This window comes from Pantoea folii, from assembly GCF_056678875.1.
The window spans coordinates 1-57,671 of the sequence record NZ_JBWXON010000012.1 but is presented as its reverse complement, the minus strand read 5'-3'; the positions used below and the strand labels follow the sequence as shown (position 1 = coordinate 57,671).

At 50.4% G+C, this 57,671-nt stretch carries 57 protein-coding genes and 1 pseudogene (1 of these 58 running past the window's edge); 19 read left to right on the top strand and 39 right to left on the bottom strand.

All coding sequences use genetic code 11. The features are described 5' to 3' along the window. From AC1MDE_RS14945 to AC1MDE_RS14930, 4 genes are all read right to left on the bottom strand, one after another. Positions 1-703, bottom strand: the 5' portion of a protein-coding gene (locus tag AC1MDE_RS14945) for an SMP-30/gluconolactonase/LRE family protein (protein ID WP_480344771.1). It extends 338 nt beyond the left edge of the window; the window shows 703 of its 1,041 coding nt (coding positions 1-703); its start codon is at positions 701-703; its stop codon lies beyond the left edge, outside the window. A 20-nt stretch (positions 704-723) separates the two neighbouring features. Continuing rightward, positions 724-1,245 (bottom strand): VOC family protein, encoded by a 522-nt coding sequence (locus AC1MDE_RS14940; protein ID WP_479397697.1) that lies wholly within the window; start codon positions 1,243-1,245, stop codon positions 724-726. Between the two features lie 90 nt (positions 1,246-1,335). Next, entirely contained in the window at positions 1,336-3,150 is a 1,815-nt protein-coding gene (locus AC1MDE_RS14935) for a glycoside hydrolase family 15 protein (protein WP_479397696.1), read from the bottom strand. 72 nt (positions 3,151-3,222) lie between these two features. Beyond that, positions 3,223-4,116 carry an SDR family oxidoreductase gene (locus tag AC1MDE_RS14930; protein WP_480344770.1) on the bottom strand — a complete coding sequence of 298 codons (894 nt, stop codon included), beginning with the start codon at positions 4,114-4,116 and terminating at the stop codon, positions 3,223-3,225. Between the two features lie 305 nt (positions 4,117-4,421). Between AC1MDE_RS14930 and AC1MDE_RS14925 the strand changes: the two are divergent. Then, positions 4,422-5,018, top strand: a pseudogene (locus AC1MDE_RS14925) (MFS transporter); the annotation flags it as partial. Positions 5,019-5,456: 438 nt separating this feature from the next. On the opposite strand, the gene AC1MDE_RS14920 reads toward AC1MDE_RS14925, so the two are convergent. From AC1MDE_RS14920 to AC1MDE_RS14885, 8 genes are all read right to left on the bottom strand, one after another. Further along, positions 5,457-5,819, bottom strand: a complete 363-nt coding sequence (locus AC1MDE_RS14920; RefSeq protein ID WP_480344769.1) for a hypothetical protein — start codon at positions 5,817-5,819, stop codon at positions 5,457-5,459. Positions 5,820-6,199: 380 nt separating this feature from the next. Then, positions 6,200-6,466 (bottom strand): biofilm development regulator YmgB/AriR family protein, encoded by a 267-nt coding sequence (locus tag AC1MDE_RS14915; RefSeq protein WP_479397693.1) that lies wholly within the window; start codon positions 6,464-6,466, stop codon positions 6,200-6,202. 59 nt (positions 6,467-6,525) lie between these two features. Further along, positions 6,526-6,819 (bottom strand): hypothetical protein, encoded by a 294-nt coding sequence (locus AC1MDE_RS14910; protein ID WP_479397692.1) that lies wholly within the window; start codon positions 6,817-6,819, stop codon positions 6,526-6,528. A 142-nt stretch (positions 6,820-6,961) separates the two neighbouring features. Next, a complete protein-coding gene (gene ycgZ / locus AC1MDE_RS14905) occupies positions 6,962-7,204 on the bottom strand; it encodes a regulatory protein YcgZ (protein ID WP_479397691.1) in 243 nt (80 codons plus the stop codon). 833 nt (positions 7,205-8,037) lie between these two features. Further along, positions 8,038-8,292, bottom strand: coding sequence for a hypothetical protein (locus AC1MDE_RS14900; RefSeq protein WP_479397690.1), 255 nt, complete (start codon positions 8,290-8,292; stop codon positions 8,038-8,040). 238 nt (positions 8,293-8,530) lie between these two features. Next, entirely contained in the window at positions 8,531-8,773 is a 243-nt protein-coding gene (locus AC1MDE_RS14895; protein ID WP_479397689.1) for a hypothetical protein, read from the bottom strand. Positions 8,774-8,854: 81 nt separating this feature from the next. Beyond that, entirely contained in the window at positions 8,855-9,277 is a 423-nt protein-coding gene (locus AC1MDE_RS14890) for a hypothetical protein (protein ID WP_479397688.1), read from the bottom strand. A gap of 497 nt (positions 9,278-9,774) precedes the next feature. Continuing rightward, positions 9,775-10,203, bottom strand: coding sequence for a thiol-disulfide oxidoreductase DCC family protein (locus AC1MDE_RS14885; protein ID WP_479397687.1), 429 nt, complete (start codon positions 10,201-10,203; stop codon positions 9,775-9,777). An 825-nt stretch (positions 10,204-11,028) separates the two neighbouring features. On the opposite strand from AC1MDE_RS14885, the gene AC1MDE_RS14880 reads away from it, so the two are divergent. The 3 genes from AC1MDE_RS14880 to AC1MDE_RS14870 all read left to right on the top strand — a co-directional run bounded on the left by AC1MDE_RS14880 (position 11,029) and on the right by AC1MDE_RS14870 (position 12,185). Then, on the top strand, positions 11,029-11,226 hold the full coding sequence (locus AC1MDE_RS14880; RefSeq protein ID WP_479397686.1) for a hypothetical protein: 198 nt from the start codon (positions 11,029-11,031) through the stop codon (positions 11,224-11,226). Continuing rightward, positions 11,226-11,996, top strand: coding sequence for a hypothetical protein (locus tag AC1MDE_RS14875; protein WP_479397685.1), 771 nt, complete (start codon positions 11,226-11,228; stop codon positions 11,994-11,996). Before AC1MDE_RS14880 ends, AC1MDE_RS14875 begins: the two co-directional genes overlap by 1 nt. 66 nt (positions 11,997-12,062) lie before the next feature. Then, positions 12,063-12,185 carry a hypothetical protein gene (locus AC1MDE_RS14870; protein WP_479397684.1) on the top strand — a complete coding sequence of 41 codons (123 nt, stop codon included), beginning with the start codon at positions 12,063-12,065 and terminating at the stop codon, positions 12,183-12,185. Between the two features lie 547 nt (positions 12,186-12,732). Here the strand turns inward: AC1MDE_RS14870 and AC1MDE_RS14865 are convergent. The 7 genes from AC1MDE_RS14865 to AC1MDE_RS14835 all read right to left on the bottom strand — a co-directional run bounded on the left by AC1MDE_RS14865 (position 12,733) and on the right by AC1MDE_RS14835 (position 20,539). Further along, positions 12,733-13,017 (bottom strand): hypothetical protein, encoded by a 285-nt coding sequence (locus AC1MDE_RS14865; RefSeq protein WP_479403015.1) that lies wholly within the window; start codon positions 13,015-13,017, stop codon positions 12,733-12,735. A gap of 989 nt (positions 13,018-14,006) precedes the next feature. Then, on the bottom strand, positions 14,007-15,407 hold the full coding sequence (locus AC1MDE_RS14860) for a purine-cytosine permease family protein (protein ID WP_480344768.1): 1,401 nt from the start codon (positions 15,405-15,407) through the stop codon (positions 14,007-14,009). Between the two features lie 273 nt (positions 15,408-15,680). Further along, entirely contained in the window at positions 15,681-17,147 is a 1,467-nt protein-coding gene (locus AC1MDE_RS14855) for an aldehyde dehydrogenase (RefSeq protein WP_479397682.1), read from the bottom strand. 11 nt (positions 17,148-17,158) lie between these two features. After that, a complete protein-coding gene (locus tag AC1MDE_RS14850; RefSeq protein WP_034827619.1) occupies positions 17,159-18,196 on the bottom strand; it encodes an LLM class flavin-dependent oxidoreductase in 1,038 nt (345 codons plus the stop codon). Next, positions 18,193-19,134 carry a flavin reductase family protein gene (locus AC1MDE_RS14845; protein WP_480344767.1) on the bottom strand — a complete coding sequence of 314 codons (942 nt, stop codon included), beginning with the start codon at positions 19,132-19,134 and terminating at the stop codon, positions 18,193-18,195. Before AC1MDE_RS14845 ends, AC1MDE_RS14850 begins: the two co-directional genes overlap by 4 nt. Positions 19,135-19,137: 3 nt before the next feature. After that, positions 19,138-19,965 carry an alpha/beta fold hydrolase gene (locus AC1MDE_RS14840; protein WP_479397679.1) on the bottom strand — a complete coding sequence of 276 codons (828 nt, stop codon included), beginning with the start codon at positions 19,963-19,965 and terminating at the stop codon, positions 19,138-19,140. After that, positions 19,937-20,539, bottom strand: coding sequence for an amino acid synthesis family protein (locus AC1MDE_RS14835; RefSeq protein ID WP_034827626.1), 603 nt, complete (start codon positions 20,537-20,539; stop codon positions 19,937-19,939). Before AC1MDE_RS14835 ends, AC1MDE_RS14840 begins: the two co-directional genes overlap by 29 nt. Positions 20,540-21,058: 519 nt before the next feature. Here AC1MDE_RS14835 and AC1MDE_RS14830 point away from each other — a divergent pair. Together AC1MDE_RS14830 and AC1MDE_RS14825 are read left to right on the top strand one after the other, a co-directional pair. Further along, positions 21,059-21,739 (top strand): GntR family transcriptional regulator, encoded by a 681-nt coding sequence (locus tag AC1MDE_RS14830; protein WP_479402077.1) that lies wholly within the window; start codon positions 21,059-21,061, stop codon positions 21,737-21,739. Beyond that, the gene (locus AC1MDE_RS14825) at positions 21,739-22,026 is read left to right on the top strand and encodes a DUF1330 domain-containing protein (RefSeq protein WP_479402078.1); all 288 of its coding nucleotides are present in this window, start codon (positions 21,739-21,741) and stop codon (positions 22,024-22,026) included. Before AC1MDE_RS14830 ends, AC1MDE_RS14825 begins: the two co-directional genes overlap by 1 nt. 82 nt (positions 22,027-22,108) lie before the next feature. Here AC1MDE_RS14825 and AC1MDE_RS14820 read toward each other — a convergent pair whose 3' ends face one another. Then, the gene (locus tag AC1MDE_RS14820) at positions 22,109-22,951 is read right to left on the bottom strand and encodes a helix-turn-helix transcriptional regulator (protein WP_479397677.1); all 843 of its coding nucleotides are present in this window, start codon (positions 22,949-22,951) and stop codon (positions 22,109-22,111) included. 343 nt (positions 22,952-23,294) lie between these two features. Here AC1MDE_RS14820 and AC1MDE_RS14815 point away from each other — a divergent pair, with 343 nt between their 5' ends. From AC1MDE_RS14815 to AC1MDE_RS14795, 5 genes are all read left to right on the top strand, one after another. Continuing rightward, positions 23,295-25,421 (top strand): TonB-dependent siderophore receptor, encoded by a 2,127-nt coding sequence (locus AC1MDE_RS14815; RefSeq protein ID WP_480344766.1) that lies wholly within the window; start codon positions 23,295-23,297, stop codon positions 25,419-25,421. A gap of 15 nt (positions 25,422-25,436) precedes the next feature. Then, the gene (locus AC1MDE_RS14810; RefSeq protein WP_480344765.1) at positions 25,437-26,534 is read left to right on the top strand and encodes an ABC transporter substrate-binding protein; all 1,098 of its coding nucleotides are present in this window, start codon (positions 25,437-25,439) and stop codon (positions 26,532-26,534) included. A gap of 46 nt (positions 26,535-26,580) precedes the next feature. Then, the gene (locus AC1MDE_RS14805) at positions 26,581-28,296 is read left to right on the top strand and encodes an ABC transporter ATP-binding protein/permease (RefSeq protein WP_479402083.1); all 1,716 of its coding nucleotides are present in this window, start codon (positions 26,581-26,583) and stop codon (positions 28,294-28,296) included. 101 nt (positions 28,297-28,397) lie between these two features. Beyond that, entirely contained in the window at positions 28,398-30,038 is a 1,641-nt protein-coding gene (locus tag AC1MDE_RS14800; protein ID WP_480344764.1) for an ABC transporter ATP-binding protein, read from the top strand. A gap of 209 nt (positions 30,039-30,247) precedes the next feature. Continuing rightward, positions 30,248-31,093 (top strand): sugar phosphate isomerase/epimerase family protein, encoded by an 846-nt coding sequence (locus AC1MDE_RS14795; RefSeq protein WP_479402084.1) that lies wholly within the window; start codon positions 30,248-30,250, stop codon positions 31,091-31,093. Positions 31,094-31,097: 4 nt separating this feature from the next. Here the strand turns inward: AC1MDE_RS14795 and AC1MDE_RS14790 are convergent, their stop codons facing one another. From AC1MDE_RS14790 to AC1MDE_RS14770, 5 genes are all read right to left on the bottom strand, one after another. After that, positions 31,098-32,078, bottom strand: coding sequence for a LacI family DNA-binding transcriptional regulator (locus tag AC1MDE_RS14790; RefSeq protein ID WP_200575227.1), 981 nt, complete (start codon positions 32,076-32,078; stop codon positions 31,098-31,100). Positions 32,079-32,197: 119 nt separating this feature from the next. Next, complete coding sequence (locus tag AC1MDE_RS14785; RefSeq protein ID WP_479397671.1) at positions 32,198-33,349, bottom strand: Gfo/Idh/MocA family protein; 1,152 nt, start codon at positions 33,347-33,349, stop codon at positions 32,198-32,200. After that, positions 33,350-34,411 (bottom strand): sugar phosphate isomerase/epimerase family protein, encoded by a 1,062-nt coding sequence (locus AC1MDE_RS14780; protein ID WP_479397670.1) that lies wholly within the window; start codon positions 34,409-34,411, stop codon positions 33,350-33,352. Between the two features lie 27 nt (positions 34,412-34,438). Next, positions 34,439-35,668: an MFS transporter gene (locus tag AC1MDE_RS14775; protein ID WP_479402086.1), complete on the bottom strand. Its 1,230-nt coding sequence runs from the start codon at positions 35,666-35,668 to the stop codon at positions 34,439-34,441. 238 nt (positions 35,669-35,906) lie between these two features. Next, entirely contained in the window at positions 35,907-36,128 is a 222-nt protein-coding gene (locus AC1MDE_RS14770) for a damage-inducible protein J (protein WP_479397668.1), read from the bottom strand. Positions 36,129-36,559: 431 nt separating this feature from the next. Here AC1MDE_RS14770 and AC1MDE_RS14765 point away from each other — a divergent pair, with 431 nt between their 5' ends. From AC1MDE_RS14765 to AC1MDE_RS14755, 3 genes are all read left to right on the top strand, one after another. Beyond that, complete coding sequence (locus AC1MDE_RS14765) at positions 36,560-36,886, top strand: helix-turn-helix domain-containing protein (protein ID WP_479397667.1); 327 nt, start codon at positions 36,560-36,562, stop codon at positions 36,884-36,886. A 624-nt stretch (positions 36,887-37,510) separates the two neighbouring features. Beyond that, positions 37,511-37,909 carry an H-NS family histone-like protein gene (locus AC1MDE_RS14760; RefSeq protein WP_479402088.1) on the top strand — a complete coding sequence of 133 codons (399 nt, stop codon included), beginning with the start codon at positions 37,511-37,513 and terminating at the stop codon, positions 37,907-37,909. Between the two features lie 216 nt (positions 37,910-38,125). Beyond that, a complete protein-coding gene (locus tag AC1MDE_RS14755; protein WP_480344763.1) occupies positions 38,126-38,911 on the top strand; it encodes a TraX family protein in 786 nt (261 codons plus the stop codon). 85 nt (positions 38,912-38,996) lie between these two features. Here AC1MDE_RS14755 and AC1MDE_RS14750 read toward each other — a convergent pair whose 3' ends face one another. Continuing rightward, positions 38,997-40,073, bottom strand: a complete 1,077-nt coding sequence (locus AC1MDE_RS14750) for a methyltransferase domain-containing protein (protein ID WP_479402090.1) — start codon at positions 40,071-40,073, stop codon at positions 38,997-38,999. A gap of 475 nt (positions 40,074-40,548) precedes the next feature. Here AC1MDE_RS14750 and AC1MDE_RS14745 point away from each other — a divergent pair, with 475 nt between their 5' ends. After that, complete coding sequence (locus AC1MDE_RS14745; RefSeq protein ID WP_058962459.1) at positions 40,549-40,749, top strand: hypothetical protein; 201 nt, start codon at positions 40,549-40,551, stop codon at positions 40,747-40,749. 28 nt (positions 40,750-40,777) lie between these two features. On the opposite strand, the gene AC1MDE_RS14740 is transcribed toward AC1MDE_RS14745, so the two are convergent. From AC1MDE_RS14740 to AC1MDE_RS14710, 7 genes are all read right to left on the bottom strand, one after another. Next, the gene (locus AC1MDE_RS14740; protein WP_058962458.1) at positions 40,778-41,041 is read right to left on the bottom strand and encodes a biofilm development regulator YmgB/AriR family protein; all 264 of its coding nucleotides are present in this window, start codon (positions 41,039-41,041) and stop codon (positions 40,778-40,780) included. Positions 41,042-41,101: 60 nt separating this feature from the next. Next, entirely contained in the window at positions 41,102-41,422 is a 321-nt protein-coding gene (locus AC1MDE_RS14735) for a hypothetical protein (RefSeq protein WP_479397664.1), read from the bottom strand. A gap of 117 nt (positions 41,423-41,539) precedes the next feature. Next, positions 41,540-41,785, bottom strand: coding sequence for a regulatory protein YcgZ (gene ycgZ / locus AC1MDE_RS14730; protein ID WP_058962457.1), 246 nt, complete (start codon positions 41,783-41,785; stop codon positions 41,540-41,542). Positions 41,786-41,998: 213 nt separating this feature from the next. Beyond that, a complete protein-coding gene (locus AC1MDE_RS14725; protein WP_479397663.1) occupies positions 41,999-42,274 on the bottom strand; it encodes a hypothetical protein in 276 nt (91 codons plus the stop codon). A 110-nt stretch (positions 42,275-42,384) separates the two neighbouring features. After that, on the bottom strand, positions 42,385-42,783 hold the full coding sequence (fos, locus tag AC1MDE_RS14720; protein WP_479397662.1) for a fosfomycin resistance glutathione transferase: 399 nt from the start codon (positions 42,781-42,783) through the stop codon (positions 42,385-42,387). 76 nt (positions 42,784-42,859) lie between these two features. After that, complete coding sequence (locus AC1MDE_RS14715) at positions 42,860-43,069, bottom strand: hypothetical protein (RefSeq protein ID WP_034827661.1); 210 nt, start codon at positions 43,067-43,069, stop codon at positions 42,860-42,862. A gap of 92 nt (positions 43,070-43,161) precedes the next feature. Next, the gene (locus AC1MDE_RS14710) at positions 43,162-43,950 is read right to left on the bottom strand and encodes a sulfite exporter TauE/SafE family protein (protein ID WP_479397660.1); all 789 of its coding nucleotides are present in this window, start codon (positions 43,948-43,950) and stop codon (positions 43,162-43,164) included. A 105-nt stretch (positions 43,951-44,055) separates the two neighbouring features. Here AC1MDE_RS14710 and AC1MDE_RS14705 point away from each other — a divergent pair, with 105 nt between their 5' ends. Beyond that, the gene (locus AC1MDE_RS14705; protein ID WP_479397659.1) at positions 44,056-44,823 is read left to right on the top strand and encodes an AraC family transcriptional regulator; all 768 of its coding nucleotides are present in this window, start codon (positions 44,056-44,058) and stop codon (positions 44,821-44,823) included. Positions 44,824-44,963: 140 nt separating this feature from the next. On the opposite strand, the gene AC1MDE_RS14700 is transcribed toward AC1MDE_RS14705, so the two are convergent. Then, positions 44,964-45,554: a TetR/AcrR family transcriptional regulator gene (locus tag AC1MDE_RS14700; protein ID WP_479397658.1), complete on the bottom strand. Its 591-nt coding sequence runs from the start codon at positions 45,552-45,554 to the stop codon at positions 44,964-44,966. A gap of 77 nt (positions 45,555-45,631) precedes the next feature. Here AC1MDE_RS14700 and bdcA point away from each other — a divergent pair, with 77 nt between their 5' ends. Continuing rightward, on the top strand, positions 45,632-46,345 hold the full coding sequence (gene bdcA, locus AC1MDE_RS14695; protein WP_480344762.1) for an SDR family oxidoreductase: 714 nt from the start codon (positions 45,632-45,634) through the stop codon (positions 46,343-46,345). A 59-nt stretch (positions 46,346-46,404) separates the two neighbouring features. On the opposite strand, the gene AC1MDE_RS14690 is transcribed toward bdcA, so the two are convergent. Continuing rightward, on the bottom strand, positions 46,405-47,976 hold the full coding sequence (locus AC1MDE_RS14690; RefSeq protein WP_479397656.1) for a sensor domain-containing diguanylate cyclase: 1,572 nt from the start codon (positions 47,974-47,976) through the stop codon (positions 46,405-46,407). Between the two features lie 254 nt (positions 47,977-48,230). Here AC1MDE_RS14690 and AC1MDE_RS14685 point away from each other — a divergent pair, with 254 nt between their 5' ends. Then, positions 48,231-48,401 (top strand): hypothetical protein, encoded by a 171-nt coding sequence (locus AC1MDE_RS14685; protein WP_480344761.1) that lies wholly within the window; start codon positions 48,231-48,233, stop codon positions 48,399-48,401. On the opposite strand, the gene AC1MDE_RS14680 is transcribed toward AC1MDE_RS14685, so the two are convergent. Then, positions 48,398-50,131, bottom strand: a complete 1,734-nt coding sequence (locus AC1MDE_RS14680; RefSeq protein WP_480344760.1) for an ABC transporter ATP-binding protein — start codon at positions 50,129-50,131, stop codon at positions 48,398-48,400. The two genes, AC1MDE_RS14685 and AC1MDE_RS14680, sit on opposite strands and share 4 nt — an antisense overlap. A gap of 231 nt (positions 50,132-50,362) precedes the next feature. Here AC1MDE_RS14680 and AC1MDE_RS14675 point away from each other — a divergent pair, with 231 nt between their 5' ends. Beyond that, positions 50,363-50,785 carry an NUDIX hydrolase gene (locus AC1MDE_RS14675; protein ID WP_479402140.1) on the top strand — a complete coding sequence of 141 codons (423 nt, stop codon included), beginning with the start codon at positions 50,363-50,365 and terminating at the stop codon, positions 50,783-50,785. Between the two features lie 1,154 nt (positions 50,786-51,939). On the opposite strand, the gene AC1MDE_RS14670 is transcribed toward AC1MDE_RS14675, so the two are convergent. The 3 genes from AC1MDE_RS14670 to AC1MDE_RS14660 all read right to left on the bottom strand — a co-directional run bounded on the left by AC1MDE_RS14670 (position 51,940) and on the right by AC1MDE_RS14660 (position 56,110). Then, positions 51,940-52,992 (bottom strand): RepB family plasmid replication initiator protein, encoded by a 1,053-nt coding sequence (locus AC1MDE_RS14670; protein ID WP_479397654.1) that lies wholly within the window; start codon positions 52,990-52,992, stop codon positions 51,940-51,942. Between the two features lie 944 nt (positions 52,993-53,936). Then, a complete protein-coding gene (locus AC1MDE_RS14665; RefSeq protein ID WP_479397771.1) occupies positions 53,937-54,872 on the bottom strand; it encodes a ParB/RepB/Spo0J family partition protein in 936 nt (311 codons plus the stop codon). Between the two features lie 35 nt (positions 54,873-54,907). Further along, positions 54,908-56,110, bottom strand: coding sequence for an AAA family ATPase (locus tag AC1MDE_RS14660; protein WP_097119789.1), 1,203 nt, complete (start codon positions 56,108-56,110; stop codon positions 54,908-54,910). Positions 56,111-57,671: the final 1,561 nt, after the last annotated feature.

The window sequence follows — 57,671 nt, the reverse complement described above, 5'->3', positions numbered from 1 at the left end:
GGCTGACCTCAATGACGTCACTGTGGACGGTGGGTCGTTTTCCGTTTTTATCCTCAAGAATTCTGCCCCTGAAGCCTTTCTGATCGAGCCCATCAGGTTTACGCAGCAAAGCACTTTCGGAGAGCCTCCTTATCGTTTCTCCGGTATCAAGGTCGTGAATGATGATGCCGCCAAGCCCGGAATCAGTTACATATACGGAGTTACCCTGTATGCGCAGGTCGTTTGGCGCACCACCCGCCGGTAAAGCTTTCTCATCAAAACGGATAACTGAAACTGCATCGCCTGTTGCGATGTCGAATGCGATGAGTTTTGCTGCTCCCTTTGGCGGTTTCTCACCCTGAGGGGCACCCTGATCGACAGCCCACAGCAGGCCGTCACCGAAGTGATGGCAGGCATTGACGTTGACAAGGGTGTTGAGACCTTTGTCACCCGGCTTCCATTCATTCCATTGGTTACCCGGGAAGGATGCCAGGCCGGATTGGGTCACGCGCGCCAGGGCCGGCGACGTCTCATGCCCTTTAAAGCGGGGGAAGTTGAGGAACATGACGCCACCGGCTGAGACAGCAATGCCATTGGCAAGCCAGGGAGAGGTTGCGGCAACCTGGAGTTGCGGGTTAACCATCGACTCTGCCACAGCAAAAGCTGCCCGCGACAGGCACAACGTTGTGAGTCCGCCCGCGATAAATGCACGTCTTTGCATCATCTGGTCTCCGGTTAAATGATTCAGGCTTCTGGTATCCAGCGTTGCTGAGTGGCTTCTGCGTCGTACCGGATGCCTGAAGGAAGTGTAATGAGCTCGATGAGGACGCCAAATGGCGTCATGCCGAACCACGTCTGGTTGCCTGCCCCCTCCTCCTGAGCAAAGCAGTCTGAAGGGCCTTTAAGCATTTCAGCGCCATGCGCCCGCATTCTTTCCGCTACCTGGTGAATGTCATCCACATACAGTGAGAAGTGGTTAATTCCCGGCAAGCCTGGATGAGCGGAGTGATCTTTCGCGGAAGGCTCTGTCTGAAATAACTCAACGTTGCACCCATTCTTCAGCCGAAGCATGGAGAGGCCGGTTAACCTGAGTTCCGCAGGGAAGCCATTTAGAGGAGCCATTTTCTTGCCCGGAATAAACTTTTCGGCATCAGCGGGCGGAACGATACGGTAGAGCACAGATGCATCCAGCGCGCCGATGAAGAAATGTTCTGCCTGCTTTAAATCAGAAACGGTAATGCCAATGTGTTCAATTCCTCGGATCATCGGTTATATCCTTTTTAAAGTGATGTAAGAGGGCCAGCCGGGCTTTATCTGTAAAGCTGGCACCCTGCCCTCAAAAAAAACGGTTGAGGTTTAAGCGTGATCGGTCAGCGCCTGCGCCGCACAGATGAGAGCCAGGTGGCTCAACCCCTGTGGCATGTTTCCGCGCCACTCGCCGCTGCGGACATCAAACATTTCATTGAAGGTTTCGACGTTACCGCGTTGGCAAAGCTTATCCAGAATCTCTTCCATCGCTTTTTCGGCTGACTGCGCTTCACCCATTGCTGCCAGCGCTTCGACCATCCAGAAAGAGCAGGCAATAAACGTGCTTTCCTCCTGTTCGGCACCGCTGTAGCGATAAAGCATCGCGCTGCCGTGGCCTAAATCCTCGCGGATGGCACGATAAGTGGCGCGCATGCGTTCCGGGTTAACCGTGTTGCCATAGTGGTGTACCAGTGTCAGAGCAGCGTCTAGCCGACCGTCACTGTGGGGATAGAATAGATAAGCCTGCTTTTCTTCTGACCAGCAATGTTCCTCAATCCATTCGCTTATGCGGTCACGCTCCCGCTCCCAGCGCTGCATCCAGGTAGGTTCAATGTGCTTTGCCTGTGCCAGTGAAACTGCGCTATCGAGCGCCAGCCAGCAGGCCATTTTTGAATGGGTATAATGCTGTTCATCCGGCAACTCCCAGATCCCGCTGTCTTTCTGACGCCACTGATCGGCACAGTAGTTCGCCAGCTCTCCCAGCATGCGAGATGTTTCAAGGTCCAGAATGTGGCCTGCACGGATGAAGAGTTCTGCGGTGGCCAGCATATCGCCGTACATGCTTAGTTGTACCTGGTCACGTGCGTTATTGCCGATACGGACAGGAAGAGAATGCTGATAACCCCGCAAGGCTGGATAACTCTCTGCAGGCACCTCTCCGCCTTCCAGGGTGTAGCAGGCACTAAGCCTGGTACCATGTCGTATGATGGTTTTCGATAACCAGGAAAATGCGGCTTTACAGTCCTCCAGCGCGCCCAGGAAAACGAACGATTTAATAATCAGGCAGGCGTCACGCACCCATGCGTAGCGATAGTCGTAATTCTTCTCGCCGCCAATGCCCTCGGGCAGTGAGGTGGTCGCCGCCGCGGCCAGCGCGCCGGTTGGCGAATACCATAGAAATTTGAGTGACAGCGCAGAGCGCCTCACGTGATCCTCATAGCGGCCTGCGTAGCTCAGGCTGTGCGTCCAGTCGCGCCACGCCGTGTGGCTGGTTTCAATACGGGCATCAATGGCTTGCAAATCAGGCACAGCCAGCGGCTCGCGCTCCGTCACCAGCAGGGCAACCAGCGAGTGACTTTCAGGTCGGGTGCGAAGCGTTGCGCGGATCACTCCATCGCCGCGCTCTGTTATCCGCCAGTCGTCAGTCGTACGCAGCATGGCCATCAGATCCGCAAGATGATAAACGTCTCCCTGTTCGGTGTTGTCCCGCCATGGAGAGCGGGTCTCGGCCACGGTGCCAAAGCGTAATGTCAGGCTCAGTGCAACTTCGCCTTCGATCCCTTCAATACGTCTTGCCAGTTCGCTCCAGGGAAGACGACCGGCCAGCGTGCTGTTAATCGACTCTGTGATAAGTACGCTACCATTCTGTGTGATAAACCGCGTTTCCAGTACGTTGCTGTCAGGGCGGTAAGCCCGTTCTGTACGGTAGTCATCTGAGGGTTCTATCTGGAAAAAACCGCCAATTTCCGGATCCAGCATGCGGTCAAATAAGGGCGGTGAATCAAGGTTTGGTGCGCACCACCAGTCAATAGCTCCATCCGGGGCAATAAGTGCCACAGAGCGACCTTCACCAATGGCCGCGTAGTCCCCAAGACGGGCAAATCCATCCTCGCGCATCGGCGATCGTAGTACCTGATTATTCATTGCTTTTCCCTGCATGCTGAGACGACAACGTGGCCGCTTGCGGCCACGTTCTTCAAAAAATCCTGCTGATACTCAGACCGTGCCGGTGCCGCCATCGGAGCACCAGACCTGGCCGGAGGTAAAGCTGTTAGTGGTTTCAGCGAAGGTGACATAGAGAGGTGCGATTTCTGCCGGCTGGCCGGGGCGGCCCAGCGGTGCGGTGGCACCGAACTGCTCAACTTTTTCCTGCGGTTGCCCCCCGCATATCTGGAGAGGCGTCCAGTATGGGCCCGGAGCGACGGCATTAACGCGAATTTGCTGTTCACCCAGCTGTTTCGCGAGGGCTTTGGTGAAAGCCGCTATTGACGCTTTTGTCTGAGCGTAATCCAGTAAAATGGCGCTCGGATCATAGGCCTGTACTGATGTGGTATTAATGATGGATGAACCTGCCGGCAGATATTCAAGCGCCGCTTTGGTTATCCAGAACATCGCATAAACATTGGTCTTAAATGTGGCGTCAAAATCTTCCGTAGAGAGCGTACGAATGGATTCGTTAAACTGCTGACGCCCGGCATTATTAACCAGAATATCAAGACCATCTAATTGGCTGGCAGCTTCGTTAACCAGTTTCTGACAAAATTCTTCCGAACGAATATCGCCTGGGATAGCAACGGCTTTTCGTCCTTCGGCTTCGATTAGTTTTACGACTTCTGCGGCATCCTGTTCTTCATCCGGCAGATAATTAATCGCGACATCGGCACCTTCACGCGCATAAGCGATAGCAACGGCACGACCAATGCCGGAATCCCCGCCTGTAATCAGGGCTTTACGTCCAGTAAGCCGTCCTGTCCCCCGGTAACTGGTTTCACCGTGGTCGGGGCGTGGTTCCATTTTACTCGCCAGGCCAGGAACAGGCTGATGCTGTTTTTTAAACGGCGGCTTCGGATATTCCTGTGTGATGAGCGTTTTATTAGTAAATGAGTTCATCTGTATCTCCTTTTTGGTGAGTTAATTAAGCCTGGCAAAAATGTGATATTTGTCACGCAGCTCATGGAAAATAATTTTCATATTTAAGCGGAGCGATTAAATGGGTGGGTAAATATCAATCAATATTGGTGAGGTATTAAAAGCAATTAAGAGTAAAAAAAGATACGGTATTTATCCGGGGTTTTACTTACCAAACCGATGCGCGGTTTTATAAAAAAAGCATGCCGCTGAGCGTCGTAAGTGCACCGAAGATACTGTGAGCAAGATCCCATTTTGCAATATCTGACTATACTCATAGCTTTCGCGTGAATGCCTTCATGTATTACACGCCAATCATTCTTAAGAGTACGGGGCTTGGCACAAGCGCATCGATTGCAGCAACGATAGGAAACGGTGCGGTATCCGTGATGGCGACGTTCGCAGGCATCAAAGCAATCAGCCAGTTCGGCCGCCGTCCGATGCTGATAACAGGCCTGTCAGTCGTGATTGGAATGCAACTGGCGCTAGGGGCTGTTCTGGTGTTGATGCCGCATAGCCTTGTTCAAAGCTTGCTGGCGCTGGGCTGTATCCTGGTCTTCCTTTTCTTAATGCAGATGTGCATTTCTCCCGTGTACTGGCTACTCATGTCTGAACTTTTCCCGATGAAAGTTCGTGGCGTGCTAACGGGGTCAGCGGTGGCGTTTCAGTGGATATGCAACGCTACTGTTGCGCTGGCGTTTCCGCCATTACTTTCGCTGGTGGGTAATAATGCGTTCTTCATCTTTGCTGCAATCAATGTGGTATCGCTGGTGTTTGTCACGGTTATGTTGCCTGAGACGCGTGGAAAGACGCTCGAAGAGATCGAAACACACATGCGTGAACATTTTGGTGAGAACACAGCTGAAGCTGCGACAACGACCTGACGGTCAAGGTCAGCGTTGCATTCATTGTTCATTCCCGTGCGGCTAAGCCGTACGGTGCAGTAATATTCCGCAATAGCCGGGTTTATGATTTGATTAGCTCTTCGTCGCTATAACTATTGAGGGGAAATAATGCATCTGAAAGCAGGTGGTGAAACGGACCTGAGTTATCTTTCCCGCATCGCTCTGATAGCGTAAAACGGTTTCGTCATATCTCTCACCCTACCCTCACCAACCGCAACAGCTCTGGCTGTGATGCGCGGCGCATTGGGTCTCCAGCCGCTTCGCATGCTTTTCCGCAGGGTTAACCTATCATCATAAATACAGGATACCTGCCTGTAAAAGCTACCAATCTCCGAATGGCTTCATTTTTGCAATCGTTTTTGCAAACCGGGCACTCGCAAGGCCCGGTTTTTTTATGCCATATTGCAAAGGTATTATTCAGAAGATAAGCGAGGGTGATCGCAATAGCTTATCCGAAGGGTAATACGTTGCATCTTCTTCCCCGCCTGACTGCAGGTAACCGTTATCCGCCATCCATCGCACCATGTCGGTAATGTCCGCAAACAGGGCTTCCCTGTTCTGATCCCCGATTATAAACCTGTCGAAATCAGAGATAACGTCGTCAGTGCGATGGCTGAAGTTCAGACCGGGAGCCGGGGCATGCAGCGACGAACCCGCTGATTTCAGGTAAGCATTAACCGTTATCTGAGGATGGCAGTCAGCCTGCTGCGGAAATCTCAGCAGACAGTGCTGGCGCACCATCCTGAACACATCGTCATAGCTGAGCAGTTGGTTTTTCATAAGCCCTCCGGCTGCTGGTTAACTGCGAAGGGTGGCGGCCAACGATCCTTCGCAGGGAATAACATGCGGCCAACTGCTTTACTGCTGACCTTTTCACGCTTTGCCTGAAACATTTCAGTTGGGAAAATATAGCATTAGATTCAGTCTGTTGCCTTGCGGGATAATGTATTTCAGCCCTGCGGGCAAGAATTAATGAATTTTATGACTGTAAGTAGGGGAAGAATTCAGCAAACCGGATCCGAATGGAAGATTAACCGTGGCTAAAAACATTCCTCTATTCTCTACGGCCATTTTGAATGGCCGGAAGAATAGAGGACTACATAATTGCTAATTTTAGCGCGACTAATCGTTCAGTTCTGGGTAAGCGTTGATATACCAGATCATGCGTCTTCAGGTGTATGGGCAACGACAATTTCCAGCGTCCTTCGCAGTAAGTCGGCCTGCTGAGCGTCGTGCGTTGATTCTAGCGCGCCAACCAGGCTGAGAATAATTGCCTTATTGCTGACCTTGCCTTCAGTGGCCATCAGGCTGCGGATGACGAGTCCCAGCACCGCGGCCTCTTCATTCTGTTCGGCTCCCACGTTCAGTATATGATCGGCCAGTTCACGGTCAGTAATAGGGTTAAAATTTTCTTCAGGCATCTGCATGCTGTATTTCCATATGTCTGAGTCAGGGTGATTATAATCCATACAGCAAAATGCTGTGATTAATGCTTCCGGTTAGTGGGCGAAATCCCTACTTCGGAAAAATGTGAAAGCCCGTTATCCGTACTTTCATTTCGAATCTTTGGAAGAGCACCACCCTCTTTCCGGCTTTGTCTTATTTCAGCAAGGGCGAGCAAGATGAGAGTCTGCCTTTGCACATCATCAGCAGACCTCTGCATCTCATTTAACTGAACAATCAGAGCGCGCAGATTAATGGCGCCGCCATCCTGAAGTAAAGCGAAAGCGGCTTCACCAATTATTTCATCAATAGCTTGTTGCTGGTTACTACGATTCATGAATTTCTCTGATTACTACCTGATACTTACATCACAAGCTAAAAATTAGTGAGCGATGCTTAAATGCCTGAAAAGGTGCCATTATCTTTACGCGTGCGCAGCTTAATATTGGCACCCAACAATACTGTTTTTAACTGATTATTCAGCTTTGGCGTTCAAAAAGCAGGCCGTTCAGATGATGAAGCTGCTCTTCTTCAGGATCTGATGAGTGTTCAATGCGGCGAAGTAGTTTTGTGCAGAGTGACTTACGGTTCAGGCTACGGCCTTCCCTGAGGATTTCTACCACAATTTGTCCGAGCGTTTCCTGCTGGGAAGGCAGAGATGCCTTAGTGAAATACTGAGCGATTGCTTCAGAAGAGTTTGGTGCGTGTCGATTCTGGCGCATTAGTGGATCCTCCAAAGAACTGGTCAGAGAGGTGAATGAAAGTTGTACGATTTACTGCAAATTTGTACAAAATATATTAAAAGGTCCCCTTTATTATTTTTGCAAAAAGTGTGGTTTAAGTCCTTTGTTGTCATCTGAGCTACTGAATTCTATGGAATGATGTTCTTTAAGTTATTCGCTGAAAAAATTTAGAGACAGTTCTCTGCACCGCTATATGTCTGTACAGGTTTACTATCTGCAGGCAGTTACTTTTCATCCGGAGACCTTTAACTGCGTTGCAGAGAAGAAAAATTTTGCCAGGAAACGCGGGCAGTTCTTCACTGCCTCCATTTTTAGCGTAACGTTTAGGCAGAAAGGATTCGTCCTGGAATCACTGCGAAGGTTTACAGAGCGGAAATAGCTGCCAGGCTGGAAGTTACAATGGGAATTTAAGGAATCAGAAAATGAAAAAATATACGCTTGCTGCCGCTGCTGTATCGGTCATCCTGTGCGGCGTTTGCTCTTTCGGGGCTTATGCTGGGGTGTTCGGCTAGCCTCCTGCAGCAATGCCGTTGTGACAGAGAAAGGGGCCAGACGCTGAAGTTTATCAATTTCTTACCTTTTACCTTATCATTGACAAAGCACCTGAAATCTGTCAGTTGCGGACAAGCTGGGTATTGCCGACAATGCGTGAATTATATTGTTTTGATCCCGGCACTCCACTGCGGGTGATGTGCATCCGGGAGTGTCGTCCGTGACAGTTTCTCCGGCCGGTACACGTTTGCACGTGACCGATGAGGTCATCTTCGTCGTCGCTTTCCGGCCAGAGCCGGACACGTCCTATGGTGTCATTTCTACTCGTCGTTAAAGCCCGCAAGGGTCTGCAGGTAAGGCACATGCTTCACAGCATGACCAGGATCCTTAAAACTCTTCAGCCACTCACTGGCCGCAAAAATTTCAGAACGCCGGGCTATGCTGCTACCGGCTTCAGCCATGCGCTCCAGCTGGACGATCAGTGAAAGCACGCTGATTTCCCGTTCAGCTAATGCCAGGCTGAGTGCCGCCTCGCCAATAATAACGTGGCCTTTATCGTCGTGTTGAATAGACATTCTCCTCCTCCATTTCAGATTAATGACAACCTCATGGCTAACTGTAGACATGGACGGAAATCGTGCCGGGACATTATTCCGAAAAGTTATGGCCTTTGGAGCGGGAAGGCAGAATATGTTATGGAGTGAATGCACCTAATGACGGGAATGCACGAATGAGTCAACATCATGTTTGTCACCCGGCCTGATATCCGCCAGCTGGCTGCACTGGCAGAAAAGAGAGAGGCTTAAAGTTCTGTCAGGCCGCTGTCTGCATCCTCTGGTCAGGACCGCACAGCATGGCGGGCAGGCCGTCAAGGAGCCGATGACGGTAGTTCCAGTGCATTAACCGGGAAATACCCGCTCCGCACCACATCAAGTGATGTTCGTAGTGGTTAGCAGCATTCGAAGGTATGCCGGTTACTTCATCTGACAGCTCGACCCTGAAGCCCTGACCGGTCAGCCGGATCGCCTCCATCCAGATTTCAGTCAGGTCAGTCACGCTGACCGCCTCGAGGAAGAGCGGCACAGTATTCCGCCGGTGCGCCGCTGCAATGGTCTGGCGGGCGTGGCGGATAACGGCCTAGTGAAAACGAGCCTGCCGTTTGTCAGCGCCCTCAGTCAAGTCTGTACGCAGCCAGAGGTTAAGTGGGCGAAGATAACAGTTAACAAAATCATCTCCGCAATAGTCGTTTCCGACCCGACGTATACGCGCTTCCAGCAGCTTATCTGAGGGATTACTCAGCTGATTATTCAGTTCTTCCTGACGGCATTCCCAGCCGCTTCGATGTGTTCCAGGAACGCCGTTAAGCTGCAGGACAATTTCACGAAGCGTATCACCGCGAGACGTCATATCGAGCACGGTAAATATACGGCTTAGTTGTCCCAGGCTGTAACCATCAGGCTGCTCTGGAGCAGTAATAAGGCCTGCACGGCGCCAGTTACGCAGCGTGCCAGGGAGCGTCCCGGTAATACCGCAGACGGTTTCAGTAGAATGGTAAGGCATGATATGCCCCCCTCAATGGGGTGAATAGCCCGGGGTGAACCCGGATAAGTAATCAGTGTGAACCCTTACAAAGATAATTGATACAAAAGGTGCAATATTTATACAACTTTACGAGTGTAATCCACTTGCCGACTTCAGCCCCGGGCTGGCAATGACAGCTCATGTCAGTGAGATCGTGTTCAGGCAAAAAGAGAGCGTAGTGATAACAGGGAAGCGACCGGGTTGGATTTAAAACACCACGGGACGATAATATCATTCGTCATTATTTATCAAAAGCTTACCAAAAGGGGGCTTAAGTGAGCATACCCACCAGTGATAGAACCAGAATCAAGGTTCGTGGCGTGGTTTTGACACGATGTGTCTCAGCAAATTCATTCTCATCCTGGCCGGTTTTAAAAAAACATGATCGCGCATTCGCATCTTCAGGTCGGCAGAAGATCTAAGGCTATTCGACCCACAAAAGATAAAGGGGGCCTGATAAAGGGCTGGGGAAATATTTATTGGTTTAAAAAACGGCCTGGGCGATCAGGCTCAGGGGAAAGCAAGGAATCGTAGCGACCAAATATACGATACCGGTTTCGGGCGACAAGATTGTAGAGGGTGTCAGTCACCGCCAGAGGCAGAAAATGCAGCAGACCCAAAAGCCGCCAGGGCCCTGGAAGAAAGCGCATAATACGGAAGATAGCCTCTGAACGAAGCCAGTGATGCTGCCCATCGGAAAGGACAATCGTGTGGATACTGTCTGCTGACAGACCGAGATGCTCCAGCAAAGCTCTCCCTTCCTCGCTCTGTACCGGCGTAAATCTTACATACGGAGGCAGGCGGTGAGACAATAAAAAACGAACCCACGCATTACACAGTTTACAAACGCCGTCGTAGATAACCACCTGGTCGCCGGGTGTCAAAATCGGAAAAGGTTGCTGCATAGTATCCTAATCATTCATGGTATAGGAGGGAATTAACCCCGTATTCGGGTTTAAAGTGGTAATCCTCAACTGAAAGCTTAGCAGCCTCGCACTCATCAGACAGCTTGAGCAAAGCTCAGGTGGGCCATAGGCCCGCTTACTGTAAATCATCACCTGTCATCGAAAGTGTCAGCCTCTCTGACTAGCAGAAGTTCAGGTAAGGTGCTGCGATGCCTGAACCAGGCCGCAAACAGTCCCGTAATCAGTAAGAGTTCAGCAAGGTCACCGCCGTAATACATAATCTGAGCAGCAGACTGCACCTCACTCAGGCTGGCTGACATTCCCTGCGGATATCCGTAGCCATACATCAGTTTGCCCAGAACGGCATGCGCCCTGCTGAACCTGAATGATACCTTGGCATCCGAAGCGTAAATAACAGGTGAGTTCTGTAGTGGCAGTTACCTCTAAACAATCATTATTAAACGTCGTTAGCAGGAACTATCGAGGATAAAAACATCCACCGTGGCTTCTCCCGGGGTAACCTGCGAGGAGGCTTTAACCATGGAATGAAATGTCCCTTAGCGTAAAGATATAGCTGTGGTGTTGATTATTGTGTAGTCATATGTACGCGTATATTTATCTCTGTATTTTTTCTCGAATGACATTTCGCGCAATTGCAATGTCAACCGTTATCTTATTTCCTTAATGTGAAGAGTTATAATGGTTTCGCTTTGAACATGCGGATTACTCTGAATCAGGACATTTCAACTTATGCAGATCAGTATTGGAGCGCATTTCTGTCATTATCATTCATACTAAACGCAATAATAATTTACGGAACTTATTATGCTTCGTTTTCTCTCATCTCTTTTCAGCAGCCCCGAATCTCTTTTACAGGTCATGAGTCAGCAGGATATGAAAGAGTCCATTGAGGAAGGTGACCGCATCATTATTGATGAAGATGGAAATGCGTCGGTAAATCCTTTAAGCCCAGAAGTGCAAAGAGATTTTCAAGACCATGTCAAAAGATTGAAGGATATCTGATGGGAACAGCAATTTTCATGGTCTTAATGGTGTGCGGATACTGGTATACCAGCCGCGACATGTCCAGTCGATTAAAGATTAAACGTTCGGTTGGGTGGGATGTTTATTTCCTGATTGCACTGTACGGCTGCATTTTCGTTTTACAGGGCGTCCTGGCGACAGGGGTTATCTGGCTGCTTCTTCTGGCTGCTTCGGCCTTAAATAATGCGTTTGGCTTATCGGAAATTCAACATGCGCGCTGGCATGTTGATTTCATGACCTGGAGCTTTTTGAGCATTCAGGCGCCAGTCATGATTATGCTGGCATTTGCCGTCACCTTTTGCGTTTACCGTTCAAACTGGGCTAATAGTGCTCGTCTGACTGCAAGCAGTCGAAAGGATCTTTACCAACGTCTGTCACGCTCAAACGGTATCGAACAAATGCTACTGCAATGCATGGAAGATGGCGAACTGGCTTGGGTCACGCTTAAGTCACGACGTATCTACATTGGTATGATTCATGCCGCAACCTTCGAGTACGCCAGTACTGCCAATATTGTGCTCATCCCTATGCTGAGCGGCTATCGGGACGCTCGCACGCTCAACCTTGCTGTTGAGCACAATTATAGCCACTGGTACCACATTCATGACGTTGATTTTACTTCTAAGCCGAAGTCAGCGTTAGAGTTTCGTAAGGTGATTATGGTCGACCAGATTGAGAGCCTTTCATTGTTTGATCCGGCTAGCGCCAGCGCACTTGCTATGGATGCAAAAGATAATAAGTCGCTATGACCGCTTGGCTCCTCAGTGAACGCTTTACTACACTCAGAACTCATCAATTTGAACGAGGAAAGCACTATGACCGATCGTCCTGTTAAGGGTGATAATCCTGATTACAATCCGCAGAAAAAAACGCCTGAAAAGCAACCTAAAGATGACGAAAGTAATGCACCAGAGTCAGGTGACAAACAACCTGACTGATTGCGTGTTAAGGTGTTCAGCTTACTCTGATTCTAAACACCTCATATTGCGTCTGTAAAAATCCGGGTAGTTTCTTTGATATGCATTCTTAATGCTATGGCCTTTTCTTTAAATGACTTGAGCGCAATATCCTGTTTATCATTATATGTGGTCTTCAGGCCGCAACCGCGATACGCTTAAAAGCAACACTGTGTCCAACCTTTGCCAAAGTTTATTGCCATGCTTTTGCGGTGTTAAACCTGTTTTTACGCAGCCGGCTTTATTGATACCTGCTGTGACTAACTGAATGTGAACCTGTAAATGAGCTTACGCTATCCTTATAACATCCCTGAAATAACAGCCTTCACAGTTTTATCAGCAATCTGAGTCCTGGCAGACCGTGCCGCTTTTGAACAGTGACCTTATCCTTACTATATTTTAAGCTTTGTTAAAAATCCGGATCTAGGGTTTAACCTGCGAGTTATCGTAGTCAATTACCGTTGATAACATTGAACAGCCCCGTCTGAACTTGAACGCTACCTTGATCGAGTGGTAGACATACATTTACTCAGCTATGTTTTTGAGCGTGAATATCATTTTCTTCTAAAAATTCAATGCCCTTTTTCGTCATTCTTACGATGTAGTAACGCTTTGGGTCCAGGGGTTCAGATACGAACTCGATTAAACCAGCGCGCTCTAGAGGAATTAAGCTCAACGCGGACCTGTCTTCTCTTTGCTTAGTTATCAGGTTGTATCTGATTTCACACCCATGACTTCTGTCACCTCTTAACAGAAACTTGTGCTTGTCGCGCATCGAACGAAGGATCGCTAAAGATGTGGCTGAGTAAGGCATAGCCGCTCCTTTTTAGAATGAACTTAATCAATTATAGTTTCACTCCAGCAGCGCTGGTTTTCTCACTTTAACTTTTATCAGAAGCCAGCAACAAACATCATAGTATTTATTCAGGTAAATACTGACTGCTTCAAACGGGCCTCACCGATGGCACGCAACGCGCAGCGCATATGTTCATTATGCTGCCTGTCTGCGCTGACAGCGTTATACATACATTCTCCTACGGACTTTCCCGGCCAGCCAGAACACCCCCTGCCCGACCGCCGTTGAAGCAGCGGCCTTTCAGGTGCAATGAAGTCAGACGGTCGGAGACGAAAGAAACAACCCGCGGTAACACTGACAGCAAAGAAGAACCTAATAGTTACAGCATTCAATAAAAAGCCTTAAACGACTTACCGGCCCTATGGGCCGGGCGGAGCGGGCTGTTCAGTGGGGGCAACCGGGGTGCGGGTACGGCGCGGGTCTGGCCTGAGAGGGGCTCGCAGTTTCTGAATTCTCTCCGGACTAAAGTTAGAAATAGTAGTTGAGTGTGTTGTAACTAATATGGATTTACCCACCGCCTTTTGATAGGCGCTGATGTATTTAATGAGTGGCTTAATCACCTGCGACTGGTGCAAATGAAGGCATTCAATTCATTCCCTTCATTGGTTAGCGAGGAAGCCACCTTAATAACTTCGATTATTTCTCTCTGATGCAGTTATGACTTAGTTGCCGATAACTGCGGATAAAAAATTTTAAACTGGCTATTGCAATAAGCCCACGAAATTTATGCGCCAGGATTAACATAATAATGGAGAATAATAGTGAAATTAATGCATTCATGGGGGGTAAGGCTTGGAGTAGATGGTGCCACCAAAACCTTAGAAAGACCGACATTACTAATGCCGGTCTGCAAAATAAATAGCGATCCATCAAACGCTGCCGATTAAGCCAAGGAGAATTCCTCCTGTAAATAGCTCGATAACGCATTCACCTTAAGGTATCACTCTTCACGCCTTACTTTTCCTGGTGCTCACCAGACTGGACTCGCTTTTACGATGCAATAAAGGATACGCTATACTGGTCACCACAAAACTGATGATCCATGAAATATCCACACCGGGAATTAAATTCGCATAGGGGCCGGAAAAGAAAGCATTCTCAACAAATGGCACCTGCACCAAAATTCCGGCGAAGTAGACCAGCAACGCCTGAGTATTCAGCAATCCATAACGTCCGCCATCAGCACGAAATATCGCGTCAACATCATATTTCTGCTTATTCACGTAATAGAAATCCAGCAGATTAATCACAATCCATGGAACCAATACCGCAATCAACGCCAGAATCAAATTGATAAAGAAGGAAACAAAGTTCTGTGATGCTGCCAGCGCGACCAACACGCTTCCCACTAATACCAGCGATGACACCACTAAACGCACCGCGGCACCCGGCGTCCAGTGTGGATGGAACGTTTGCACAGCGGTGATCAGTGATAATACCGCGCCATACAGATTCATTGAGTTGTGGCAGATAATATTGACCAGGAACAGCACCATCAGAATAGGGCCGAGCCAGCCGGTCGCATGACGCACTGACATCATGGCATCACTGGTTGGCGCAATATTGACGGCCATCATACCGAAGATAAACGCCAGAATGGTGCCACCACAAGCGCCCAGATAAGTAGCAATAAACGGGCGTGCAATACCGACATTGGCGGGCAGATAGCGCGAGTAGTCAGAGGTATAGGGAGAGAAACTGATTTGCCATACCGCACCTATGCAGAAAGTGCCAAACCACCCTGCTGCACTCATGCTGCCGCGAGACCAAAAGTCTGCGGGCAAAGGTTGTGACACCATCAGCGCCAGGCCCAAAATCAGCGCCGCACCCATGATCCATGCACCGACTTTATTGATGCGATGGATAAAATGATAACCGACGATACCAATGGCGGTGGCAAGAATAGCGCCAATAACCGTGGCACTGCTTACCGGCATCGACGGAAAGACGTTGTTGATGACTTTACCGGATAGCGAAATATTCGAGATAAAGAACCCGAGATAAATCACCGTCGTAAAGCTAATCACCAGCAGCGAACCGTAGCGACCAAATTGCGCGCGGCTCTGCACCATTTGTGGAATGCCGACTTTGGGCCCTTGCGCAGAGGTTAACGCAAGGAAGATCCCGCCAAACAGATGACCGGCAATAATCGCGGTTAATGCGGAAATAACATTCAGATGAAACGTTTCGGTGGCAATCGCGCCGCTGACTACCGCCAACGGTGCAATGTTGGTACAGAACCACAAAGTAAATAAACTGTGTGATTTACCGTGGCGTTCCGATTCCGGGACATAATCCACTGACTTATTTTCTATAATTTGACTCTGACGTGGTTGTGTATTCACCATACCCTCCAATTCTCAAAATGGGATTGTTTTTTAATGTGGGTAAAACCTTCCTCGCGAAAAAAAGCCACAGCCATCCCGACGAATGGTTTTTCGTCTTCTTATTAAAGAATTGGCGGTAAGACTCCCGGTGCTATTTAATGCTTAACAACTGTACCTGTGACGGTCGTCATAAATAACGACGCTGAAAATTCCAACGTTATTTCTGTTAGAGTGCGCATTGATAAATGCAAACCAGATTCCCGCAAGGTGCGCATGTCAGCGCACCTTAACCCCTCAGCGCATAATAAAGGGATCGCTAATCGGCTCATCGCTGGTTCGCAGCCAGACAGTTTTCGTCGTGGTGTATTCCAGCGCCGCGTCAATGCCGCCTTCGCGACCAAAGCCGGACTTACCGTAGCCGCCAAATGGCGCCAGCGGTGAAACCACGCGATAAGTATTCAGCCACACCACGCCGCTACGCAACTTACGCGTGACACGATGGGCGCGAGTCAGATTCTGGGTGAATACGCCTGCCGCCAGACCATACTCTGTGCCGTTGGCTAGACGAATCGCGTCGGCTTCATCTTTAAACGTCAGCACTGACAACACCGGTCCAAACAGCTCCTGCACCACGCTTTCCGCATTTGGCACGGCGCTGCAATCCAGAATGGTGGGCGGATAATAGAAACCAGGGCGATCAATCGGCTGATTGCCGATCACCAGACGCGCACCCTGCTCAATACTGCGACTCACTACCTGCTCGATATTGCTTTTCTGCCGCGCGGTACAAAGTGGACCAAACTGCGTCTCCTGCTGTTGCGGGCAACCAATCACAATGCCGCGCACTTTGCTGGTGAGCTTTTCAATAAAGGCATCTTTAATCTGCTCATCCACGAGCAGACGCGATCCCGCCACACAGCTCTGTCCTGAGGCAGAGAAGATGGCGGCCACCTGCGCATTGGCTGCACTGTCTAAATCAGCATCAGAAAACACAATAAACGGGGATTTCCCGCCTAATTCCAGGGAGGTACTCGCCAGGTTTTCTGCACTGTTGCGAATAATATGGCGAGCGGTGTCTGCTCCGCCGGTAAAGGCAATGTGATCAACCAGCGGATGCTGTGTCAGCACCGTGCCACATCCTTCGGCAAACCCAGTAATCACGTTGATGACGCCAGCCGGGAAACCGGCCTCATGCACCAACTCCGCAAAGGCCAGCAGTGGCGTCGGAGCAACTTCTGCCGCTTTCACCACCACCGTACAGCCGGCCGCGATGGCAGGCCCGATTTTTACCGCTGATAGAAACAGCTGACTGTTCCAGGGAATAATCGCCGCAACCACCCCCACCGGCTCGCGTTTGATCCAGGTTTCCATATCGGCTTTGTCGATGCTGAGCGTGGCGCCGTCCATCTTGTCGGCCAGTCCGGCATAGAAGCGATAGTATTCCGCCACATAGGCTATCTGCGCCTGGGTTTCACGGATGATTTTGCCGGTATCGAGTGTTTCCAGGCGTGCCAGCTTCGGCGCATCGCGTTCAATCAAATCCGCCAGCTTCAACAGCAATTTGCCGCGCGCACCGGCGGTTAATCCACGCCACACGTCAGATTCAAAAGCACGAGCCGCCGCCTGGACCGCGCGGTCGGTTTGCTCGCTGCGCGCTTCGGCTATATTGGCCCAAGGCTCAGCGGTGGCCGGGTTCAGCGAGGTAAAAGTCGCTGCACCCGCGTCAAATTGGCCATCGATGTAGAGTTTGAAGGATTCCATGACGTCTCCGCTTAGTGAAATGCAGGTGCAACGTGTTGAATAAAGCGTTCCAGCGAGGCTTTTTTGCGCTCGAAGGTCATACCGCTGTCCAGCCACAAGGCGTACTCATCGTAGCCCATCGCCTCATAGTTTTTCAGGCGCGCGATCACCTGGTCAGGATTACCGATCGCCAGATTTTTCCGCATCCCTTCCACGCTGTAATAGGTGTTCGCCGCGATCTCTTCTTCTGTCAGCGGCTTAATCAAGCCTTGCTCTACCGGGCGCTCGTTCTTGAACCAGGCGCCGAAGTAGTTATAAAAACGATTGAGCTCAACAGCGGCTTGCTGCGCATCTGCCTCATCCTCGGCAACGAATCCATGCTGCAGCAGCATGATCTTCAGCGGCTGATCGGGTGCGTATTCACGGCACGCGTCTTTAAAGGTGGTGATCAGACGCGTGATCTCCTCTTCCCCTTGATGCAACGGCGTACACTGCACGTTGCAACCGTTCTTCACCGCAAACTCATGACTGTTCGGATCGCGGGCGGCGACCCAGATTGGCGGATGAGGCTGCTGTTTTGGCTGCGGTGATGACGTCGTGGACGGGAAATTCCAGAATTCACCCTTGTGTTCGTAATCCCCTTTCCACAACGCTTTCACCGCCGGAACCAGCTCACGCATACGCTGGCCCGCTTCCCAGGCATCCATTCCCGGCATCAGACGCTCGTATTCATAGGAGTACGCACCGCGTGCAATCCCGAGATCCAGACGCCCTTTGGTGATCAAGTCCGTCATTGCCGCTTCGCCCGCCAGGCGGATCGGATGGGTGAATGGCGCAATGATGGTGCCAGTGCCCAGACGCACGTTTTGCGTGCGGCTGGCGATATCCACCAGATTGATAAATGGGTTCGGCGCAATGGTGAAGTTCATACCATGGTGTTCGCCGGTCCATATAGCGTGCAAACCGCCTTTATCCGCGATTTCACACAGTTCCATCATTTCATCGTACAGCTGGTCCTGCGCGTCATCCGCTGACACGCGCTCCATATGCAGGAACAGGGAAAGTTTCATACCACCTCCTGATGAGACGGAGTAAAGAAGTGGCGCACTGAGCCCTCAACTTCATCGCCGTAATAAAGCCCGTAATTACCGACGGCATTTTCGCGGATAAACCTATCGACCAGCGATTTCAACGCGCTGTCCGGCACCGGCAGTTGTGCCAGCGTGTGGACATCCACCCATTCGCCCTGCTGCACCGCTGGCAAGGTGCTGCCAGTCGGTTGCGCGCAGAGGAACACGATATGCTGCTGTTTCTTCTGGCGGTCTTCCCAAATGGAGTAGACAAAACCCGGGCTGGCTTCGATGTTGAGTCCATCGAACACCTGCTTCAGGGTTTTACTGACGCTGCGGTTATTCACCGTTTGCGACGGCAGGCCATAACCATTCTCTTTTTTCACCACTAGCGCCTGACCCGCCGATTCAATCAACGCACTGACCACCACGTTAGGACCGGCAATCAGGGATTCGGCATTCTGATAAGGCGTGAAGTAGGCGCCGCGATAGTAGCCCAGCCCCGGGGTGCCGCAGGAATCGAACTGCTCAACTCTGCCGATCAGGATCGCGTGGTCACCGGCATCCACCACCTGATGCATCGCGCATTCAAACCAGGCGGAGCTGTCATCCAGCAGCGGCGTGTTGAACTCCCCTTTACGCCACTTCACCAATGAGAAGCGATCGGCAATCTTCTGCGCGAAGATGTTCGACGTCTCTTTCTGCTGCTCCGCCAGGATGTTAATAGCGAAGTGCGGGCACTGAGTGAAGTTGTCGAAATTGGCGGAGCGCTTATCGATGCTCACCAGCAGCAGCGCGGGATCGAGCGATACCGAAGAAAACGAATTGGCGGTAAAACCAATCGGCTGCCCCTGCGCATCGTTGGTGGTGACCACGGTGACCCCGGTCATGAAGGCGCCAAAGGCGTCGCGTAACTGTCTGCGTTTATCTGCGTCCATAAGTTACTCCTTTACAGGCTCTTTTTGCGTGACGGCGGCAGCAACCGGATTCAGGAACGATAAAATCTCTTCGTTCACACGGTCGGCATCCGTCAGATTCAACATGTGTTTAGCGTTAGCGACCACCACCGCCTGCCCCTGGCGCGCGGCCTGGGCCATCTGGCGCGTCATGTCTGGATTCGAATTGGCATCCAGTTCACCGGTCATCACCAGCACCGGACATTGCATTTCGTTCCAGCGTTCTGAATAAAAGCGATCTCCGGCCGCAAACGCCTGATAGGCGCGGGCATAGCCGTCGAGATTCACCTGCTGCAACCACGCGCCCACTTTTTTACGCAGGGGCTGTTCGTGGTGATCATCACTGAACCAGCGATCCAGCGGGGCATCGAGCCGCACATTGCCGCTGGCCAGCTCTCGTGCCCGCTGCAACACGGCGTTGCGTGCCGTGTCGTTACGTTTAAACACGCCGCTCATCACAATCGCATGATTCACCAACTGGGGATAATCGATGGCAATCCCGGCAGTAATCAGCGCCCCCATTGAGTGTCCGGCCACGGCAAAACGGGATTCCGGTTGTGTCTTCAGGAACAGGGCCAGCCACTGCACGTAATCTTTCAGGGTGGCGGGATGGCGAAAACCGCTGCTTTCGCCATGGCCCGGCATATCCACCGCGATCACGCGGAAATAGCGACTCAGCACGTCCATTTGCGGGAACCAGGCGTCAGCGTTCATGCCGACGCCGTGGATCAACACCAGCGGCGTGCCTTGTCCAGCCTCCAGGTAACTCACCTGGAGACCTAACTCAGATAGCTGCTGGGTTTTTCTGGTCATGGCCTAACTCTTTCAGGTCAAGATAACGGTTGCCGATACGATGATGCGGACGGCCGCCCAGTGCCGCGCCCAACGCGATCACAATCTCATCGCTGAATGGCGCATCATTGATGTTGAACTGCATGGTGAGGTAGTGCTCGCGCGTGCCTTCATCATCGGTGCCCATCATCGGCACCAGAATTGGCGTATTGGCTGGACCGCGGGTGTTGTTAAAGGCCAGATAGGTTTTACCCTTCACCGCTGAGCGATAATGGTTGCCGAAATGCAGGGTGTGAATCAGCGCTGACGCGTGTTCCAGTTCGCCGTTCAGACCCACGACGGCGCTTTTGCCATAAGCCACAACCTTGTCGCCACCGCCCGCTTCTTTCACGATTAACCCGGTCAGTAACTCGCCCAACACGGGTGCCATTTCACGAATCTTAGGGGCGAGATCTTCCACGAACCCCTCACCTGCCCACGGATTCTTCACCACGGCAGCAGCCGCAATCATCACCAGCGGTGTCGTCGCCGCTTTGCCGCCGTCGGAGTAAATGGTCTCGGTGGTAACGAACGTCTTGCGTATATCTGGATGCATGGTCAGAACCTCATTCAAGTTAACGGTTTGTTAATCTGGTGTGTCGGGAAGTGGTATAACACTGAGATTTCTGGCATGTCAAAGTTTGGTATACCATCATACGGTATTAAATTTTTCTGGCTTTTTTGCTAAGCTTAAGCAACGCAAAACCCCGCCATGACTGGGGGGATGGGGTTCAAAAAGGCAATATGTCACCGGCGGTTTGAGCAGCGAGATGAGTGTGATTGAGGTCATAAAAATCACACGAATTATCCGGGCAGTCGTTTCATAACGGCATGAATTCACGAAGTTTTGATTATTCCTCAAGGATATTTTTATTTCGTGTTCAGACCGCATGATGAAACTGTGAGCTAACGCTGATTTCAACGAGCGGGTCGGTGAGAAGTCGATAGGCGGTGGTAGCAAAGAGAGTAAAGGCGGCGTTGCTTTCAGAACGGAAACAGTGCTAATAGTTAAAACGCTTGCAGGACATGACATTGACTTCAGGCTGAATTTTTAAATTTCAACGAAGAGACGATTATGGATGCGAGTCATTCCCTAAAAATTGAAAATACGCCGGTGACGTTACGTGAACTGGCACTGGCCAAAGTTCGTCAGGCCATTATCTCCGGATACTTTAAGGCTGGCGACCGTTTGGTTGAACGCTCACTGTGTGATGAATTAGGTGTAAGCCGTACCGTGGTGCGCGAAGTTATTCGCTATCTGGAAGCGGAAGGTTTAATTGAAAACCTGCCGAAAAAAGGTCCGATTGTGGCGATATTAACCTGGGAAGTGGCCGAGCAGATTTACGATATTCGTATCCTGCTGGAATCCGAAGCGGCGAAGGATTGCGCAAAATTAGCCACCAGCAGTGATAAAAAGAATCTGCACAAGAAACTCCTGCGCATTGCTAAAGCCTCGCACGATCATGATGATATTGAACGCGTTGAAGCGTCTCAGGCCTTTTATGAAGCACTCTTTTCCATTGCAAAACATCATATTGCGTGGGAAATCGTCCAGCGCCTGAATAGTCGTATCAGCCGACTGCGCGCACTGACCCTGCGCAGCCCTGAACGTCAGGTGGCAGGTTTTGAGCGTATGTCGCGTATTTATGAAGCGATTGAAGAGAACAATGCCGAACACGCGCAAGAGGCCGTCAAACAGCATCTTTCAGAAGCGGCCACGCTGGCTAAATCTATTCTGACTGCCGAGGAAAAATAATGTCTGCTTATTGGATCGCCCACGTCAATATTGAGGATGCACAGCAGTACCAGAATTATATTGAGCTGGCACCGCTTGCGTTTAAAAAATATCAAGCGAAGTTTATTGCTCGCGGTGAAAATGCCACCTCACTTGAGGGTAATGAATTTAAGAAGCATGTGATCATTGAATTCCCCGATTATCAAATGGCGCTAGACTGCTATCATTCTGACGAGTATCAGTTAGCCAAAAAGCAGCGTGAGAACGTGGCAACAGCCATGATTACCATTGTGGATGGGCTGGCGTAGAATTGGACCTACTCCCCTGGGTTGATTTGCCGCTCAATTCCTCAGTTTAAAAAGCTAAGCAATCAGATCGCTCTGCCCCGCTTCAGCCCCGCATATCCTTAGGTGCAAAGCCATATTTTTTGCGGAAAGCGACGGAGAAATGGGCGGGCGAATAACCGACTTGATAGGCCACTGAAGAGACGCTGGCTTCCCCCGTCGACAACATACGCCAGGCGGTTTCGAGTCGCAGCGTTTGCAAATAGCCGTATATGCTCTGATTAAACAGGCGTCGGAACCCGGCGGTGAGTTTACGCGTGTTCAGGCCAACTTTTGCACTGAGATCGCGAATTGAGGGTGGTGAGTCGATGTGCTCCGCGAGCAAGTTTTTCACATCATGCAGCCGGGCAATATCGCAGGAGCTCAGGCGTAACGTTGATTGCTGCAACGTTATGTCTTCACTGACCAAACTATCCAGCGTGTGAGCGACGATCTCCAGCGCCTTGCCCGTCATGTACAGCTGCCGGGCAACGCCTTGCAGTGGGTTGGTAAACAGTTGCGCTCTCAGTCCACTCAGGCATTTCGGCGTTGCCTGAATACGCATACCTGGATTTGCGGACAAATCGAGCTGCATGCCTGCAGTCAGTGTGTTGATGGAGTCGGCGCAAAGATGCTGGCTCAACGAGTGCGTAGAGATATTCACGGCGGTGTAATTCAAATCAGCACCAGGCAGTAAGCATTGACTTGCGTGCGCTAAATCCTGACTCCATACAGCACAGAGTGCCGGGCCTTTAATATGCCGCTCAGCCTGCTGAGGGAAGCGGCACAACAGTTCACCACTTTCAATGATGATGATTTTCAGACCCACAAACAGCTGCTCATCCTGCCAGATCGCGTGCTGCGGATTCACGCTGCCGCTGGTAAGTGAAATATCACCCCTCAACAACATCTGTACTCCGCCATCACCTCCCTGGCTAAGTTTGCTCTTTCTGGCGGAAAGCTTCTGCGAATCCATAGTTAACCCTGTCATTGAGATGAGTGATATTGATAATCATTCTCAATGTAAGCGTTTTGTAAATGCCTGTCCATGGGTATATCGAAACGCAAACCGTCTACTGGCAGCAAAATAAGCACCGACCCTAAATTGACTTCCCGGCCACACCGGGAAGTTTCATTTTGCATGTTTTCTAAAGAAAGAGTTCGGCAAGCGAAAGTGTTGCTGATTGTCTGCCCACATTCTCACTGACACACTTTTAGCCGACAAAAAAGTCGCTTCTATTGTGGAGAATACCTTGGAAAACAATAATAAAAATTGGGCTCGCTGGACCACGCCCCTTACCTGCCTGGCGCTGTTAATTAATGCCCATTGCGCGCTGGCAGAAGATACCTTGCAAGTCACGGCAGACAGCAAAACGGCACCAGAAAAAGGCTACGTTGCACAGACCAGCACAACGGGGAGCCGCACCAATGAATCCATTCTTGCTGCGCCCCAGTCAGTATCGGTGATCACCCGCAGCGAAATGGACGATCGTAACGTGCAGAGCACCACCCAGGCCCTGCAATACACACCGGGAGTGTATGCCTCAACCTCTGCGATCTCGTCCCGCTTTGACTACTTCAACATCCGTGGTTTTGATTCAACACTGAACGGGACCTTGCTGGATGGATTGCGATCCACCACTCAGCAGTCCTACGTACGCTACGAACCTTACGGATTGGAACAACTGGACGTGCTGCGTGGCCCGAATGGTTTCCTTTATGGCGCAGGATCGCCAGGCGGTATTATCAACGCCATCAGCAAGCGTCCCGCGTTAAATGCACAGCATGAAGTGGCCATTCAGACCGGCAGTCATGGCCGCATGCAGGGCCAGTTCGACACCTCCGGGCCGCTTAACGATGATAAAACACTGCTCTATCGCGTGGTGGGTGTGGGGCGTGACAGTAATACCCAGTTCAACAACGTCCCGGATGACACCCTGTACCTGGCACCTTCCTTGACCTGGCGCCCCGATGCAGACACTTCATTGACCGTATTGGCCTCAGTTAGCCGCAATAAATTTGGCCCGCCACGCCCTTACCTGCCGCTGTATGGCACCTTGCTCAGCAACCCTAACGGGCAGGTTAACCGCAACAGTTATCTTGATGGGACCAATCTCGATAACCATATGACCCAGAGCAATCTGGGTTACGAACTTGACCACCATTTTGGCGATCGCTGGACCTTTCATTCTGCCAGTCGCTACACCGAAACCGACCTGATGACGCAAACGCTTTCAGGCGCGTCGCTGGCGGCGGACATGCGCACGCTGAATCGCGTGGCCTATGAGTTCGGTATCAAAGGGAAAGTCTTCGCCACCGATAACAACCTCAAGACCGAGTGGGATGCAGGGCCCGTACACGGTTCCAGCGTTGCGGGCGTGTCGTTCCGCCACACCGGGGAGGATTACTATCTGAACTATGGCCGGGCCAGCAGCATTGATATTTACCAGCCGACCGGCAATGGTCGCTTCCCGACGACCTCGCCCCATACCAGCACGCAGCAGAATGCTAACGAAACCGGCGTTTACCTCTCTAACAGCCTCGCGTTGTTCCAGCATCTGAACCTCGACCTCTCTGCGCGTCAGGACTGGGCTTCGGTGAACACCAAAAACCGTCTCAACGACACTTACACTTCGCAGGACGATCAGCGCTTTACGTGGCGGGCAGGCTTAAGCTGGATAACGGATATCGGCGTGGCACCTTATGTCAGTTATGCCACCTCGTTTGCGCCAGTGCTGGGCACCAATTTCTATGGTGACGCCTACAAACCCACCACCGGAAAACAGTGGGAAGTCGGTGTGAAGTATCAGCCAGAACAGTTTGACGCACTGTTTACGCTGGCATGGTTCGACCTGACGCAGGACAACGTGCAGACCACCGATCCCGACAATACGTTGAACAAAATTCAGACCGGACAGGTCACCTCGAAAGGGATCGAAGCCTCAGCCACCGCCAACCTCACCGATGACTGGAAACTGATTGCCAGTTACAGCTGGAACAATCTTGAGACCAGCAAGACCACGGTGGCCGGTGCACAGGGCAAAACGCCCACCGCCATGCCTGAACACATGGCCTCTCTCTGGAGCAATTACACCGTTGCGAGTGGCCCGCTGGCTTCACTGGGCTTAGGCGCGGGTGTGCGCTATGTCGGCTCGACCTGGGCTGACACCAACAACACCATCAAAGTACCGGACTACACCCTGGTTGATGCCTCCATTCACTACGATTTGGGACAGATCAATGCCCATCTCCATGGAATGAATGTGGCGCTCAACGCCAATAACCTGCTTAACAAGCATTATTGGGTCAGTTGCTCAACCACCACCTGCACCACGGGTTATGACCGCTCGTTAAGCGCCACCCTGTCCTATCGCTGGTAAGTTAAGGAAAACATCATGATGAGAAAATCCAACCTGATAATGTGGCTGTGCGCACTCTGCCTGATGTGCAGTGCTTCTTCAGCGTGGGCAGCGATTACGGTCACCGATATGCTGCAGCGTAAAGTGACTCTGCCTGTACCAGCAAAACGCGTGGTGCTGGGAGAGAGTCGCCACATCATTACGCTGGCGCTGCTGGAGAAAGATCCTTTCCATAATCTGGTGGGCTGGGGAGACGATCTCCAGCGCTACTCACCGGCCACCTGGGAGGCGATAAAAAAACAGTATCCCGCAGCCAGCCACTTACCGGTGCTGGGCACCATGAACAGCGGCACCTTTTCAATGGAAGCGACGATCGCGGCTAAACCCGATTTAGTGATCTTCACCCTGTATGGACCGATTCCACCGGGACTCGATGCTCTGGATGCGGCCCACATCCCCTATGTGTTTGTTGATTTCTTCCGCAAACCGCTGGTGAACACCGTGCCAAGCCTGAAGATGCTCGGTCAGTTACTCGGTCAGGAGGCGCAGGCCGATCAGGTGATCGCGTTCTGGCAACAGCATATGGATGAGGTTGCAAAACGCCTGGCGAATGTCAGCACGCGTCCCTCGGTATTTTTCCATCTCAATCCGGGTAAAGGCGATTGCTGCTTTACCTCGGGACCCAGCAATATGAGCGATTTCATTGCTGCGGCAGGGGGACATAACATTGGCGCCGACATGCTGAGCGCGCCGATCGGCAAACTGAACCCGGAATACATTCTGTCACGTAACCCTGATTTTTATCTGATGGGCGGTGGCTCCGCCGTGAGCCGCGACGGATTACAAATCGGCACCGGAGCCGATGCAATGCAGGTCGCCCAGAGCAGTCAGCACCTCCTGACCGCGCCAAAAATCGCCCATTTACCGGCGGTGAAAGCCGGGCATACGGGTGGCGTCTGGTTATTCTTCTTCGACAGCCCGCTCTATTTCGTCGGGATCGAGACCATGGCGAAAATGTTTCATCCCGCGCTGTTTGCTGATGTGCACCCTGAGGCGACGCTAAACACCGTAACCAGCAAGTGGTTGTCGGTGCCGCTAAAGGGCACATTCTGGACGGCACTGCCTGCGCAATAAGCACTGCAGGGCAGCGCTGTTTGGCGCTGCCCTCGGGGAAACCACGATGAAATCACCCTCGAAGCTTCTGACGGCGCAGATCCTTCCTGCGCTAACACTCAACCTGCTGTCAGGCGTCTTGATTACCGTAAGCTACCTGCTACAGGCACTGCTGTTTACGCAATCGATCATGGCGCTGAATGCATCTACATCGACTACGATCATGATGCTGCTTGTGATGCTGGCTGGAAATGCACTGCTCAGGGCCGTGTTGATGGGTTTCAGGGCCATGCAAACCGAGCAGTTAGCTGCAAATGTGCGCACCCGTTTGCGTCTGCAGCTGTTTCGCCCTCTGCTGACACCTGGCTTTGATGTCATGCAACACCATTCAGCGGCAAAATTACAGGCCACGCTGGTTGAGGGCGTGGAAGTGATGGAAGGATTTTACAGCCGCTATCTGCCCGCACTGCTACTGGCTTTACTCAGCGGTGCCGTCACAGTGATCACCCTGGCCAGTTTCGACCTGCTCTCAGGCGCCATATTGCTGCTCTTTTTGGTGACCTGCCCGGTGATGGATCATCTGTTTATGCGTCAGCAACGTCGGCATATTGTGGGTGTGTTTGCCGCCATGCAGCACTTTGCAGAGGATTTGATGGATGCGCTACGCGGCATGCTGACACTGAAAGCCTGTAATGCTGTGCCACGCTTTCGCGCCAAAATAGCAGACCACGCGGCATCACTCCGCCTCGAATCCATGAAAACCCTGCGAGTGACGATGATGCGTGGCGGGATCACTCGCTTCGTATCGCTACTCGGTACTTCCGGGCTTCTTATCATCAACGCCTGGCGCACCATGCAGGGTACTGTGGATCCCGCCCTGTTGCTAATGACGCTGTTTATCACCTGGGAGGCGTTTCGCCCTATCCTTCAACTGGAAACGGTATTCCATACCTTGTGGGCTGCGCAGGAGATGCGCCCGGCAATGCAGGAATTGGCCGCCTCCACTGCTACCGTCCACGACCCTGACTTTCCCCACCCGATGCCGGCTGGCAACACGCTGCATTTAAAGGCGATCACTTATCGCTGGCCAGGCCAGCATCAGCCGCTTTTCAATAACCTGACGCTGACCATTGCAGAGAATCGCCACACCGCCTTTATCGGACCTTCAGGGTCGGGCAAGAGCACGCTGTTTCAGCTGATCACCCGATTTATCACACCGCAATCAGGCGCGATTTTTTTAGGAGATGAGCCGACCAGTGAGCTTTCGATTGCCGCATTTCGTCGTCGTATCAGCTGGGTGTCGCAGCAGGTTTTCTTAATTGACGGCACCCTGGCTGAAAATTTACGGCTGGGCCGCCCTGACGTCACTGAAGCGGAAATCTGGCAGGCATTGCAGCAGGCGCAGTTGGCAGAATGGGTTCAATCACTGCCTCAGCGCCTGAATACACTGGTGGGGGAAAATGGCGGGCTGTTGTCCGGCGGGCAGCGGCAACGACTGGCTATCGCGCGCGCGTTACTCAAACAATCACCCATTCTCATTCTGGATGAAATCACCTCGAATCTTGATGTGGCCAACGAGGCAGCCATCCAAAGGGTCATCTCATCACTCAGCGGCCATTGCACACTCATTAGCATTGCACATCGGCTGAACACCATTGCGCAAGCCGATCACATCGTGGTGCTGCAGGACGGTGACATCATCGAACAGGGTTCACCCGCCCGTCTGAGGTTTGAAAACGGCTATTACGCTTCGCTGCTTCAATCGCAGGAGACAATCCTTTGAACACCAACACGCCTCCCGTTGCCCCATCACTTTGGCGAGCGCTGCTTTCTCCCCTCAGGGCACATCAGTCTCGGCTCTTCTCCACACTGGCAGCAGGGATCGTGGCGCAATGCACAACCTTCACCTGCATGATTATCGCGGGCTGGATCTGCACCCTTGTGCTCAGCGGTTCATCGCCCGATACCTTGTGGTTCTTCACCGCTGTTCTGGCCTTCTGCGTGGTGCTGACCGCCCTGGCCCGCTGGGCTCTGGCGTGGTTATCACATGACCTGGCCTTCGCACTGATTGAAACACTTCAAATGAGCATCTTTGATGGCATTGCACGCGCTACGCCTGGACGTTCACATCAGCAACGTATGGGGGACATCGCGGCTATAGCCACCAGCGATGGCGAGCTGATGGAGCGTTTTTATGCGCACATGCTGGTGGACTACCTCACCGCATTTCTGATGCCTGGGATTGCCCTGGTAATATTGCTGTTCGTGAGCCCCTGGCTGTGTGTGATTTTTTTGCCTTGTGTGTTGATGATTGTCCTGGCGCCGTTGTTCTCTGCACGATGGGCGAAAAAACAGGGAAAAGCCGTCGCAGAAAGCAAAAGCGTGTTAAACAGCCATATTGCCGAACTCGCACAGGGCTGGAGAGACATTCAGATGTTTGGTGCTGAAGGTCGCTACAGCATGACGTTGCAGCAGGCCAACGCCAGATTAAACAACGCACAACGCAAATACGGGGCGCGTAACGGACTGGAGCAGGGATTGCGGGATGGCCTGATGGCGCTTTCACTGATTGCACTGCTTGTGGCCAGTCTTAACTCCTCTCATGACGCAGGACTGTCGCTCGCCTGGCTGCCGTTTATCCTCAGTATCGGCGCCGCGGCAATCGTTCCTCTGCTGGAAGTTTTGCAGGTCGGCGGGCAATGGGGCGCATTGAGAGCCAGTGCCGAGCGCATCTTTTTACTTCGGCAGCTACCTGAACAGGTTCATGACGGCCAGGCGTCAATAACCCCCCAAGGGCATCGACTGCAATTTAGCAACGTCAGTTTTTGTTACCCGCAAAGCGATACCCCGGTGCTGAATAACCTGAGCTTCACCATTGAACCGGGAGAAAGAGTGGCCTTCGCGGGTATGTCAGGCAGCGGTAAGACCACCCTCGCCTATTTATTGTTGCGATTCTACGATCCAATATCAGGTACGCTTTCACTCGATGGCACAGACCTGTCGGCATTTAGCCTGAAAACGTTGCGACAGCAGATTACCTGGGTATCGCAGGAGAGTTGGCTGTTTAACGATACCATTGAGAACAACATTCGCCTGGGCCGCCCCGATGCCACCTTTAGCCAGATTGAACAGGCAGCGAAATTCGCCTGTGCGAATGAATTCATCTGCAAATTGCCACAGGGCTATCAAACCATCTGCACTAGAGGAGGCGAAAACTTGTCGGGAGGCCAGCGTCAGCGTATCGCTTTGGCACGAGCTTTAGTCAGTGACGCACCGGTGATAATACTGGATGAAGTTTCTGCCGGTTTAGATGGCGAAAATGAGCGCCTTATCCTTGCCGCCCTTGAGTCTCTTCCCAAAACCTGCACCCTTATTATGATCGCGCATCGTATCCCGATGCTGAAATCCGCCGAACGCATTCTGCTGCTCGCCAACGGACGAATTGCCGCAGCGGGCAGCTTTGATGCGTTAACCGCTGAAGGCACATCTCTTTCAGCATTGCTGGAGAATCCACATGCAGAGTAAGCATCGCCTATCGTGTGCTGTAAGGTTCAGTAGCACGTACACCCTCATAATGACGCTGGTGACGCCTCAAATTCTGGCGTCACCATTCTCTTTGAATTTGATCACCCCATAATCTGAACACAGATCACAAAATCGGCACGCCTAATTTTGTAATCGATTACTTTAAGTTAATTTGTAATCGATTACTTATGATAAGGAGCTGAATTAAGATGAAAAAGTTGATGGTGTTGGCCGGGATATTATCCATGTTGAGTGCTGTGCCCTCGCAGGCGTCAGCAGCGGGCGTTGAAGATGAAATTGGGCTGCAGATGTACACCTTGCGGAACGTCGGCACCCCGGCAGAACAGTTCGCCATGGCCCATAAAGCGGGCTTCGAGCACGTTGAGCTGGTAGGCACGCAGGGTCTGGCAGCCAAAGAACTGAAATCCTTGCTGGATAAAAATCACCTGACCGTAACCTCATCCCACGTGCAATTAACGGCACTGGAGAGCGACTACACGCAGACCGTGGCGTTCAATAAAGCGGTGGGTAATCACACCATCGTGGTTCCGTGGATCAAACCGGAAGATCGCCCGGACAGCACCAAAGCATGGATAGACTATGCACAACGCCTGGATAAACTCGGCGCGAAACTGCGTAAAGACGGCATGCAGCTCGCCTATCACAATCATAATTTCGAGATGAAAAAGTACGATGGCGTGACCGCGCTTGAGATCATCTTCAATCATTCACGGGCAGAAAATCTGAAACTGGAGATGGACGCGGCGTGGGTTTCACGCGGCGGTCAGGATCCGGCGCGCCTTTTGAAAGAGTACCCGGGACGGATCTATGCGATTCACGCCAAGGATAATGCGTCGATTGGTATCCGCGACGATGAGATGAATTTTGCGCCGCTGGGCGAAGGCTTGCTGGACTGGAAAACCATTCTGCCTGCCGCCAAAGCCAGCGGCGTGAAGTGGTTTATCATTGAGCACGACAAGCCGAAGGATGCCTGGAGCATCATCACCACTTCACATCAGAATCTGCGTGCGACGCTGGAAAAACTGCCGCATTAAGCGATCAGGCACTGGCGCGCACAATCAGGCGCCAGTCCATCATGACGCGCTCAGTTGGCGATTGCGGGTCGTCAATCTTCTGCAGCAGCAGGCTGAACGCAGTACGGCCAATATCGCGCGATGGCTGCGCGATGGTGGTCAGAGGCGGAGAGATCATTTCAGCCAGTTCTGACCCATCAAAGCCCGCAACAGCGATATCCTGCGGAACCTGATGTCCCGCGGCCTGGATGGCGGCCATCGCCCCGGCCGCCAGTGTGTCGGAGACGGCAAATACCGCGTCCGGTTGCGTGTCGGCGTTGAGTAACGCTTCCATCGCACGCTTGCCAGCGTTGTAGCTTAGATCACTGGCGTAGCTCACCGCCTGCCAGGACAGACCACGCTGTTCCAGTTCCTGCTGATAACCCTGCTGACGCAGTTGGGCGTACTTGTAGCTCAAATCATGATTGATCAGGGCAATGCGTTTGCGTCCGCTGGCCACCAGATGCGCCACCAGCTGGCGTGAAGCATGGACATCATCAATACCCACACAGGAGATATCCCCGGCATCCGCGTATTCGGCACACTGCACCCAGGGCATGTTGCCGATCAGCTGTGTCAGTTCAGTCAGGGTGGTGAAGGCATCCATGGTGATCACCCCATCGACCATTTTGCCTGCCAGCAGTTGCAGACTTGAGCGGGAGCGATTGATGTCCGATCCGGAGTTACACAACAGAATGCGATAACCATTCTGCTCGGCCTGCTCTTCGATACCTTTCACAATTTCAGCGCAAAACGGGTTGGAGATATCAGAAACCAGCACCAGCACCATGGAGCTCCGCGCGGTGCGCAGCTGGCGGGCTAACAGATTTGGCTGGTAGTTGCTGGCTTTAATGGCTTCCAGCACCTTATCCCGGTTTTTATCCTTTACGGTGTCACTGTTATTAAGCACGCGGGACACCGTGGCCACGGAAACACCGGCCAGCTTCGCGATTTTCTGAATGGACATGTTGACTCAACTTCCTGCGTCAGTTTCTGAATTGCAGGCTACCATAAATCGACGCGTGACAATAAGTTAGGCAGGGTGGCTAATGCGGAAGATCAGGCGCGCCGGAACGCGCCTGTGTGTCAAATGCGAACGTCGACCCAGCGTTGATCGCGGTGGCTTTTTACAATCGCCTCAACGATGGCCATCACCTGCGCGCCGTCGCTGAAGTCGGCAAAGTGTCGTTCATCTTGCGCCGGCATTTCACCCTTCTCAACGGCCTGATAAAACTGCTGCATCATGGCGCGAAATGCATCTGGCCAGCCTTCGATGTGCCCGCCGGGAAAACGGGCACGGGCGGCAACATCGCGGTTCATCAATGTTGCATCGTCCGTCAGGGTTTGGTTGGCCTGATGGCGATGACCGACCCACAACTGTTGTGGCACTTCCTGATCCCACGCCAGCGAGGCCTGACTGCCACTCACCTCCAGATAAAGGCGATTTTTGCGCCCCGCCGCCACTTGTGACACGCTCAGACAGCCTTTACTGCCATCATCGAAACGCAGCAGCACAAAGCCCAGATCTTCCGTATTCACCGGACAATCCTGATACTGGGCCTGCTGCGTCTGCGCGCTGAAGGTGGTCTGCCCGGTTAGATTGGCTTTGCGGGTTGGCCAGACGATGGCGAGGTCAGCCATCACCGCCACTATTTTGCGGCCAGTGACAAACTGTACGGTGTCGCACCAGTGAGAACCGATATCCGCGACTGCACGCGATGCACCGCCCTTATCGGCCTCCACACGCCAGTTGTAATCCGTCTCTTCCAGCATCCAGTCTTGTAAGTAGCTGCCCTGAACGGCAAAGGCGCGGCCCGTTTCGCCGCTGCGCACCATGCTCGCGGCTTGCTGGACCATGGCAAACTGTCGGTACACGAAGCTGACCCCGTTGACCACGCCTGCCTGTTCTGCCAGTGCCACTAATTCACGCGCTTCGCCCATCGTCATGCAAAGTGGTTTTTCCGAGAACAGGTGCTTGCCGGCGAGTAAAACCTGCTTATTGATGGCGGCATGAAGGTGATTGGGCGTGCAATTGTGCACAGCATGCAGCTCTGGATGCTGTAAAAAGGTGACAATGTCACCATAGGCGTGCGGCACGTGCAATTGCGCCGCCTGTGCTTGTGCTTTCCCCAGCGTGGAGTCGCACAGTGCCACAACATTAATACTGCCAAGGCGCCTTAGAGCCTCAATGTGCGCGGGGCCAATAAATCCGCTGCCGATAATCCCAACATTAATCATTTACGACCCCTCATTAAGTCCTAGCTGCGCACGGATACTGCCGCTGTCATCCTGCGCGGCAAAATCATCGAAGGCGCGGCTGGCGACCGGAATGATGTGACGTTGAATGAATTCAGCGCCTTCCCTTGCACCGGTTTCCGCATCTTTCAGGCAGCATTCCCACTCCAGTACCGCCCAGCCGTTGAAATCGTACTGCGCCAGTTTGCTGAAGATGCTTTTGAAATCAATCTGCCCGTCGCCTGGCGAACGGAAACGCCCGGCGCGATCGATCCAGTTTTGATAGCCACCATACACCCCGCTGCGGCCGTTGCGCTGATACTCCGCATCTTTGACGTGGAAGGCTTTGATACGCGAATGATAGATATCGATGAACTGCAGGTAATCAATGTGCTGAAGATGCAGATGGCTGGGATCAAACAGGATATTGCAATGAGGATGGTGGTTCACCTGTTCAAGGAAACGCTCAAAGGTTGCGCCATCGTGCAGGTCCTCGCCTGGGTGTAATTCGTAACACACATCCACGCCATGCTGATCATAAACATCCAGCACCGGCTGCCAGCGACGGGCGAGTTCCTTAAAGGCCTCGTCGAGTAATTGCGGGTTGTGCGGCGGCCACGGGTAAACATAGGGCCAGGCGAGCGAGCCAGAGAAAGTGGCATGGGCAGTCAGCCCCAGCTTGCTGGAGGCGGCAGCGGCATGTTTAACCTGCTCGATCGCCCAGGCCGTGCGCGCTTCCCGCTTGCCGCGCAGGTGTGCCGGTGCAAAATTATCGAAAGCGGCATCATGCGCGGGATGCACGGCAATCAACTGCCCTTCCAGATGCGTCGATAATTCGCTGATGCTTAACCCATACTGCTTCAGCAACCCCAGCACCTCATCGCAGTAAGTCTGGCTGGTGGCTGCGCGTTGCAGATCGAAGATTGCCGGGTGATTGCAGGGGATCTGCAATGCCTGAAATCCCAAAGCGGATGCCCATTTCGCCAGTCCTTCCAGTGAATTGAACGGGGCAGCAGCGCCGATAAACTGTGAAAGGAAAATGCCCGGACCTTTTAACGTTTTCAAAAAACCACCTCCAGTAAAAACAAAAACTCAATCGCGATACTTAAATGTGAACATAAACAACAGGGCAATCACGGCAGCCGCGATCGCCGGAATCCACCAGAACATGCCCCAACTGGCAGCCGATACCTGACCCGCGACCAGGTGGTTATACAGCGCACCTGAAATCTGCGATCCCAACAGCATGCCAATGCCGTAGGTGAACATCACAATCATGCTCTGCGCTTGTCCTTTGACTTTGTCTCCCGCAATGCGATCGGTGTAGATGAAGCCGACGACAAAGAAGAAGTCGTAACAGACGCCGTGCAGCAGAATCCCCAGCCAAATCAGCGCGCGTCCCTCCTCGCCCATGCCCATGGCAAACAGCGCATAACGCACAAACCAGGCGCACATGCCGACCAGCAGCATGTATTTCACGCCCAGTCGGCGAAACAGCAGCGGAATCACCAGCATGAAGAAGATTTCAGACATCTGGCCGAAGGACATCAGTGAGCTGACGTTTTCAACACCGGCGTCGGCCAGCCAGGAAGCGGTGTAGGCGTAGTAAGTGCCCAGCGGAATGGAAATCAGCGTGGCGCAGAGCGAAAAAATGAAGAAGTGACGGATTTTCAGCAGGGCAAACGCATCAGCACAGAACAGATCGCGCGGTCTGAATGGCATACCTTTAGCGGGTGCGGGCGTATGCGGCAGCGTGAGGCTGTAGATTGCCAGTGCCACGGAACAAATCGCCGCCACCGTGAAGACGCTGACACTGGAGGCGATCCCCGTGAACCCGATGAACAGGCCAGCGACAATCCAGCCAATGGTGCCGAACACGCGCACTACCGGGAAACTCTTCTCGCTGCTGGCGAGACTGTGGAAGGCAATATTATTGGTCAGTGCCAGCGTGGGCATGTAGCACAGCGTGTAACCGAACAGTAAGCCGATCAGCAGCGCGCCGTTCTCGGCAATCATCGCCTGAGGCACAAACCACAAAATCACTGCACCGGCCAGATGCATCACCGCCAGGACTTTTTGTGAAGGGAAAAATCGGTCCACCAGCATGCCGAGAACAAACGGCGAAAGAATGGAAGCAATCGGGCCCGCCGAGAAAGCATCGCCAATCAGTAAGGACATGTTGTGCTGCGTCATCACCAATCCCAGCGTGACCGACCAACTGCCCCAGATAAAGAACTGAAGAAACATCATCAGTGACAGCCGTGGAACCAGCATGCGCTGCACTGCCTGGTCTTGCGCGGTGCCTTGTGTTGCAGCAACCATATCCAACCCCCAGAAAGTAATCGATTACAAAATGCGAGAAAACAAAAGTAATCGATTACAAAATGTAAATCATCGTGGTTGATCACAAATTTTTACTTAGGTGGAAACGGAGGATTAATGGCTGCTGAATGGGGGCGAATAGACCATACAAGGATTGAGCCGCCTAACGATGAGTCCTTGTGAGCGTTAGCAGCCGCCGAACTATCCCAGACAATTTCAACGCTCACAATTTCCCATGCTATGCACGCTCTCTCAATTTATCCATGTGAGAAGTGACCTCCTCATGGCTGATATACTCCCCATGGTCGGAATCATGTCGCTCAAAAGCTTGGGTGATTTGCTGTTCAAGCAAGATATCGTGCTCATGATTTTGATGACGACGTTCTTCATCAGCTAACTCAACAGCTCTTTGACGCATAAGCTCAGTCAGGCTGAGATTGACCCGATCAGCAGCCTGCATAGCCAATCTTTTGGTTTAATCATCAATTCGAAAATGTTTGGTGCTGCTCATTCTGATCTCATGCGTAGTGTCGTTTGTACTGTCATTATGGGAGAGCTATTTTGTGAATGTCATCCTGTCATTCTATTGCTTAACACAGTGTGAAAACGACATGTTGGCCGGGCTGGATTTAAGGCTTAGCCTATTTTCCCTAAGCACCATGATGGTCGTTTAAGACTTAATGTGGTGGATGTTTAATTCACTATGTCGCGACTTATGCAATTGGGTTGAACTGTAAGTGTTCATTTTAATGGTTCTTTAACCCCCTCTCTTATCCGGTTAAAGTGAACTCATTAGCTTCAAGCAACACTCACTCGACACACTATGACCGTATTAATAAAAGCTCTATAATGAACTCTTATTCATCTTTAATGACATTCAGGGCTTTTAAAATGACTCTTAACCTCTTTACTGAATCTCAATTGATTGCAGAACTCGGGCAACGTCTGAAGGAGCAACGCCTTAGGCGCAATCTTCTCCAGAAAGAGTTGGCTGATAACGCAGGGATTTCAGTGTCAGCGCTAAAAAAGCTGGAAAATGACGGTAAGGTGACGCTAGAAAACTTTATAAAGGTCGTGTTTGCACTCCGTCTTGAAAGAGAAATGATGAATTTGTTTGCACCACCCGCATTGAGCATCGCGCAGGTTGAGGCACTGAATGCTCCGTCCCGACGAAGGGCAACGAAGCGTGGTTTGAAAAAACTAAATTCATCTTCTTAAAAGCTTATGCCTGCAAGCCATTGACTTTGCTTCTTCGCAGCGCCTTGAAGTGAAAAGTTATCAATTCGATCGTTTCCTGAACATGTAAGTGCACTTTTAAACGTATTAAGCATAAGGATCTTATCCGCATGATATTAACTACCCTAATTTCACCGACATCCCTTACCCCGCAGAATTGAGCCCCTATCCATCATAGCTATCTTGCATACCGTTATGATGATTAGCAGTGACGCATAGTGAAGTTATCTGAATGAGGGAACGCTTTATCCGGTCATTAATTAAGTAGCCATTAAGGTTAGCTTCCTCCGCACCGAGGGTCGTGACAATCATTGTGACCGGGTAACATAAGTTTTTCTGCGTCGACATACTTAAAAATATAACCAAACGCTAAAATCACAGATGGTTAAAATAGAGTTCAGCGCGCAATTATCGACTTCTCAACGCCTGGCACACCCCGAAATTTTGAGAAATATCTAAAAATTGACACTTTGCGGACTTTATTATTGATATCTGATGTGTTGTACTTCTGCAAAGAGAGTAACATCTATATACTCTTCCTAAATTCGTTATCTACTGCACCACTTAATTTATTTCGTTCAGCGACAAAATATTCAGGAGAAGTTCATGAGTGATTCACTTAAAGCGTTAAACAATATCCGTACGCTTCGCGCGCAGGCACGTGAAGTGCGGCTTGCAGATCTGGAAGAAATGCTGGAAAAATTTACTGTTGTCGTGTCAGAGCGCCGTGAAGAAAACAACGCCAGCGAAGCCGCCGTGCGTGAAAAAGAAGAGAAACTGGCTAAATATCGTGAACTACTGCTGCAGGACGGGATTGACCCGAACGAACTGCTAAGCGCATTAACGCCAACGGGTAAGACTCGTGCTAAACGTGCTCCACGTCCGGCTAAATATAAATACACGGAAGATGGCGTTGAGAAGCACTGGACCGGTCAGGGTCGTACACCAGCTGTGATTAAAGCCGCTGTTGATGCCGGCAAATCTCTCGATGATTTTCTTATCTAATCGGGCTTTCCCCGTTTAATTTGAGTTATCGAACATTTTTGGTGGGTGCTCTGCCCACCAAAAATTAAACACTGATTGATATCTTCTCCCTCTCCCCCTTTCGTTGAATCCCAATATTGAGATAATGACGGGGTTTACTATCAACTATTGTCATTGTAATGTTCAAATCGCTGTCTCTGGCTGACTATAACAACGCACAATTGTCGGTGATCATCCATGACTCTTTTTTCTGCCTTACTCAGGTTTAGCTCGCCTTTAAACCAGGTAAAAAGCCTGAGTCCGTTGCAGGCTGATATTATTAAAACCACCGCACTGGTTGCGATGCTGGGTGATCACATCAACACCATATTATTGAGTGGACGAAGTGCATTTTTATATGCATTCGGACATATCGCCTTTCCGCTGTTCACGTTGTTCTGGGCGGCTAACTTACCTGCTGATGCAATACGTTTACGCCAGCGGGCAAGAAGATTATGGCTTTGGGCTATCGTGACTCAACCATTATTCTGGCTGGCCTTTATGATGAAGGGCCAATCCTGGTTGGCGCTAAATATTCTCTTCGCTTATGCTGGATGTACTCAGCTAATCAGCTGGGCAGCACGCTGGGGTGTTAACGGCGCAATGGCGGGAGTCGCATTATTACTGCTGATTGCCTGGCCTCTTTCCCCGGCGAGTTACGGCGTATCGGGGCTAGTGTTTTGCCTGCTCTGCATTATCGCCAGATATCATTCAGGAGCAGCAGAGAATGACATGTTCCTGCTCCTTCTTTTTGCCGTGATGGCATGGCTTAACATGCCGCCTGTTCTCAACGAGTGGTGGGAGGATGCGATCGTTTACGATTTCCTGCCGACTTTGGTGCTGCCACTGCTGGTAATTGGTTTGGTTGCGGCGATGCCAGGCGTTTCCTCGCTACGTATCTGGCCGCGCCGATTTTTCTATCATGCTTACGCCGCGCATTTGGTTTTGCTTGGGTGTCTGGCGGTTATGCCCGTTCGGCCTTGATCAAAATCAGAGCGCTTTCACAGGCCTGTCAGATGCACAATTTAGGGTTTGGATGCGATGCCCAAAAGCACGAGCACCCAATCATTTAACCTGACCGCTGCACCATAAACACTTGATGTCCTGCAAACGCCAATGCCGTTCCCGGCTGGGGCCAATCACCGACATGATGGAAGCTATTACGCGCAAATGCCTGCAGCCAGGTTTCATGCGAAAGAGATAGCGTATGCGAATCATGTCCTTTTGTTGCCTGCTGCAGCACCGCAGCGGCGGTTATCCACCTCAGCGCCGAATCCTGTGTGGCTTCCACCACAATCAGTACACCTTCAGGTTTTAACGTATGCCAGATGTCCTGAAGAATGCCATCGAGGCGATGAGTCGAATGCAGCACGTGGGTTGCAAGTACGGCATCGAACTGAGCCGATAGACCATATTGCTCATCCCGTAATTGATGCAGGTCACTATGGCCAGTGTTTGCGTTAATCTCCAGCACTTGTTGGGGATCATTACCCTGCACCGCCGTTTGTAGCAGTGAAGCGGCGATTTGGCCGAGGTAATCCACCAGCATGCTCCTTTGATGCATCGCTGGATCAAGGGGACAACCCTCGTGCAGTGATAATCGGCTCTGTGCCAACTGCGGATAGCGCATCACCTCGCACAGCGTGTGCTGGTCAGCGAATAATGAGTTAAGAAAGTCATCTCCCTCAAGGTGCCAGTCCAGACAACGACGCAGACGAATTTTTCCATCATCAATACGCTGTTCGATGGAGGGCAGACTCGGGGTGCAATCGCCAGCAAACCAACGCTGCTCGCGCTGCTCCACAATCCCTTCGTCCTCCAGAATGCCGTGCCATTTTTCCAGCAAAAACTGAAAGCAGTCGGCAATCCCAGCTCGTTGGCGCGCATCCGCAATCAGCCAACCTTCATCAGAAATAAAAGAGAGTTCATGTAGCAGTTGCCAGATCATTAACGGTGCCATTGACTCGCTCTCCGTCTGGAAAGCAGCCAGTGAAGCAATCATTTCAGGCGTCGGTAATCGCTGCGCAGCCTGATGCCCTGCTCGTTGCCAATCATCATGTTGTGATGAGGCAGTAATAGCGGGCGAAAAATGGCTGTCGGACTGCTGGTCCGCTACGCATTGATGCGCGCTTTTATCTCCATTCATAACCACTCCAACTTTTAAATGGGGGGTGAACTCATCACATTCTTTGTAAGGATTTAATTGGCTTTGCTAATGATGCATGCAATTTCAGGCCTGAAACATGTAAATGATAATCATTATTATTCATCATGCAAATGAAATTTCTATCACTTCACCCGATCTGTTCGTTGATAATAGGGTCATGAAGTAACGGAAAAAAGGTGGGATTGGAGGTAACGAAGCTTTAGATTGATCAAACGTTGGCACACGTTAATCTTTTAGAGAGTGACTATTATTTTCCAGAAATTCATGAATTTGAGCCGTAGAGGATAAACTTTATAAGCGCAGCGTTAATTATGATTAAACTCTTTATTTACAATAGCGTGTGAGGAAAAATTTATATTTAAAAATTAGGAATGCCGGAGATCCAATTATTTAAGGGTATCGGTAGAGGTTCAGATATGACACACTGTATTTTTATACAGAGTGTGGAGTCGCGGTGAAGCATGATGGCCAGATTACACAAGATATATTAGCGTTGTTAGGCTCCACGGTGTCAGCGTTTATCCGGGAAGGCTTAGCTTTTGAGGTGCATGAAATTTCGTTAGCCCTGCAAAAACTCAAAGACAACGAAGCGGATTCAGTTTTAAGAGAAAAATACGAAACGCTTATCCGCTTACTTTCGAAAATGATGCACTGATATGCGCGAGCTAGCAAAGAATCAGGCATTAATCATCCGGTGTTACGCCCACAACGATTTCAAGAGTCTGGCGTAAGAGCTGGGCTTGAGAATCATCGTGAGTTGATTCAAGTGCCCGGATTAAACTGATGATAATGGCTTTATTCGTTATCTGCCCTTCCGATGCCAGCACATTACGGATGATGACGCCTAAAATCTTCGCCTCATCTTTCAAATCCGGACCCGCATTGCGGAAACGTTCAGCCAGTTCCTGATCGGCAAGCGCAGAAAAGATGTCTTCTGATGTATGCATGATTTGTTTCCGAGCTAAATGGTGTCAGGGGTTAATCACTGATAGTAATCGAGTCGATATTCAGTGCTTTCTGTTATTACCTGAATGATGCGAGTTCGTGTACAAGTGCTGGACAGAGTTTATTGCCTCCGCCCTCTGCTGTTTAACTCGTTCTCCTTCGGCGATGCTCTTCCTTACTTCAACAATTGTCTGGGCGATCAATTGCCGCCTGTCAGCATCATCTGACTGGTCTTCCATAACCTGAAGTTGTTCGATGAGTGCACGGAAAGAAACAGGCCCCGCTCGCTGGAGCAGAACCAGTGTGGCTTCACCGAGAATTTCATCGACTAACTGCTGGTGTTCACTTCTGTTCATATACTTCTCTGATAACGGCATCTGCATGGCAATTTTGCTGTAAACAGAGTGCAAATTGCAATTTCTGCCACAAAGCCATGATTCATTCTTATACCATGCAAATTCAGAACGGTAATGTTGTACAACTTAGGCCTGAATACAGAATCACTCATCGCGGTCGAAAAGCAGTCCAATCAGCTGATGATAGTGATGTTCCTCTTCAGCGTTGGAGGAGATTTCCAGGCGGCGAAGCAACTTGGTGCAGAGAGATTTGCGGTTCAGGTTTTTGCCTTCTCTCAGGATTTCGACCACGATCTGGCCCAATGTTTCTTGCTGAGAAGGCAATGAGGCTTTATTAAAGTATTGTGCAATAGCTTCTGAAGAGTTCGGAGTGTATCCATTCTGACGCATGTGTTAACCCTCTCATGTTGGGTCAGGCAATTGACCTGATAAAGTTGTACAGTTATTGCAAAATCTGTACAGGAATATAGTCAATATCAGGCGCCCGTTTTTTTGCAAAAAGTGCTATGGGATGAGAGGTCGTTGGTCGAAACAGAAAAATCTTAATCATCTGTTCCGACAATTATTTTGAGCGGGGATCAATATTTGAGTTAAGTGCTCTCACTACTTTTTAGTATTTTCAACTGACGATAGTGTGATGCTGTCGGAGCTTTCACTCAGACGCCGTAACGGTGAGCTGCTGCGCTTATCTTCTGACGAAGGTTGCCTATAATCGTTCAACCAGTCAATCGCAGCCAAAATGGCTTGTTTACGGTCCGGCGTATTAGCTTCGTCGGCCATGCGATGCAGTTCCTGATTTAATTGTATAACACTGATTTTTTCACGGCGGGCAAGAATCTGATAAGCAGCCTCGCCTAAAATTTTGTCTGAATTGTCCATTCTATTACCTCCTGAGAATCGGGCTTACGCTTAGTCCTCGGGATCTATTGTAGCCGATGGGATATTTTCGATAAACCAGGCGGCAAGGATCTCAGGCTGCAGCCTTATCCTCAGTAGAACCTCATCTCTTCATAGGGCTGTGCCCTGCAGGCTTTTAAGCGGCTCTCAAGATCACCAGCATGAAGTTCCAGCTTATGACCATCCGGATCAAGGAAATAGAGCGATTTGCCCTCACTTTTGTTGACTTTCCATTCTTTCACGCCTGAAGCTTTCAGCCTTTCGGCAAAAGCTTCAAACACTTCATCTTCAATGCTGAAGGCATAGTGCGTGTAATCTTTACCGATGGAAACGGCATCCAGTGAGAGGCACAGCCAAAGCTCACCTATCGAGAGATAAGCGCCGTTCTTCCATTGTGCGCGGGGAGTGAATCCCAGCGTCTCAACATAAAAGGTGAAACTCGCAGAGACATTGCTTACAGCAAGGGTGATGTGATTCAAACCGGTCAGCATGTTGAACTCAATACAAGAAGTTGAAGCGCTAATTTAGCACAGGCGATGCGATGGAATGCGGTTGTCACGCGAGTCGCTAAGCAAACTTCTGCAGAATTCTTATTGCCATTTCCATGCCCTGCTCACGCTCGGCATCGTAGTGATGACCATCGTTTTGCGCTTCCTGCAAGACATCAATCAGCGACTGAACGGCGAACTCGCTTTTTCTGCCCAGAACTTCCAGCACCGCGCCGCCGATCTCATTGCAAATGGCTTTTCCTTCCGCGTATTTGTTTTGCTCAGACATGACTGTCTTCTTCGTGAACGTTAAGGTATTCAAACTCGCCATTAGTTACATGGACAGTGGCGAACTTCATTTCATTGCAAAAATGAATCCCGTTAAAGCACCATTGCCGCAAGCACAACACTCAATAACAGCACATAAATTCGCGCATGCCAGACATCTGGCACGGCGGGAATGTATCTTTGTGCAACCAAAATGCCGATGAACCCTGTGACCACCAGCAACATAACAATTTTGAGACTAATAAATCCGAGGAAACCACTTGCCGGAATTATTTGCCAGCCGCCAATGGCATAAGTGATGGTGCCACATAACGCTACCGGCAGCGAAAGCGGATTGGCAACGCTGATGCATTCCCGCATAGGATAGCCATGCCGTCGCAATAGCGGTACCGTCATGACACTTCCACCCACACCCAACATCGCAGCAATTGAACCGATAAGTATGCCGCCGCCTGTCAATGTAGCCCTCGATAGCCGGCGTGACGTGCTACCACAGAAGAAACCTTTACGTAGCAGGCAATCAGCAATCGTGACCAGCATATATAGGGTAAACAGTGAACGAACCCACTCTTCGCTTAACATTCCTGCCAGCCATGATCCGACCACCGCACCTATAGCGATAAACCAAATGAGGGGAAAACAGGCCTGTACTGCGATGGCACCCGCTCGCCAGTTTCGATAGCTCACCCACCCAGCGTTAAATATCATCACCGCCGTGGAGGTGGCGACGGCAATATGCATCGCATTGCCTGCCATTTCGGGCTGCCCACGCAACAACTGATAAACAAATGGCACGACGACAAAGCCGCCACCAAAACCAAACAGCACCGTAGTCACGCCAGTGGTAAAACCAGCCAGCACAATCAAGAGAATATCGCTCAAGGGACGTTCCACTTATAAATAAAGCCATAGCCTAACGCTCGCATGACCCACTTCCCATTTGAGCAACGCTCAATTACCCTTGCCAATCGGTCATAAGGAGTGAACGTGCGCAACACAAGCATTGACGATGTCGATTGGATAGAACGTGATGTGGTCGCGATGGGGAATGACTATGCGCAGGGGTTTGTACTGGCCCCCCACCAGCACCGCCGGGCCCAATTGCTTTATGGCGCAACGGGGCAGATGCATGTATCAACTCAGGACGGAGAATGGGTCGTGCCGCCACAGCATGCGGTGTGGATCCCGCCGGAAACCCTTCATGCGGTGAAATTTGTCGGCGTAACGACGCGAAGCCTGTACATCACACCTGCGTGCGCAGCACGGATAAGTGACCGCATTCGCTGCGAGGTTATCAGCGTATCGCCCCTGTTACGTCAGCTGTTGCTGGACGCAGTGGACATGCCGCTGCTTTATGGCAGTGAACGTGAATGCGCGCTGATCAACTTGCTATTACTCGAGCTGGGAGCGATGCCTGCGCGAGAATTCGATATCCCCCTGCCACGACAACCCGCATTGTTGGCGCTGTGCCAGGCATTCCTGCTTGCCCCCTCCATCCACGATCCTGCAGATCGCTGGGCAAAAATGATGTTTATGAGTGCCAGCACCTTTCGCCGCCATTTCCTGCAGCAAACCGGTATGACTTTCTCCGCCTGGCGTCAGCGAGCCTGTGTGGTCAGCGCGCTGTCCTTGCTCATTAAGGGCAAGTCGGTGAATGAGGTCGCTTTATCGCTGGGTTATGACAATGGTTCGTCTTTTGCGACTATGTTCCGCCGCGTAACCGGCCAGCCGCCTTCGTTTTATCATCCCTTTTGAGACATAAGCCCTTAGTTATCCCTACCAGAAACCACGGTTCCTGAAGGACGGACTTTGCAGCTTTTACGCCAGCCGTCTTTGAACGCAAAAACACAGAAGTTCATTTCTTAACTGCGTCAGCAACGACAGCAGTGGCCGCCTCAAACCGGAAGTAATTGCACTAACATCTGACCCGCCAGGCGCGCTGTCTCCCGCAAACGCTGCACGCTCGCGCCCTGCCGTGAGCGAGCTGACAAGCCCGACATGATCGTCACCATAAAATCGGTTATTCGCACGGCCTGTTCTGGATAGCGCTCGGCAATATAGGCATGGAACATCTTCTCGGCCGCTGTATGAAAACCGCAGGCCACCTCACGCGCAGAGAGATCGTCGCAATGAATACCCTCTAGTACCAGACATCCGGTGGCTTCTGGATCGGCAGCATAGCGACTTGCAGCTTCATCCAGTACCGCAGAGAGACACTCCACCACCGGGCGATCGTGACGCAAAAGCGCTTTGAAACTGATAGCGCCATTTTGGGCATATCGATCAAGCACCAGCCGATAAAGCCCGAGTTTACTGCCGAAGGCGGCATAAAAGCTGGGCGGATTGATGCCAAAGGCTTTGGTCAAATCTCCCACACTCACCCTGTCGTAACCACTCGAGTGAAACAAATTCTGTGCAATGCATACCGCCTGTTCCGCATCGAACTTGCGTGGGCGGCCTGGCGTACGGCTGATTTTTGTAGTCATCACTACATAATCCTTTGACAACCTGACTGACTCAATAATATTGTAATGACCACTACAATACAATTGAGGATACTCTGATGGCGGTATTTACTAACAAATCGGTACTGGTGTTGGGCGGTAGTCGGGGCATTGGTGCGGCCATCGTGCGGCGTTTTGTCTCCGAAGGTGCTGCGGTGGTGTTCAGTTACGCCGGCTCGCGCGAAGTGGCAGAAAAACTGGCGGAAGACACGGGCAGTAAAGCGGTTCAAGCGGATAGCGCCGATCGCGATGCCGTGACCAAGCTGGTACGCGATTCCGGGCCTTTGGATGTGCTGGTGGTGAATGCTGGCGTGGCAATTTTTGGTGATGCGTTAAAGCTGGAAAGCGATGCCATAGATCACTTATTCCGCATCAACATTCACGCACCTTATCACGCTGCGGTGGAAGCCGCCCGTCAGATGCCAGAAGGCGGTCGCATTATCGTCATTGGTTCCGTCAACGGAGACCGGATGCCAATGCCAGGCGGCGCGGCCTATGCCGTCAGCAAATCGGCCCTGCAGGGATTAGCGCGCGGTCTGGCACGAGACTTTGGACCACGTGGTATTACGGTGAATGTCGTCCAGCCAGGTCCCGTCGACACCGATATGAATCCGGCAGACGGCCCGATGAAGGAGCTGATGCACAGTTTCATGGCCATTCAGCGTCACGGTAAACCTGAAGAAGTGGCCGGAATGGTTGCCTGGATTGCCGGTCCGGAAGCTTCATTCGTGACAGGCGCTATGCACACGATTGATGGCGGATTTGGCGCGTAAGATGCCATCGATGAATTTGAGCCAGGTTGCCCCACTAAAACCTGGCTGCATTTGCTCTTTCAGCTGTGAGTGTTCAGATATGACTCATCGCTCTTCACCTGATTTCTGCCCGCCTGCTTAGCGGAATAGAGCGCCATATCGGCCTGCCTGATCAACAACTGAGCCGAGCGATTTTCTCTCTCAGTGTTCAGCGATGCACATCCCGCGCTCAGCGTCACCCGTTGGGAAGCTAACAGAGACGAGTCATGGATGATGTCCTGCTCACGTACAGTTTGCACAGCAGCAGCGGCCACCGCCATTGCATGTTCAATATCAGCACCGGGAAGTATGATGGCGAACTCTTCTCCGCCATATCGTGCCACCATATCGGTACCGCGCAGAGAGATGGCGTTTATCGCCTGCGCCACACGCTTCAGGCATTCGTCCCCGGCCACATGGCCGTAAGTGTCGTTATAGCGTTTGAAATAATCGATATCGATCATCACCAGCGAAACCGGCTCGTTATGCGTGTCAGCAGCCAGGATGCACTCCTCAAGGTAGCGATCAAATGCACGTCTGTTCGCCAGCCCCGTTAACGCATCCGCATGCGCCAGTCTGTTCAGCGCATGGTTGGCTGCGCTCAGCTCATCACGAAGATTGGTCAGTTCAAGCTGATAATGCAGGCTATGTCTGGCCTGACGTAGCACGAATACGCCCATGGCCACGATGGCGGATAATAGTGCAAGACTCAGCAACACATCCTGTACGCGTCCCTTCATCCATTTAATGAACAGGCTATGCGTGTCATACCCTGCTGCAACCACCAGCGGGTAACGATCCGATCGTGCAAAACCAAAGATACGCGGTTTGCCATCAAGAGCCGAGGTCCACTGCCCGCTTCCACGATTTGTGACCTGCAGCATCTGCTGAAACAGATGACTGGAAGAGAGGTCTTTGCCGATAAAACTATCAGGCATCGGCCGTGCGTATAACACGGAACTGTCAGCCAGCATTAACACCAGTACGTCCTTAGGCCCCATCTCGTAATAAGCGTAAAAGTGCCGGAAATAGTCAACTCTCACCGTAGCCAGCAAAACGCCCTGAAACCCGCGCAGCGCATCGCTGATGCGAAGTGAGACGGGGATCACCAGATCACCGGTGCTTCGGCTACGGATCACCGGACCAAGATGAATGCTGTTGCGCGGATTGTCGCGTTGAAACCTAAAGTATTCGCGATCGGAGTTATTGATGTCTGTCGGTATCTGCGATGCAGAGGTGGCAATCCATTTGCCTTGAGCGTCGTAATAGAAAAGGCCGTGCAGCTGTGGCAATCGCCCCTGAAGCTCCCGCATGGTGCGGTTCAGATTGCGGCTATTGATACCGGTCACCAGCTGCGATTCCACGTCCCGCTGCATTTCACGCATCGCGAGTTCAGTCTGCAAGAAGGTATCTTCCGCCTGCCGCGCTTGCGACAGCGCCAGGTTCGTCGCCGTTTCTTCACTCTGCCTGACGGTGTCATTCCAGTCCTGACGCAGCGTCCACATGCTAATACCTAACACCGCAGCGATAAGCACAATGCCTGCAAGCGTGATACTTCTGATGAGGGAGTGATAAAGGAGCCCTGCCTGTTCGCGCGTGTCTTTTTTATCCATCCTTATCCCCATCATCTTTATCCAGCATTCAGTTAAGCAGATAAAGAGAAATGCGAAAGCTTAGCTGACACAACCCGCCAAAACGGCTGAACTCCAGGATATTTCCTGCTGCTCAGTGTTGATAACGTTCAGAAATGATTGCAAATAGATATCAGGAAGGATGAAGAAGGACATTGCGTAAGAGCGTTTGAATAAGATTTGTATTTCAGTGAATATTTTTAGAATGCCATAATTAAGTTTCTTAAAAAGGAACCATGATGAATCTGACCGGCTTAACAAGCCAGATACAATCGATGACCGGTCTAAAATATTCAAATCAGCGCGCCATCATTATTCAACCTGATGAAAAAAGCATTTTGATGGCGCAGCGGATTAACAGCATGAACTGGCGTCTCTCTCAAATCAGTTCCCGACGATTGCATTAGTCCGATTCAGCAATGACCGATTTAAACTGAGCGTGCCACATATTATAAAACTTGCCCTGTTGACCCATCAACAGAGCAAAACTTCCGTTTTCGATCACTTTTCCCTCCGCCATGACCACGATTCTGTCGAACTCTTTGATATTTCCCAGACGGTGAGTCACGGCGATAACCGTCGTGTCGAGTGAAAGGATTTCATTAAACAGGCGATGTTCAGTTTCTGGATCGAGCGAGGATGAAAACTCATCAAAGATGAACAGATTGGCTTTACGGTACAACGCACGCGCGATCGCCAGCCTTTGCCACTGCCCGATTGAAAGTTCATCACCGCCAAACTGTTTACCCAGTCGGGTCTGCTGCGGATGAGGAAACGCGACTTTACTGAGTAAATCTTCAACCTGAGTGGAATGCGCTTCTGTGTCATATTGACTCAGTGCGATATTCTCACCGACGGTAAATTCATACTTGCCGTAGTCCTGAAACACAGTTGCCACCTGCTGACGGTAACCGTCAATCTCCAGACTTTGCAGCGGAACACCGGAAACGCTGATATCACCCTGATCATAGGCATACATCCGAAGCAGCATTTTAATCAACGTGGTCTTGCCACTTCCGTTATCCCCCAGGATCGCCACTTTCTCACCGGCCCTAATCTCAAGGTCAATGCCGTCTAAGGCCCTCTTACTCCGGCCTTCATAACCAAAGCTGAGATGCTTAATACTGAGTGAGAACGGCGTGTTATCGGGGAGTAATTTTTGGCCGTTTGTTACGGGCTCAATCTCCTCAGTCATAAAGGAGTGGTAACTATGAAAAAAGTTGCCCATTGATGTCAGATTGGCACCGTAATTCGCAATTTCATCCAGATGCGATTTCATCATCACAATGGACTGAAACACCATCACTAACGCACCCACCGCGATATCACTGCTGCGCAGATTGCTCAGGAAAAGATACACCCCGGCAAATAGCATCACCAGGCTAAGCAGCATGGCGGGAATGGGCGTTATTAGCGCCCTGACGCGTTGCTGGTGCATACGTTGATAGGTATTAAATGCTGACCCTGAGAACTTTTTTAGCAGATAACTACCCAGCCCATAGAGTCGAATTTCCTGTAAAAAGCTTTTATCCATGCTAACGCCATAAACGTAACGCATTGCAATTGCGTCCTTAGAGTTTTTGTATAACTCATGCACGTATTTTTTCTGGATATGGATATTAATGATAATCATCGGTAATACGGACAAGGCGCAAATGGCCGCCCCAATCCCTGAATACGCAACCAGCACCAGTAGCAAGCTTCCAGCCATAACGGCGGCCCTAAATGAGTAAATAATGCAAATGATGAAATTAAGCGGTCGGTAGGCGGCTTCTTTTTTCAAAAATTCCAGCTGTTCGTAACGTTCCTTGTTATCAAACAGGCTTAGCGTGAAAGATTCATTCATTCTGCGCATAATATTTGCGCTGAAATGGCTGGTCGAAATTTCCATGACATCACCCTGAATGAGATTCACCAGCGGGGTCATCAGTTGAATACCCAACAAAGACAGACACCAGATAGCAACACTGAACATCAGTGCATGGTCACTGATTTGAGGCGCATGAAGTGTGTTAATTATCTTTCCTGTCATGAAGACATTAAGCGCAGGTATCAGGCCCTGAAGAAGGACGATAGCGATAAGTGCAGTAATACGAAGTGGGCTGGATGCAAAGACGTACCTGATTGCCAATAACACTGACTGCCTCCCTTGTTGCAGTTGGAATGGATCATGCGGGTCGCAAACAATGATAGTTGAGAATGAAATTCATTTACACTAATCGCTCACATCCACTTCGCAGCGCGTAGTGGTGAAATGCGAAAAGATTTATCAAACATGTAATTAATAACCATTCTCACTTGAGCTATACTCCCCCTCCCTTCCGCCGAACTGGTGCGAAGGCGCAGTAACAAAGAATGGAGGATGAAGATGATCGCAGACAAGGTTATCCGCATTGCGGCGGCAATCATGATCAATGCGGAGGGGCGAGTACTTTTGGTTCGCAAGCGCGGTACCCGCTATTTCATGCAGCCCGGAGGGAAAATTGAGTCGACTGAACGGCCTGTGGCTGCATTGATTCGTGAACTCAAAGAGGAGTTGCAAATCAATGTCACCGAGCAGGATACGCAATATGTAGGCCAGTTCACTGACACAGCCGCAAATGAGCCTGGGCACACGCTTATCGCCGAAATATTCACTGTTCTTGCACCCACCACAACGATTACGCCAACGGCTGAGATTGAAGAGATCGCCTGGCTCCATCCTTCCGAGAATGCTTCGTTGCCATTAGCGCCGCTCACCGGCCAGCAGATACTCCCCCTCATATTGAACGCAGGCCAAAGCGCTCACTGAGTCTACCTATTGCCAGCCAGTCATGATGAGCGAGAGCAAACGTGAAATGAAGGGGATCTACACCTGATCAGGATCGCGTGGTGCGACTCGATCCTGTGGAACAACCACTATAGAGAGTAAACCACTCCATCATACCCTAACGCGCTGCAATGATGACAATTACCCGTTCCTGTGCACTCGCGCTCTTCACCTTTATGTTAGTAACCACTAACACCAGTATTGACAAGCCTTGCGAGGTTAGTAATCACCAGGGGGTTAGATTAAACATAACCACTATAGTGAGTAGTTACTCTCTATAGTGGATGTTTGATCCTCTGCCCTGCAAATCAACGATCTTGCGATCGATATAGGATCTTCAAGTTCTTCCGATATGGGCATTACTTAAAAGTTTACTCTCTATAGCGGTTAGCCAAAAAATCAAAAATCAAAAATAAACACTATAAATCATATTCTTAAGATAATTAAACGAAACCAAATAACCGCTATAGAGAGCAAACCCACTCTCTATAGCGGTTATTGCAGGCTGCGAAAATCCCGCAATCGCGTAGGTGTTAACAGGATCTCAGGCTGAGCCGCTCATCAATGCCACCAGCAATGCTATCCACTGTAGTGAGTAACTCCTCTCTATAGTGGATATACAGAGAAGGAAAAGCAGTTTTCGGCAGTAAAAGTGAATAACCCAATGATAATAAAGCAATAAGTGTTGTGCTTTAGGCGATATTGAACATAAATCACACTGTTATCTGAACAAATATTCCTCAATAATCCTGAGATAACTCAACAAGATAGAAGTGATAACGTCACTTCGTCGAATAACCACTATAGAGAGCACATACCTACTCTCTATAGTGGTTATTAAAACCTGGCAACGATCCTGGATCATTCCACGACGACTAAACACCAGCACTCCCCTCTTCTATCACACTGAAAGCAGTCACATTGCGGGTTTTGGCTGAGAATGGTGCAAATTGTGAGCGACTTCCAGATAACCACTATAGAGAGTACAGGCCTACTCTCTATAGTGGTTACTGGGTCACAAATGTCTTGATAGCAGTGAATGTGGTAGGTGAGCGAAGTGGATTGCAGCAGCAAATAACCGCTATAGAGAGGACTTACTCTCTATAGCGGTTATCAAATGGGGGTAATTCAGAAGACTACTTCACTTTACCTTTGCGGATTTCCTCGAGGATCTTCAGCTCCGCTTTTGACAGCATCACCATTTCACCCTGCGGTTCGCTCGCAGCAGCAACCTCATTGGTCTCGATAGGATCATCCAGCTCCAGCTCATCTTCGAGAATATCCGGCAGCTTGAGTGGCAGCTCTGCAGGTTTGAGCTTAGGCCGGCGATAGTGAATGTGGAATACTACGGAGCTACCGCGTTTTAGCTCAGTGTAATCAAGGTAACCAATGTCTTTGAGTTGTTCCATCGCCCTGCGTACGGTCGCGTTTTGCGTGATGGGACGAGATGTCAAATTTAGACGCTGTCGCAGGCGCGCCATGGAGATGGGCGCCGGATTTGGAGGCAGGCTTTCGATAAAGGTATAAAGCGCCTGAGCGGACTCCTTACGAGCCAGAGCGTTAATGGCGCGCAGCTGCAGCAATACCTTGCGATCAAACTGATACAGCTCGAACAGCTTGGGATCGGCCTGAAGCTCGACCGTATCCTTTTTGACACTGTATTTAGCGGATTGCACCAGATGCGTGACATAGAGTTCATCTTTGTCAGCAGTACCGAACTGGATGGTATTGGATGCAATGCGGATCAGCGAAGCTTCCAGTCGCTCCCTCAGCTTGGCTGAAGATCGAGAGGAAGGAATGCCACACAGTTTGACGAACTCGACGAAGGGTAAAACGACTTTGTCATTGGTGACGTTGTACTTTGCAAACGCGTGAATGATCCCGACCCACGTCTTGAAATCATTGTCCATATCGAGTCGCTGGCCAATGATCCTGATCTTCTCATAACCTTCTGATTTAACGAGCGACAGCAACTTAAGCTCGTTCGTGACATCAGTGACGGCTGTCGTGTCGTTTTTACGGTTATTGGTCGATTTTAACGTAGGAACGAACAGGCCCAATCGCATTAAAGCAACGGGTTGAACAGTGTTATCTCTGTTGGGGGTAAGTACAACCAGTTCGCCAGTTCGTTTATCTGTTTCTGAAAAGGCTTCAACTATATTGTTGTTTTTTAGCTCATTTTCCGACATTTTCGAGGATCCGGTTTATACACAGGGACATCGCGCGTTTACTCTCTATAGCGGATACTAGCACTCACTTCATCGGTTAGACTACTCTCTATAGAGGATAATTTACTCTCTATAGCGGTTAGTTTACTCTTTATAGCGGTTAGCGATATCTCCTCAGGGCTTGTGGCACAAGGCTTTAACCCTAGTGGGGATCTGTTAGGAACTTCTATGATCTTATGAGGATCTCTTCTTGGATCGGGTCAGTGAATAATGGGGATAACCTTTTCTGGATAACGCCGGCTGATCTTCAGCCAATCACGCTGCATAAAACTGAGTTATGCACAGCAGAAGCAGTTACACACAGCTTTCATCATTCTCTGCTCACTACAGCGGTTATCAGTCACTCTCTTCATCGGTTGTTTCACTCATTTCATCGGTTATTTCCCTCTCCACAGCGGTTAGTTTACTCCTTATAGCGGTTATTAAGGCCCTCTCAGCCCAGTCATACCAAGGCCTGCAGCGATCCGGGATCTTCTTTGATCTCAATGGGATCTCATTATGATCGAATAATTGGATCTACCCTGTGGATAAAGAGGATAAAAATCATCGTTAAATGAGACTGTTAAGCAGGTTTCAGCCGGAATACGGTGATTTCGCTCAATTCTGATTGTCGATCCCGAGAAAAGATCCCCTTGTATAACTTGTTGGCCTGGATGAGCCCAGCTTTTGGTAAAAACACGATCATCAATCAGATGTTCGTAAATTCAGCCTGTACAGGGTCTTTTCGCGCGTTGAGAGGTTTAGGCTTGCCAGATACGATAATTGAACTTAAATGGATTTGAACGCTGCTGAAGCGCTTAGAAGCACAGATTCAACCGAACGTGCCTTACTGAAAATTGGGAACAGTAAAAAAAGGACGTGAAAATCACGTCCATTTTGGATTTGCGTTGTATGAAGGAGCCGGATCAAGACTTGGAAAGGATCGCCTTAATAGCAATATCGATCTCTTCCAGCGTATTGGCAGGCAAACGGTGGAATTCATACTGCACATGGCGTTTTTCTGCGTTAGTTTTGCGCTTAGCGTAAGCGGTACGATCTGAGAAATGGCCAAACTTCTCTGTGGTGACACTCTTGTTTTTCACCGGCTTAACCAGCTGCTTTTTAGCAGTGGTGAAAAACGACAGGATCCGGGTTTTCTGATCATCGGAAGCCAGTTTGTGCAGCGCCTGATCGTCATCCATTCGCGCTTTGACCTGAGCCACAACCTCTTTAACCGCCACACCCTCTGCTTTCGCTTCTTCTGCCACATCCAGCAGCAATTTGTAGTCCGGAATGCTGAGGTCGGAAACGACCGGTATTAACTCGATAAATTCAGCAGGAACCCACGCAGCCTGAAATGCACGCGTCACTTTGGCGTTTGAGATCCCTTCTGCTTTCGCAATCTCGGTCTTGTTCATGCCCTGCGCTTCCATCATCAGGAAACGTTGACCCAGTTCACGCAGATTGTGCTCTTTTGCTGTCTGAATATCCGCAGCCAGCTGGCGGGCATCACTGATATCAATTTCATCCTCGGTCACCAGAACTTCGAGGCCCGTTCCGGCAAACAAACAAGCGGCACGACGACGAGAACCATCCATAATTTCAATGCGGCCATCCACCAGGCGGCCAATTGCCGGAAAGAACTGCTGCAACTCAATGGTGCGCGTAATGTCTTTTACTGATTCTTCAGTGATCGCTGACTGGTCTCGCCCATTCACCTGCGCGTCAACAAAGGTTTTGCTTTCCACTTCACCGCTGGGAATGAGCTGGCGGCTGAATGTCGCTGTGTTACCGGACTTCAGAGTGAATACGCGTGACTGATTGCCGCTGTTGATAAAGCTCGACATCTGGGATTGGCCCATGGTGCGGCCAATTCTTTTGAGTGATTTGGGTTCGGTCACTTGGTACTCCTGATATATTCAATGCGGTCAAATACAGCGCGTGAAAAATTCTCGGCTTCCTGTTTCGCCTTTCTGAGTGCATCGGCACTGCCTGGATACGAAGTCGGATTTGCGCTGATCACCGTGTCAAATGACTCACCGCAGCGCTCAAAACCATCTAAACGGGGTAATACCGCATCCAGCATCGATTTTGTGAACACCTCACGTGCATAGCTATGAGACGTAATGTGGTCGTGTTTGGTGGTCATCTTCGACATAAAGCCAATATTTGCTTTCAATCTTGGCTCTATCCCCTCGTTCTCAATGCGCTCAAGCATTTCCGGCAGTCGCGTCAGGTATTTCATCGTTGAGTGAAAATCAACCTGTGCCGGCGGTGTCGGCGTAAGCAGTAAGTCACTCGCGGCAATGGCATTGAGCATAAAGGCATCAAGATGCGGGCCGGTGTCGATAAAGATAAAATCGTAATCTTCAGCCAGACGATCAATGACGTTGCGACGCAGGACTTCCGATGGAGCGATGCCGGGTAGATTTTCAGCAACCAGTGCATCCCAGTCGCTGGCGACAAAACCATCATCGATCGAAGCGGGCATCACATCGACGCCTGGCATCACAGTGGGTTTCACAAACTGCTCACGCAGCTGCTCAGTGCTGACATCGTTCAGCATCGCCTGTGCAGCCGTTTCCAGCACCGAACCGACACTGTTGGTATGGCTGAGGAACATGGTGCTGGAGGCCTGCGGATCCAAATCAATCACCAGAATTCGCAGATCATTATGCAGCAAGCCTGGGTGAGCACGCAGACCATGAGCCAGGGTAACGGTCGTGACAGTTTTGGATACGCCACCCTTGAGATTCACCACAAAAACAACGAAGGGATCTTTATGTTTGTCGCGATATTTAGGCACCTTGCGATGCTTATAAATATCGACAACATTCTGAATGCTCATCGCATATTGAGAAGTGCTGCCCGTCTGCTTTCTGCCGAATTCATATCCTGCCTCTTCCATCTCACTGATTGCGGCGGCAACCGCGTGCTTACTCAGCAGGGGGAGGTTAGCGACGGCATTACGTGTAAAGGTATGGTAGTAGCCTTGTTGATTGAATTCCTGACGCTGCTGCTCGATATGGCTGCTGAGTCCGTGCAGCATGCCATTCGCACGGTTGGCGATGTCAAACACGTCACCGTAATCACGCTTCATAAGCACCTCAATAATAATGATTTGTTGTATTGTACTAAAAAAGCTTCCGCATGCCAGTTTTTAGGTAAAAATCAATAAAAGTGGATTTTTTAAAGATTGAGTGATTTTCGTCTTTATAAATATATTTTAATTAAATCAATATGTTATGTAGTTAAAACTTTCACCAAACCAATCAATTCATAAAAGTCATGTTTCAATCAATTCCCCTACCCTATCGTACTTAGCACGATATTTAAACAAAAGGTGTTCAGCCGAGTTATTGAAAAAACAGGGTTGATGGTCAAGCTGATTGATGAAATGGTTGGCCGGCGTTTTCATCGGCAAGATGAAGTTGACAATATGAGGCTACACGAGCTTTGGTATAAAAATGGTTGTAGAGATTGCAGTGATTTTGCGTATTATCACCCACATGCGATCGTCATACAAAATACGCCTTCCCTTCCCTTCCCTTCCCTTCCCTTCCCTTCCTATAATTCTTTTGAATAATGACAGTTAACGCTGTTGATTAAAATTATGCGCTACAAGCCGTGACTGCACTCTTAGAAAAGTAACTAATGTTGATACGCAGTCATTCTCACTTATTTATTCACTCGCTAAACACTGAATGAATTTTATAAAACATTTTAATTTCAAAGTACATCTACTACACATTTAGCTCACACCAATGATGTGAACTTCTTCTCTGTATTCAGTTTTGAAAAACACATTACTCAGAATAATTCAGTGTATGAATGTGCTAACTCTTGATCTGGTTAATTTAAGTGACAATTAAAATTCATCTGGATATGGCGTTAGTATTGCCACCATTGTGAGCACGAGTGTTTCAATGCACACCACACCACACCACACCACACCTTGTATAGATTAAAATCTGTTGATGAGACTCGAGGCTTTTTTATTCCAGTTCGCGTTGATTTTGTTGTGTACAAACTAATTTGTGCACAACATTACGTAAGTACATCTAGCCCTCGATTTCCAGAATCAGAAATGTTCTGGTGGTTCAAACTTGGATTTCCTTACGGTTAACTTGATTAGGATTTGATTGAAGACTTTTATCAACCCTGACACTTGAATCTGAATCTGAATCTGAATCTGAATCTGAATCTGAATCTGAATCTGAGAAGCATAATGCACGTAATGTAATTGAGAGGAAAACTTTAACAGTGAGGCTTTATCTAGGAATGTAGATAATTTTAGATATTTTAGGTGGTAACAATTAGCTCTCAAAACTTCTGGGCTACAAGTAGAATTGAGCACGTGAAAGATATCAGCTTTTGATTAGGTTGAAGCCAAGGGAGTAATACACTCTATGCAGAAAAAAGTTTGAATTTGGCTGAGGTGTATGGTGGTTTTCAGCCTGAAAAAATGGAGTTATTTGTTATTATTCAACTGCTTAAGTTTGTTTTTCGGTGGTGTGAAAATCATTAAATTGAAGGGTTTTTACTTCACATTAGGTTATTAACGGTAATAATGTATTGTCCAGCGTCCAGCGTCCAGCGTCCAGCGTCCAGCGTCCAGCGTCCAGCGTCCAGCGTCCAGCGTCCAGCGTCCAGCGTCCAGC

Bases quoted from the DNA above. Each gene is read 5' to 3' on its own strand.
- AC1MDE_RS14940 (WP_479397697.1), bottom strand. From the start codon at position 1,245: ATGATCCGAGGAATTGAACACATTGGCATTACCGTTTCTGATTTAAAG.
- AC1MDE_RS14935 (WP_479397696.1), bottom strand. From the start codon at position 3,150: ATGAATAATCAGGTACTACGATCGCCGATGCGCGAGGATGGATTTGCC.
- AC1MDE_RS14930 (WP_480344770.1), bottom strand. From the start codon at position 4,116: ATGAACTCATTTACTAATAAAACGCTCATCACACAGGAATATCCGAAG.
- AC1MDE_RS14920 (WP_480344769.1), bottom strand. From the start codon at position 5,819: ATGAAAAACCAACTGCTCAGCTATGACGATGTGTTCAGGATGGTGCGC.
- AC1MDE_RS14915 (WP_479397693.1), bottom strand. From the start codon at position 6,466: ATGCAGATGCCTGAAGAAAATTTTAACCCTATTACTGACCGTGAACTG.
- AC1MDE_RS14910 (WP_479397692.1), bottom strand. From the start codon at position 6,819: ATGAATCGTAGTAACCAGCAACAAGCTATTGATGAAATAATTGGTGAA.
- ycgZ (WP_479397691.1), bottom strand. From the start codon at position 7,204: ATGCGCCAGAATCGACACGCACCAAACTCTTCTGAAGCAATCGCTCAG.
- AC1MDE_RS14900 (WP_479397690.1), bottom strand. From the start codon at position 8,292: ATGTCTATTCAACACGACGATAAAGGCCACGTTATTATTGGCGAGGCG.
- AC1MDE_RS14890 (WP_479397688.1), bottom strand. From the start codon at position 9,277: ATGCCTTACCATTCTACTGAAACCGTCTGCGGTATTACCGGGACGCTC.
- AC1MDE_RS14885 (WP_479397687.1), bottom strand. From the start codon at position 10,203: ATGCAGCAACCTTTTCCGATTTTGACACCCGGCGACCAGGTGGTTATC.
- AC1MDE_RS14880 (WP_479397686.1), top strand. From the start codon at position 11,029: ATGCTTCGTTTTCTCTCATCTCTTTTCAGCAGCCCCGAATCTCTTTTA.
- AC1MDE_RS14875 (WP_479397685.1), top strand. From the start codon at position 11,226: ATGGGAACAGCAATTTTCATGGTCTTAATGGTGTGCGGATACTGGTAT.
- AC1MDE_RS14870 (WP_479397684.1), top strand. From the start codon at position 12,063: ATGACCGATCGTCCTGTTAAGGGTGATAATCCTGATTACAATCCGCAG.
- AC1MDE_RS14865 (WP_479403015.1), bottom strand. From the start codon at position 13,017: ATGCCTTACTCAGCCACATCTTTAGCGATCCTTCGTTCGATGCGCGAC.
- AC1MDE_RS14860 (WP_480344768.1), bottom strand. From the start codon at position 15,407: ATGGTGAATACACAACCACGTCAGAGTCAAATTATAGAAAATAAGTCA.
- AC1MDE_RS14855 (WP_479397682.1), bottom strand. From the start codon at position 17,147: ATGGAATCCTTCAAACTCTACATCGATGGCCAATTTGACGCGGGTGCA.
- AC1MDE_RS14850 (WP_034827619.1), bottom strand. From the start codon at position 18,196: ATGAAACTTTCCCTGTTCCTGCATATGGAGCGCGTGTCAGCGGATGAC.
- AC1MDE_RS14845 (WP_480344767.1), bottom strand. From the start codon at position 19,134: ATGGACGCAGATAAACGCAGACAGTTACGCGACGCCTTTGGCGCCTTC.
- AC1MDE_RS14840 (WP_479397679.1), bottom strand. From the start codon at position 19,965: ATGACCAGAAAAACCCAGCAGCTATCTGAGTTAGGTCTCCAGGTGAGT.
- AC1MDE_RS14835 (WP_034827626.1), bottom strand. From the start codon at position 20,539: ATGCATCCAGATATACGCAAGACGTTCGTTACCACCGAGACCATTTAC.
- AC1MDE_RS14830 (WP_479402077.1), top strand. From the start codon at position 21,059: ATGGATGCGAGTCATTCCCTAAAAATTGAAAATACGCCGGTGACGTTA.
- AC1MDE_RS14825 (WP_479402078.1), top strand. From the start codon at position 21,739: ATGTCTGCTTATTGGATCGCCCACGTCAATATTGAGGATGCACAGCAG.
- AC1MDE_RS14820 (WP_479397677.1), bottom strand. From the start codon at position 22,951: ATGTTGTTGAGGGGTGATATTTCACTTACCAGCGGCAGCGTGAATCCG.
- AC1MDE_RS14810 (WP_480344765.1), top strand. From the start codon at position 25,437: ATGATGAGAAAATCCAACCTGATAATGTGGCTGTGCGCACTCTGCCTG.
- AC1MDE_RS14805 (WP_479402083.1), top strand. From the start codon at position 26,581: ATGAAATCACCCTCGAAGCTTCTGACGGCGCAGATCCTTCCTGCGCTA.
- AC1MDE_RS14795 (WP_479402084.1), top strand. From the start codon at position 30,248: ATGAAAAAGTTGATGGTGTTGGCCGGGATATTATCCATGTTGAGTGCT.
- AC1MDE_RS14790 (WP_200575227.1), bottom strand. From the start codon at position 32,078: ATGTCCATTCAGAAAATCGCGAAGCTGGCCGGTGTTTCCGTGGCCACG.
- AC1MDE_RS14785 (WP_479397671.1), bottom strand. From the start codon at position 33,349: ATGATTAATGTTGGGATTATCGGCAGCGGATTTATTGGCCCCGCGCAC.
- AC1MDE_RS14775 (WP_479402086.1), bottom strand. From the start codon at position 35,668: ATGGTTGCTGCAACACAAGGCACCGCGCAAGACCAGGCAGTGCAGCGC.
- AC1MDE_RS14770 (WP_479397668.1), bottom strand. From the start codon at position 36,128: ATGCAGGCTGCTGATCGGGTCAATCTCAGCCTGACTGAGCTTATGCGT.
- AC1MDE_RS14765 (WP_479397667.1), top strand. From the start codon at position 36,560: ATGACTCTTAACCTCTTTACTGAATCTCAATTGATTGCAGAACTCGGG.
- AC1MDE_RS14760 (WP_479402088.1), top strand. From the start codon at position 37,511: ATGAGTGATTCACTTAAAGCGTTAAACAATATCCGTACGCTTCGCGCG.
- AC1MDE_RS14755 (WP_480344763.1), top strand. From the start codon at position 38,126: ATGACTCTTTTTTCTGCCTTACTCAGGTTTAGCTCGCCTTTAAACCAG.
- AC1MDE_RS14750 (WP_479402090.1), bottom strand. From the start codon at position 40,073: ATGAATGGAGATAAAAGCGCGCATCAATGCGTAGCGGACCAGCAGTCC.
- AC1MDE_RS14740 (WP_058962458.1), bottom strand. From the start codon at position 41,041: ATGCATACATCAGAAGACATCTTTTCTGCGCTTGCCGATCAGGAACTG.
- AC1MDE_RS14735 (WP_479397664.1), bottom strand. From the start codon at position 41,422: ATGCAGATGCCGTTATCAGAGAAGTATATGAACAGAAGTGAACACCAG.
- ycgZ (WP_058962457.1), bottom strand. From the start codon at position 41,785: ATGCGTCAGAATGGATACACTCCGAACTCTTCAGAAGCTATTGCACAA.
- AC1MDE_RS14725 (WP_479397663.1), bottom strand. From the start codon at position 42,274: ATGGACAATTCAGACAAAATTTTAGGCGAGGCTGCTTATCAGATTCTT.
- fos (WP_479397662.1), bottom strand. From the start codon at position 42,783: ATGCTGACCGGTTTGAATCACATCACCCTTGCTGTAAGCAATGTCTCT.
- AC1MDE_RS14715 (WP_034827661.1), bottom strand. From the start codon at position 43,069: ATGTCTGAGCAAAACAAATACGCGGAAGGAAAAGCCATTTGCAATGAG.
- AC1MDE_RS14700 (WP_479397658.1), bottom strand. From the start codon at position 45,554: ATGACTACAAAAATCAGCCGTACGCCAGGCCGCCCACGCAAGTTCGAT.
- bdcA (WP_480344762.1), top strand. From the start codon at position 45,632: ATGGCGGTATTTACTAACAAATCGGTACTGGTGTTGGGCGGTAGTCGG.
- AC1MDE_RS14690 (WP_479397656.1), bottom strand. From the start codon at position 47,976: ATGGATAAAAAAGACACGCGCGAACAGGCAGGGCTCCTTTATCACTCC.
- AC1MDE_RS14685 (WP_480344761.1), top strand. From the start codon at position 48,231: ATGATGAATCTGACCGGCTTAACAAGCCAGATACAATCGATGACCGGT.
- AC1MDE_RS14675 (WP_479402140.1), top strand. From the start codon at position 50,363: ATGATCGCAGACAAGGTTATCCGCATTGCGGCGGCAATCATGATCAAT.
- AC1MDE_RS14670 (WP_479397654.1), bottom strand. From the start codon at position 52,992: ATGTCGGAAAATGAGCTAAAAAACAACAATATAGTTGAAGCCTTTTCA.
- AC1MDE_RS14665 (WP_479397771.1), bottom strand. From the start codon at position 54,872: ATGGGCCAATCCCAGATGTCGAGCTTTATCAACAGCGGCAATCAGTCA.
- AC1MDE_RS14660 (WP_097119789.1), bottom strand. From the start codon at position 56,110: ATGAAGCGTGATTACGGTGACGTGTTTGACATCGCCAACCGTGCGAAT.